This window comes from Kocuria sp. JC486 (genome assembly GCF_011602805.1).
Classification (GTDB): Bacteria; Actinomycetota; Actinomycetes; order Actinomycetales; family Micrococcaceae; genus Kocuria; species Kocuria soli.
Genome location: NZ_JAAOZS010000002.1, coordinates 57,672 through 113,428 on the forward strand (window position 1 = coordinate 57,672; position 55,757 = coordinate 113,428).

The following is a 55,757-nucleotide window of genomic DNA, read 5'->3' on the forward strand; positions in this document are numbered from 1 at the left end:
CGGATCCGCTACCGCGCTCGGCCTCGATCCGGCCGGGGCTCTCGGGGATCCACCTCCTGGAGGTCACGGCGGGAGCTCACCTGAGCACTTTCGTGGTCGTGGACGACGACGGGACGCCCCTGGGTGTGTTGAGGGCGGCGCGTCTGAACGATGTCCTGCGGGGTGCGGGACTCATCCCCTGAACCGGGCCGCGCGTGGTGAGGGCACCGATTCGTTCCCGTGCGGTGTCACAATGGTCTGCGTTCCGGCCCGGTGAGCGATGCGTTCTCCGCGCGCCGAGAATCCGGACCATTCGTGGAAAGCGAGCACATGACCCAACCCCAACCCTCACCGAACTCGACCACCCCGGCGGGCCCCACGGGTGCCGTCAACCGCCGCGGTGCCATGCGGGAAGGGGAGCGGATCCAGCTCACGGACGAGAAGGGCCGCCTCACCACGATCACGCTCACCGCCGGGGCCGAGTATCAGACCCACAAGGGAGTCCTCCCGCACGAGCTGTTGATCGGGCAGCCCGAGGGAACGGTGGTGCAGAACTCGGTGGGGATCCAGTACCTGGCACTGCGACCGCTCATGAAGGATTTCGTCCTGTCCATGCCACGGGGGGCTGCGGTCGTCTATCCCAAGGACGCCGGGCAGATCGTGACCATGGGGGACATCTTCCCGGGTGCACGCGTGGTCGAAGCCGGCGTCGGCTCGGGGGCCCTCACGATCGCCCTGTTGCGGGCCGTGGGCGACGGGGGCCACGTGCATTCCTTCGAACGACGCGACGAGTTCGCGGAGGTGGCCGCCGGGAACATCGCGACCATGTTCGGTGGCAACCACCCCGCATGGCAGTTGTCGATCGGTGACCTGGCGGAGGAGCTGGGCGAGGTCGAACAGCCCGGGACGGTTGACCGCGTCGTGCTGGACATGCTGGCCCCCTGGGAATGCCTGGACGCCGTGGCCGAAGCCCTCGCACCCGGCGGCGTGGTGATCTGCTACGTCGCGACCGTGACCCAGCTGTCCCGTACGGCCGAGGCCATGCGGGCCGACGGCCGCTACACCGAGCCCGACGCACACGAAACCATGGTCCGTGGCTGGCACGTGGAGGGGCTGGCCGTGCGCCCCGACCACCGCATGGTCGCGCACACCGGCTTCCTGATCACCGCCCGTCGGTTGGCCGACGGATCGCCCCGTCTGGCCCCCAAGCGCCGCGCCTCGAAGTCCGATTACACCGAAGAGGACCTGCAGGCGTGGACCCCCGTTGCACTCGGAGAGCGCGAGGTGACCGCCAAGAAGGCGCGCCGCGCGAGCCGGGACGCCCAGCACCTGGCCGAACGCTCCGCCGTCGCCGACGCAGAAGCGCGCCGCAGCGACAACTGACCCCGGGCGGGCTTGCCGGTGGCTCGGAGCCACCTGGGAGCTCGCCCAATGATCGGCGGGGTCCGCGGTGCGCTTCAGCCAGTACCCAGGGCACGAGGCTAGCCTTGCCACGGACACCAGCGGGTTGCTGCCCACGAGGCGCAGCGACCATCGACCGTAACCCCGCGCCGTTGGGCGTAACTGGAGGACCACGTGCGTAAGGCATTGCTGAGGACCGGGACCGCCATCGGAGCAGCCGTTCTGCTCACGGCCTGTACGAGCGGCGGATTCAACTCGGTCGAGCTCAGCAACGACCCCGCCGACGGCGAGGTCCCCGAAGTCACGTTCGACACGCCCGTCGAGGTGGACGAGAACCAGACGAAGGTCCTGCGCGAAGGTGACGGCGAGGAGATCGAGGACGGTTCGACCCTGCTGGTCCAGGCGGCCCTCTACCGGGGCTCCGACGGCGAAGAGATGGGGGAGTCGTACTCCTCGGGTGCCGGTCAGGTGCTCAAGGTCAATTCCGAGATGAAGGACCAGCTGCCCGAGCTCTACGAAGCCCTGACGGGCGGTATGAAGGTCGGGGGGATCCTGGCCTACTCCTCCCCGTCGACAGCGGGCAAGTCCGGGCAGGAGGGCGACGAGTCCACCTCCGTGGAGGTCTACGAGATCGTGGAGAAGATCCCCAGCGAGATCGACGGGGAGATGAAGGATTCCCCGGAGGGGCTGCCCGAGGTCACGGAGAACGACGAGGGCGTTCCCGAGATCGGTGACATGGGCGAGGAGGCCCCGAAGGACCTGGTCGCGGAGAACCTCATCGACGGCGACGGTGCGGAGGTCAAGGAAGGCCAGACCGTGGTGGTCGACTACGTGGGCGCGCGGTGGGAGGACGGCAAGCCGTTCGAGTCCACGTGGGACTCCGGAACCCCCGCAGCGCTGCCCCTGGACACCTCGATCGAAGGGTGGTCCGAGGGGCTCGTGGGCAAGAAGGTCGGCTCGCGCGTGATCCTTTCCGTCCCCGCCGACAAGGCCTACGGCACGGAGGAGGAGCTGGGTGCGGACTCCGGATACCCGACCGGTGACCTCCTGTTCGTCGTCGACATCCTCGCAGCCGAAGACACGCCCGAGCCTGAGCCCCTTCCGGATCCCACTTCTTCCACGGTCAACGAGGGCGACGGGCAGGAGGTCAACGACGGCGACACCCTGCTCATGACAAGTGCCCCGGTCCAGGACGGGGAGGCGGCCGACGCCACTCCGTCCGTGGTCACCCTCGACGACTCCATGCGGGAGGAGGACTCCTTCCTCTACGACCAGCTCAGCAAGGCCCGTGTCGGCACCACCGTGGACGTCACCACAACCTCCGACGCCGGTGCCGGACAGACCACCGAGAGCACCACCCGCTACTCCGTGCGCGAGGTGATCCCGTCCGAGATCGAGGGGGAGATGCAGCCCACCCCAGAGGGCTTGCCGGCCGTGACGGAAACAGAGGACGGCACCCCGGAAATCGCCAAGCCTGAGGGGGACGCGCCCAAGGACGTGACCTCCGAATACCTGATCGAAGGTGACGGTGCCGAGGTCAAGGAAGGCCAGACGGTTGCGGTCAACTACGTCGGGGCCCGGTGGGAGGACGGCGAGGTCTTCGACTCGTCCTACGAACGCGGCCAACCGACGGCCTTCCCCCTGGACGGTGTGATCGAAGGTTGGTCCGAGGGTCTGGTCGGTAAGAAGGCCGGTTCGCGTGTGATCATCTCCGTCCCCTCCGACAAGGCGTACGGTTCCAAGGAAGAAATCGAGGAATCCGGGAATACCGGAGCACCAGAAGGCGATTTGGTCTTCGTGGTCGACATTCTGGGCGCCTCGGACACACCGGCCGCCGCCGATGCGTCCCCCAGTGCCTCGGCCACGGAATGAGCACGGCGTGGGTACCACGCCACCACCCAGCGGTGCATGAGCGCCGCAACGACGTCCCATCCGCACCACGCAGCACCACATCAGGAGGAACCCGTGTCCTTTGGACAGCGCAACCTTGACCGCACCAAGCCCGAGGTCGACTTCCCGGAAGGCGATGCCCCGACCGAACTGAAGATCGTGGACCTGATCGAAGGCAAGGGCGCCGTGGCCGAACCCGGCAAGCAGGTCTCCTGCCACTACGTGGGCGTGACCTTCTCCGGCGGTGAAGAGTTCGATTCCTCCTGGAACCGCAACCAGCCGCTGGACTTCACGGTCGGCGTGGGACAGGTCATCCAGGGCTGGGACCAGGGCCTGCTCGGCATGCGCGTCGGCGGTCGACGTCGCCTGGAGATCCCGTCGGAGATGGCCTACGGCGCACGCGGTGCGGGTGGGGTGATCGGGCCCAACGAGTCCCTGATCTTCGTCGTCGACCTGGTCGACGTGCGCTGACCCGCCTCATCGAGACCGCAGGCCCCCTAGGTGCCCGTTGACCAGCAACGACGCGCATCCGAGCGCCGTCTGAACCTGATTTTCGCCCTGCTCTACCGGGAGCGGGGTTACACCCGTGCCGAATTGCGTGCGGCCGTGCCCGACTACACCGCCATGCCGTCGGACGCCGCCTTCGAACGCGCTTTCGAACGTGACAAGCAGGAGCTGCGCGCGCTCGGTTTCCCCATCGAGGAAGTCCCGGAGGACGCGTTCTTCGAGGAGGATTCCGGATTCCGTTACCGGATCGCCAGGGGTTCCTTCGCGCTGCCCGCGTTGCGCTTCACCGCGGAGGAAACCGCGGTCCTGGCGCTGGCGGCCAATGCCTGGACGGAAACTTCCCTGGGCACCACCGCCCGGCGGGCGTTGCGGAAGCTCGAGCCCGTGTTGGAACCCGCGGCCGGGGACGACGAGGATGCTCCTCTGGTCCAGCCCACCATCAGCGTCCAGGAGCCGGCCTTCGCCCCGTTGATGGACGCCGTGCTCAAACACCGTCAGGTGCGTTTCGACTACCTGGCGGCCTCCACGGACGAACTGTCCACGCGGCGTCTGGAACCTTGGGGCGTCGGCTCCCGGTTCGGCTCTTGGTACGTGATCGGCTGGGACCTCGATCGCCAGGCCGAACGCACGTTCCGGCTCTCCCGCATCGTCTCCGACGTCCGATCCACCACCCACACGTTCGTGCCCCCCGAGAAGTTCTCCATGAACGAGCGGTTGGACGCCATGGAAGCCGCCCCGGAACTCGGTTCCATGACCGTGGACGTGGCCCCGGGCCGGGCCCAGATGCTGCGCCGCATGGCCTCCGGCGTCCTACCCGGGCGCCGCACCGCCCCGGACGGGAAGCCGTGGGATCGACTCGTCATTCCCGTGACCGAGCCGGAACGGGTGGCCGCGGAGATCGCCGCCGTCGGACCCGACGCCGTGGTCCCCGAGGACGACGACGCGCGTCCCGAGGCCCCGGTGTCGCTGCAGGCCCGGGTCCGCGGCAGTGTCCTGCGACGCCTGGAAGCGGCCGCAGCCTTCCAGCAACGGGTGGCCGGCGTGGAGGTGGACTGGACAAGGGTCTCCCGCAGGCCCCGCCGGGCCTCCAACTCGAGTGCCGAACGACTCGCCCGCATGCTCGAGATCGTCCGGTACGTCTACGCGCACCAGGGCGTGGAACTCTCGGAGGTCGCCACCCACGTGGAGGCGAGCACGGATCAGGTGGTCGAGGACCTCACCACGTTGTTCGTGTGCGGGCGCCCCGGCCACACTCCCGACCAACTCATCGAGGCCTCCTGGGACGAAGGCTCCGTGACCGTGTCCAACGCCGAGGAGATCTCCTCTCCCGTGCGGCTGACCCAGCCGGAAGCCGCGGCGCTCCTGGTGGGGTTACAGACCCTGCGTTCCTTGCCGGGCGAGCACACCCCCGCTATTGAATCCGCACTGCGGAAGGTGGCTGAAGCAGCGGGGGAGCCCGCCGCACTGGCCGATGCCGTGGGGGCCCGCCCGGATGACTCGTTCCTGGCGCTCGCCGAGGCAACGGCCCGGGCTCGTCACACCGGCGATCGCCCCGAAACGCCGGTGCAAGGCGACGCCACCGCCGAGGAGGCAACCGAGCACACGGACGCCGCCGCCGTCTCGGCAACCGTTCGCGATGCAATCGACGCCGAACAACGGCTGCGGATCAACTACATCGTCGCCTCCCGCGACGAGGTCACCGACCGTGAGATCGACCCCGTGCGGTTGGTTTCCGCCAACAACCACTGGTACGTCATGGCCTGGTGCGAACGCGCCAAGGACTTCCGGGACTTCCGCCTGGACCGGATCCGCTCCGCGGCCGTCGTCGGCCCCGCCGAGCCGCACCAGGATGTCGCAGCAGTACGCACCGACGTGGCGACCGTGACGTCGGCGGAGACAGACATCGTCTTGGTCACGGACCGCCGGGCCAGGTGGATCGCCGACCAGTACCGCGCGAGCCGCACCGCTCAGGTCCAGCTGCCCCGCGTCAACGCACTGTCCGCGGACACGGGTGCAACCGAAGAGCCGGGCCGCCGTGCCCGCCCCTCGGGGGCGGGGACACCGGTGGAGTTCGAGGCGGCCGAGATCTCCTTCACCACGGAGGAGCTTGCGTTCTCCCTGCTCACCCGCTTCGGCGGTCAGGTGGGCATCGTCCAGCCGGGCTCCCACGTCGCTCGCGGGCAACTCTGGGTGAACACTGCTCTGGCCGGATACCGGATCGGCGATGGCGCGGACACGGCGCCGCTAGACTGATGGCCATGTCCTGGTGGATGTGGGTGCTGTTGTGGACCGTCGTAGTCCTTCTCAGCGCCGCATTTCTGTCACTGCTCGCCCTGCGCCTGTGGCGGCAGGTCTCCAGGGCACTTCACGACCTGGGCGACTTCGGTGACTCGATCAACGAACAGCTCGAAGCCGCCACGGACGGGGGAGGCGACTTGCCACCCCGGCCACGCCGTTCGGACGTGTACACGCCCTGGCCCGAAGCCCGGAGGCAGTACCGTAGTGGCAAACAAGCACGACGCACGGCCCGATCCCAACGCCGTTCGGCACGACGCCGATCGCTGGGCCAGCCGCAGAGGGTCTCTGACTTCTCTCGGTGACACCGAAAGGAACATCATGTTCGGTCGACTTTTCGACAACCCCATGGTTGTCATCATGATCCTGCTGGTCATCGTCCTGCTCTTCGGTGCGCCGAAGCTGCCGGGGATGGCGCGCAGCCTGGGTCAGTCCATGCGCATCTTCAAGTCCGAGGTCCGCGAGATGAAGGACGACGACAAGGACTCCACCGTGGTCAACGGCGAGACCGTGAACTCTGACTCCACGGGGTCCACGTCCACGAGCGCGAACTCGGCGGGCACCACCAACGCTCAGGGGACGAACTCCACGGGGGCCCCTAACACGGACGGCACGGCACACTGACCCTTTATGCCACACTCTCGAACTCACCCGGACCGGTCCACACACCGTCCGGGTGAGTTCGCCTGACAGGACCATTCCTTGATGACTGAAAAGACCCGCAGGACTCCGCCCGGCGACAAGGACGGAACGAACGCCCAGAAGGCAGCCCGCAAGAAGCGCGGACGGCGGAACAACCCGCAGGCTCAGATGGCACTGACCGAGCACCTGCGGGAGTTCCGTAACCGACTCATCATCTCCGCCGTGGCCACCGTGATCGGGATGGTCGGGGGCTTCTTCCTGTACTTCCCGTTCATGGAGTGGCTCTCGGCCCCGATCAAGGCGCTCAACGAACAGGACAGCCGCGAAGCCGTCCTGAACTTCGGGGGAGTCGGCGGCCCGTTCAGCGTGATGGTTGAGGTCTCCGTCATCCTGGGGCTCATCCTGGCCAGCCCGGTGTGGCTGTACCAGTTGTGGGCCTTCATCACCCCGGCCCTGCACAAGAACGAGAAGCGCTACGCCTACGCTTTCGTGATTGCTGCCGTGCCGTTGTTCCTGGGCGGCTGCGCCTTGGGTATTACCACCCTGCCGAGCGCAGTCTTCGCCCTGACCGCCTTCAACCCGGACAACACGGCCAACGTGATCGACGCCGTGCAGTACGTCCGGTTCGTCCTGCAACTCGTGCTGGCCATCGGCTTGGCCTGCGTCCTTCCGGTCCTGTTGGTGGGACTGAACATGATCGGCATCCTGCCCGGCAAGACCCTGCTGCGCTCGTGGCGCTGGGTCGTGATCTTCGTCCTGCTGCTCGCGGCGATCGTTGCTCCGGGCCCGGACATGATGGTGATGTTCTACATCTCTGCGCCGCTCATGGCCCTGTTCTTCCTCGCCGTGGGTGTCTGCCTGCTCAACGATCGTCGGCGGGCCAAGAAGCGGGCCAAGCAGGAGGCCACCTACGACCGCTCGGCCGTCAAGGCCACCAGTGAGCAGGAATTGCGCGGCATCCAGGTGGATGCCGGGGAGTGACGCCCTGGCTCGGTCTGCGGGCACCAGCGCGTAGGGTTGAGGCATGTCGTCACCCTCTGAGCGCTACTTGGCAGCCAAGCAACGCAACGCGGAGGCCAGGACGGAACGTGCCAGGTTCGCGGCCACTCTCGACTTCCAGATGGACGACTTCCAGGACCAAGGATGCCGAGCCTTGGAGTCAGGACATGGGGTTCTGGTGGCTGCACCGACCGGTGCGGGCAAGACCATCGTGGGCGAGTTCGCCGTACACCTGGCGTTGGCGCGAGGCCAGAAGGCCTTCTACACCACGCCCATCAAGGCCCTGAGCAACCAGAAGTACCACGACTTCTCCCGGCGTTTCGGCTCCGACAAGGTCGGACTCCTCACGGGCGACACCGCCGTGAATTCCGAGGCCGACGTGGTGGTGATGACCACCGAGGTGCTGCGCAACATGCTCTACGCGGGGTCCTCCACTCTGGAGAACCTCGGATTCGTGGTCATGGACGAGGTGCACTACCTGGCCGACCGGTTCCGCGGCGCGGTGTGGGAAGAAGTCATCATCCACCTCCCCGCCCACGTGCAGATGGCCTGCCTGTCGGCCACCGTGTCCAACGCCGAGGAGTTCGGTGACTGGTTGGACACCGTGCGCGGGAGCACGGAGGTGATCGTCTCCGAGCATCGTCCCGTGCCACTGTGGCAGCACGTGCAGGTGGGCACCGAACTCATGGACCTGTTCGTGGACGACTCCACGGTGGAGCACGCTGTGGACCGGCGTCGTCGTTCCCGGGACAACGGCAACGACGACGGCCCGGCGGTCAATCCGGAACTGCTCCACCTGGCGCGCAGCCAGCCCCCGGGCGGTGGCTCGCGTGGGGGGCGGTCCCGCGAGCGCTTCGCCAACGGTGGCCGGGGCCGACGCGGCGGCGGCAGGAACCGCGGTGGTCATCGCTACGAATCCCACGGGTACGAGTCCCGTGGCGGCGGTCGGTGGGGGAGCCAGGGGTCCGGGGTCGCCGGGCGGTTGGGGAACAATCATCGGATCTCGCGGCCGCAGATGATCCGCCGCCTGCAGTCCGAGGGGCTCCTACCAGCCATCACCTTCATCTTCTCCCGCGCCGGGTGCGACGACGCGGTGAAGCAGTGCCTGGCTGCGGACTTGTGGCTCACCACCGATCAGGAACGCCAAACCATCCGTGCGGTCGTGGCCGAGGCGGCCTCGGCCCTGGACGCCTCGGATCTGGACGTGCTCGGGTTCTACGAGTGGCGCAACGGGCTGGAGCACGGCATCGCCGCCCACCACGCCGGCCTGTTGCCGCTGTTCAAGGAAGTGGTCGAGCAACTGTTCGTGCAGGGCCTGGTCAAGGCCGTCTTCGCCACGGAGACCCTCGCCCTGGGTATCAACATGCCTGCCCGATCGGTGGTCCTCGAGCGGCTGGACAAGTTCAACGGTGAATCCAGGGTGGACATCACACCGGGGGAGTACACCCAGTTGACGGGACGGGCCGGTCGTCGCGGGATCGACGTGGAAGGTCACGCCGTCGTCCTGTGGCGTCCTGGGCTGGACCCTCGCATGGTGGCGGGGTTGGCCTCCAAACGGACCTACCCACTGATCTCGAGTTTCCGGCCGACCTACAACATGTCGGTCAACCTCATCGCGCGGTTCGGAGCGGATCGTTCACGGTCCATCCTGGAATCCTCCTTCGCCCAGTTCCAGGCTGACCGCTCGGTCGTGGGCCTGGCACGCAGGGTCCGCTCCAATGAGGAGGCCCTGGCCGGCTACGAACGGTCCATGACCTGCCACCTCGGCGACTTCACCGAGTACGCCCAGCTGCGCCGGGACCTGAAAGACGCGGAGAAGGCCGCGGAGAAGTCGCGTTCCGTGGCTCGCCGCAGCCAGGCGGGCCAGTCCCTGTCCGATCTGCGACCCGGGGACGTGGTGGACATCCCCCACGGACGCAACCGCGGCTACGCCGTCGTGGTGGCCACGGACCCGCGGGCCGAGGAACCCCGCCCCGTGGTGGTCACCTATGACGCCAATCTGCGTCGTCTGGGCGCCCAGGACCTCGACGGCCCGCTGACGCCCGTGTCCTTCGTCAAACTGCCGAACCGTCTGCGCACGGACGGCACGAAGGACCGCAAGTCCATCGCCGGCTGGATGCGCACGGCGCTGCAGGAAGGACGGCCGGCACGCGGCACTTCCTCCGGTGAGGGAGGGGAATCCCGTCGGCGGTCCTCCACCATCCATTTCGCCCGCGGGGATTCCGGTGCCGAGGCCCGCATCACCGACCTCCGACGGCGCCTGCGGGAGCACCCCTGCCACGGCTGCAGCGACCGGGAACACCACGCGCGATGGGCCGAGCGGTGGTCCCGGCTCCGCAAGGACACGGACGGGCTCCTCCGCCAGTTGCAGAACCGTACGAACGCGGTGGCCGTGACCTTCGACCGGATCTGCGGTGTGTTGTACGCACTCGGTTACCTGGACCGCCACGACGACGGGAGGCTGGTCCCCACGCCCGCGGGGAAGCAGCTTCGCCACATCTACGGTGACCGCGATCTGCTGCTCGCGTTGACCCTGCGTGACGGCGTCCTGGACGAACTGGACCCGGCGGCGGTCGCCGCGGCCGCAACCGTCATGGTCTACCAGGCGAAACGCGAGGACGCCGGGATCCGCCCCAAATTGCCCACTGCCGAGATCGAACGTGCCGCGAGTTCCGTGGTCGCATTGTGGTCCGAACTCACGGACCTGGAGGAGCAGCACAAGGTCAAGACCACGGCGGAGCCGGAACTGGGACTCGTGGGCCCCATGTACCGGTGGGCTCGGGGAGCTTCCCTGCACCTGACGATCGAGGATACGGAGTTGGCCGCCGGGGACTTCGTCCGCTGGGCCAAGCAGGTGATCGACCTCCTGGACCAGATCGCCTCCATCTCCTCGCTGGATCGCAATCTCCGCACGGCGTGTCAACGCGCCGTCGAACTCATCCACCGGGGCGTGGTGGTCCAGTCCGTGTTGGACGAACCCTCCGAATGACCCTGCGCATGACCCTGAGCATGACTCGATCGCAGGCCTGACCGTCACGGGCTTCACCACGCCGTGTGTCATGCCCCGAACTCCTGACCATCTGTCCACCCGTCCACCCGCAACGAAAGACCTTCATGAACAGCGCTGATTCCGCCGCCCGCCCTGTCCTTCTCCGCAACGGCTCCGTCTATTCGACGGCGGACCCGTTCGCTTCGGCCATGATCGTCGAAGGATCGCAGGTGGTCTGGGTGGGATCCGAACAGGCAGCGGACTCCCTGGCGGATAACCGCATGGAGGTCATCGACCTGGACGGTGACCTGGTCACCCCCGCCTTCGTGGATTCCGCGGTGACGCTCGGGGCCTCCGAGCAGGCGAGCGGTTTGGCCGGCTGGGGGATCGCGGTCGCCGTCGACGTCGCATGCGTCTCCCGCTCCGCTGCCGACCCGGCCCAGTCGAACAGCACCGATGCGAGCCCCGTCGGTACCCGCGCCGTCGACACCGGAGACCGGGAACTGACCATCCTGCGGTGGCCCACGGCCGGGCTCACCGACATCGGTGCCGGAACCGCCTCGACCGATGCCGTTCCTTCCACTGGTTCAGTGGGGTGGCGCGCCGTGACAGGGGATGCTTCCGAAGCCGACCTCGAAGGGTTCCTGACCGCCTGCATCACCGACTCACTCCGTCCAGCACTCGTGGTGGACCGTCCGGGCACGGGACCGGTCCTCCGGACGGCCTTGGAAGCGGCTCGGGAGAAGCTCGGCGTGCACGCCGTCAACGCCTCGGGGTTGCGTCTGGAGTTCGCAAAGGAACTCACGGCCGCCGAGATCCAGGCGGTGCTCGATGCTTTGGACGGGTTCGGTTTCTCGGTGTGCATGGACCCCGCGACCACGCCGCTTGCCGCCGAGTACTACCGCCGAGGGATTCCCGTGGCATTGGGCGGCGGTCACACTCCACTGGACCCGTGGGATGCCGTGAAGTCTCTGGTGAATCACCCGGAGCCCGAACAGAGGATCTCCGCCAGGGCGGCCTTCACGGCAGCCACCCGTGGAGCATGGCGCGCGCTGGGGCAGGGTGGCCCCCTGGCCGGCCAATTGGTTCCCGGGGCACCGGCGACCTACTCGCGGTGGCAGGTCGAGGCGCTCATGGTGCAGGCCGCCAGTGGCACCGGTGCCTCGTGGAGCACCGACCCAAGGGCTCGCACACCACTGCTGCCCGCCCTGGAGGACGAGTCCCTGCCCGTGTGCATGAGCACCGTGGCCGAAGGTCGCGAACTGTACGCCCGCTGAACACCCGGCCTGTCGTCACCGGAGGCCGTGCCAACTCGTGGCAAAGTGACCTCTAGTTATTTGTCTGCCTCGGGCCCGTCGATAAACTGGCAGCCTGCTGCCGGCCGGGCCGGGCGCCCCTGGAAAACTGTCCAGAGCCGTTTCGTGCGGATCTGGGCCGGGCCGAAGGCACCCGGTTCGTCCAGTGGTATCGGAAGCCTGCCCTGATCCTCCCGAGTCTGTCGGTGAAAGGAAGCAAACCGCGTGCGGTCCCTCATCATCATTCCCACCTACAACGAGCGTGAGTCCCTGCCGACTGTCATGGACCGCCTCCGTCGTTCCGTACCCCAGGGCGACGTCCTGGTGGTCGACGACAACAGCCCCGACGGTACGGGGGACCTGGCCGATGCCATGGCCGCAGCCGATCCGCAGATCCACGTCCTGCACCGCAAGGAGAAGAACGGCCTGGGCCAGGCGTACATCGCCGGATTCAAGTGGGGCATGGACAACGACTACGAGATCCTGGTCGAGATGGATGCTGACTGCTCGCACCAGCCCGAGGAACTGCCCAAGCTGCTGCAGGCCGTGGAAGACGGTGCGGACCTGGCCATCGGTTCCCGCTACGTCCCCGGCGGCTCCACCGTGAACTGGCCGTGGTACCGGCAGTTCATCTCACGCGGCGGCGGCATCTACGCACGCTTCTTCCTGGGTTCCAACATCCAGGACATCACCGCGGGCTACCGTGCGTTCCGCGCGTCGACCCTCAAGGCCATCGACCTGGATTCCGTGACCTCCCGCGGCTACTGCTTCCAGATCGACCTGGGCTGGCGGACCGAGCTGGCCGGGCTCAAGGTCGTGGAGGTTCCCATCACGTTCGTCGAACGCGCTGAAGGCGTGTCCAAGATGAGCGGCGACATCACCAAGGAAGCCGTGATCAACGTGGCCAAGTGGGGGACCACCGCCCGCGCCCGCGTGCTCCGGGACAAGTTCAACGCTCTCGTGGGTCGCTGAGACACAGCACCCACAACCGGCCCCGTCGTAGTAGCCGATCTCGCACGCTCAGATGGCGTGCTGCTCCCGGTAGAACTGCAGGCGCTGTTCCAGGATCTCTTCCAGTTCCTCCGTGCTGCGCCGTTCCATCAACATGTCCCAGTGGGTGCGCTGGTGCTTCTCGTTCGGGTTCTCGGGCTTCTCGCCGTTGACGATCACCGCTTCCTTGCCCGACTTGGAGACCCAGACCGAAGGGATCTCGGCCTCGGAAGCGAAAGTCACGAAGACCTGCTCGCCGTCCTGGGTGCGGTATTCGACGCGCTGCCGCGGAGCCGGCTCGACACCGGCCTCGGACTCCATGGACTGTGAGCCCAGACGCATACCTCGCAGGCTGCGGTCACTCATCAGGTGCAACTCCTGTCAGTGGAAGACACATACGAAACTTCTTCGGCGGGCCATCCTACCGGGTGCCTGAACGCACCCACCCCACCGTCCTGGCTCAACGGATCGGTGTTCCCGTTTGTTCCCGGCCCGGTCCCGCCCATGGCTGGACGGGACCGCTGGGAACGGTCGGTCACCGCTGGCCTGCCGACCCGTCGTTGTGCTGGCCAGGGACAATGCCGTAGGACTGTTGGTGCTCGTCCGTGAACGGCGATTGCCGCTGCGCACCCGAATCGGTGCCCGGCAGAGGCGCGTCCAGATCGACCGGGGCGTTCGGGTCGATCGTCTCCGGTTCGGGAACCGTGAAGGCGTCCGGGTCCCTGAGTGCGGTGGAGGGCTTGAGGTCCTCGTCGGTGACCTTCACGGTCTCCGACCTCACGATGCCGCCCTCGGCCTTGGCGGCCGCGCGAGCTTCGTCCTCGGCCTGGTCCTCTTCCGCCATGACGTCGCCCCAGTCGCGCCCCTGGTCCGGCTTGCCCAGGAACTCTCCGACGCCGCGCAAGGCATCGCCCAGTTCCGCGGGAATCATCCAGACCTTGTTGGCCGAGCCCTCGGCCACCTTCGGCAGCGTCTGGATGTACTGGTACGCCAGCAGCTTCTGGGTGGGCTTGGCCCGGTGGATCGAATCGAAGACCTTCTGAATGGCCTGTGCTTCACCGTCGGCGCGGAGGATCGCGGCCTTCGCGTCACCTTCTGCGGAGAGCACAGCGGCCTGCCGCTCACCCTCGGCCGTGAGGATCTGGGACTGCTTCTGGCCTTCAGCGGTGAGAATGGCGGCGCGGCGATCGCGCTCGGCACGCATCTGCTTCTCCATCGAATCCTGGATCGACGGCGGGGGAGTGATCTCCTTGATGTCCACACGGGAGACCCGCAGGCCCCATCGGCCCGTGGTGTTGTCCAGGACGCCGCGCAGTTCGGCGTTGATCTTGTCGCGGGAGGTCAGCGTCTCTTCAAGGTTCAGACCACCGACGACGTTACGCAGGGTGGCCGATGTCAGTTCGTCCACCGCGTGGATGTAGTTGGTGATCTCGTAGGTCGCCGCACGCGGGTCGGTCACCTGGAAGTAGACGACCGTGTCGATCCCGACCACCAGGTTGTCCTCCGTGATGACCGACTGGGACGGGAAGGAGACCACCTGTTCGCGAAGGTCGATCAACGGCAAGAGCCGGTCGATGAACGGCACCAGGACGTGTAGCCCGGGGTTCAAGGTGGCTTGGTACTTGCCTAATCGTTCGACGATCCCCGCACGCGCCTGGGGGATGATGCGCACCGCTTTGAGCAGTGTCACCACCGCCAGGATCACCAGTACCAGGAGCAAGATCGTGATGACCATGGTCCGTCCTCATTTCGTCGGGTAGTTCACTTCGGTTCGGTCGGTCGTACGGGTCTCACCCGGCGCCCGGGTCTCGCCCCACAGGACTCGTCGGTCAGTTCTGGACACCACCGGTGGGGCGCGGATTGTTGTGGGTGACCACGACGGTCGCACCCTCGACGCGCTGCACGAACACCGCCTGGTCCTCCGGATAGACGGTGCCTGACACGGAGCGCGCCGTCCACACGTCTCCGTCCAGGCGAACCAGGCCGGTCTGGTCGCTGACCTGCTCGAGCACCACGCAAGGCTGGCCGGGAAGACGGTCGGTGTTGGAGAGCGCATCTGCACCCGGTCCACGGTGGAGTCGGCGCAGCAGGCGGGGTCGGAGGGCGAACAACAGGAGTACGGCGACCACGACGAAGGTGATCACTTCCAGGACCACGTTTCCGCCTGTGACTCCGGACAGTGCAGCTGCCGCCAGCGCTCCGCCCGAGAGCATCAGGAACGTGAGGTCCAGGGTCAGCACCTCGATCACGCCCAGCAACAGCGCGATGATCAGCCACGCAGCCCATCCATTGGTCAGAACCCAGTCCAGCACGGTGTTCCCAGCCCTCCCACCTGTCGGTCACCTTGCGATGCATACGTTTGCCATTGTAATCATTCGACTGTTCGTGCCGTCACACCGGCGCGCGCATGTGATGCCAAGTTGTGACGTGGGGATGAGATCAAACCCACCGGACACCCCCTGTTCATGGCGCGTTCACTTTCCTACAATGATGCGACGCGCCCACAACGGGGGCGCAGGCCATGACGTGACGACCCGGAGGTGATGCCGTGCGAATCCTGACAACGATCCTGGCATCCACCCTCGGAGCGGGTGCCACGGGCCTGGCCGGCGGAGTGCTGGCCCTGTCCTCGGCCCAGGCGAAACTGCCCGCCATCATGGCGTGGCACATGAAACCCGAACCGCACCTGGACGGAAAACTGGTCCTGGTGTGCACGGGGGAGTTGCCCAGCCGGGAAAACCTGAACACCGGCACACCGGATCCCACTCAGATCATGCGCGCTGCGCTGGAAGCCGAGCACGGCGTCGCCGTCGTACTCATCGACCTACGCCTGCCGGCCAACGCCTCGGAGAAGGCCCGACGACGCGCAACTCATCTGGCTGAGCACACTCCGGCAGATTTCAGTCGGCACTTCACCGAGGCAAGCTACGAGCCCCAGGTCACTCGAGATGCTCACCAGGGGAGTCGCCCGTGATCTCGCCCAAGATGTCGACGCGTGGCGGTCGCAGAATGCTGCGCGCCACGTTCCGGTAGTCATAGCGGTCCAACAGCCGAGCCGCAGTCGCCTCGTCGATGTCGTAGGCGTGAGCCAGCATTCGGACGTTCTCGGTGTAGAAGGCATGGAGTTTGTCCACGCCCTTGATGAACTCGAGCTCCTTGCTCATGACCGCGACCTTCCTGCGCCGTTCGACCTCGGAACGGCATTCCCGTGAGTGGACGGCGGTGTCGTCGCTTCGCGCGCCGACCGTCGGTTCAACCGTAGCGCTTGGTGCGGGTCGAGAGAACAGACGGATCCAGAACCGACAGAACGTGCGATACTCCCCAGCACCGTGGACAGGGGAGCAATGATGGCCAGAACCCAGAACGGCGAGTCCGTGCTCACGCGTGCCGTGCGACTGATCGAAGCTTTCGAGCCGGGAGAGGAATGGCTCAGCGTGTCCGTCCTGGCACGCAGGAGCGGACTCCACGTGGCCACGGCATCGCGACTGATTTCAGAGTTGACCACTCACGGATGGCTCGAGCGCAACAGCGACCGTAGCGTGCGCCTCGGACTACGGCTGTGGGAGGCTGCGGCTCGCGCGTCATCGACGCTGTCACTGCGGGAGGCGGCCATGCCTCCACTCGAAGCTCTCCAGGCGCAGGTCCGCCAGCACACACAGCTCGGAGTGCTCGACGGAGAGGAAGTCCTCTTCCTGGAACGCCTCAGCGCTCCGGACGCAGTGGTCAACTTCACCCGCATCGCGGGGCGGCTGTCACTGCATGCGTCGTCCTCAGGGCTGGTTCTGTTGGCTCACGCTCCACCTGCATTCCAGGAGTCGGTGATCAGCAGCCATCGAGAGCGGTTCACAACGGACACCCCGGTCCAGGAGAGCCATCTTCGCGAGATTCTCGCCAACATCCGCCGCCGGGGCAGCGTCTACTGCCCCGGATACCTACACCCCGAGGCGGCAGGAATCGCAGCACCCGTGTTCCAGGACGACACTGTGCGCGCGGCCGTGTCCGTCGTTCTGCCACGGTCCGAGCGGGCCCAGCAGTGGGAACCCGCCGTTCGAATGGCTGCCAGTCTGATCTCACGACGACTCTCGGCCCCACCCAATGGAGTTATCAATCAATGAGATTACGGTGGAAATGTGTCGCCCGTCACATCAACAGTAGGAGCAGGCCAACTCAGGAGACGACATGACCGCCACTGTTGACGAACTCACCGTAGAAACCACCGAACGGACCGTGACCACTCTGGTGGTCGAGGGCAAGGAAGTCATCGCCCAGGGCACCGTGGCCCTCACGCTCGCCGCGGAAGGAGGTGGGCGGCTGCCCGACTGGACACCGGGTGCCCACATCGATCTGCACCTCGGGGAGTACGGAATGCGGCAGTACTCCTTGTGCGGGGACAGACGCGACTCCAGGACCTATCGAGTGGCTGTGAAGCTCGATCCAACCGGACGCGGCGGTTCCCGGTACGTCCACGACGGGCTCCATGTGGGGGATCGGCTCACCTTCGGCGGTCCGCGCAATTCCTTCCGCATCTACCCGTCCGAGTCGTACCTGTTCGTGGCCGCCGGCATCGGCGTGACGCCAATGCTTTCGATGATCCACTACGCCAACCGCCTCGGCGCTCGGTGGCAGTGTCTGTTCATCAACCGAGGGTGCGATAGCGCTGTGTTTCTCCCCGAGCTGCAGGGCCTTGTAGGCGAGTCCCTCGGCAAGGGCAGCCTCCGTTTCCACGACACGACCGCGGGCCCGTGCGACCTTCGACAGACCATGGGGGAGTTGGACGGCCGGACGGCCGTTTATGCCTGCGGACCCGAGCGCATGCTCCAGGAACTCCAGTCCATGGAAGCTGCTTCACCGCTCCCGGCTCCAGGGTTGAGGGTGGAACATTTCACGGCACCCGCATTCGCGGACGGTCCGAGGAGTTCCTTTGTCGTGGAGTTGGCCCGGTCCGACCGGTCGCTCGAGGTCCCCGCTGATCAGACTCTCCTGGAGAGCGTCAGGGCCGCCGGAATCAGGCTGCTGGCCTCATGCGAACAGGGGCTGTGCGGCACCTGCGAAACGGAGGTTCTCGCCGGAACGCCGGATCACAGGGACTCTGTCCTGGAAGAGCACGAACGGACGGCTGGGAACTGCATCATGCCGTGTGTGTCCCGATCCGCATCGCCCGTCTTGCGCCTGGACCTCTGAAGAACACAGCGCGTATCCCGTTCACCGTTCCGTTCCCGTGGAAAGGCAACTCCTGCCATGACGACTGACAACGTGCCGATCCTGACGCACGATCCCTTCGACGACGCGGTTCTGGCCGATCCAACCGAGTTCCATGAAGCACTCCGCGATGCCGGACAGGTTGTCTATCTCGAGAAGTACGGGATCTGGGCGATGGGACGACACGCTCAAGTCCATGCTGCCCTGCAGGACTGGCAGGTTTTCCAGTCGGCAGCGGGGGTGGGCCTTGCCAATTTCAGGAAGGAGGAGCCGTGGCGGCCACCCAGTCTTCTGCTCGAGTCAGATCCGCCGCACCACGACGCTCCGCGACACGTCCTGGCGAATGTCCTCAGCCCTCGCGCGCTACGGAGGCTTCGGTCACTCTGGAGCCAAGACGCGGAGGAGTTGGTGGCACAGGTCCTTTCGCAGAGCACGGCGTTCGATGCGGCCAAGGCCCTTGCCGAGCCCTTCCCCTTGCGCGTATTCCCGGATGCGGTGGGCCTCCCGCCCGGTGGGCGGGAGAACCTGCTCCCTTACGGTGACCATGCCTTCAACGCGTTCGGTCCCACCAACCGCCATGTACAGAAGGGGGCAGCCCGAGTGGCGGAGCTGGGGGAATGGGTGGGATCCCGGTGCCGACGGGACATGCTGGCCGATCAGGGGTTCGGAGCGGCCATTTGGGCGGCAGCAGATCGAGGAGAGATCACCGAACAGCAGGCCCCGCTCGTCGTTCGGTCCTTGCTCACGGCGGGCGTTGACACAACCGTGCACGCCATCTCCGCCATCTTGCACTGTTTCGCGACTCACCCGGACCAGTGGCAGCGCCTCCGTGCCGATCCTTCCTTGGTTCGGACAGCGTTCGACGAGGCCATTCGTCTAGAGTCGCCGGTCCAGACGTTCTTCCGAACCACCACCCAACCCATTCGAGTGGGGTCTGTGGAGATACCGGCAGACGAAAAGGTGCTGCTGTTCCTGGGTGCCGCCAACCGCGATCCACGGCGCTGGGAGGAACCCAACACCTTCGATCTTTCCCGCGACCCTTCAGGCCATATGGGCTTTGGCATGGGGATTCATCAGTGCGTGGGTCAACACGTGGCTCGCCTTGAAGCCGAGGCGATACTCAACGCGCTGATCAGGCGCGTACAACACCTGGAGCTCAACGGCGAGCCCGTTCGCCACCTCAACAACACGCTGCACGCGTGGGCGTCCGTTCCCGTTCGGGTGGAGCTAGACCACGAAGGGGCTCAATCGACCGGTTCGCCAACATCGCTCGTAACTCCGGCAGCCAACCCGTAGACTTTTCCTGCACAACTGGCCGCGTTCAGGGAATTCGGAACTAACGCCGAGCGAGAATCGAGACAAGGCATGACCAAGACGTACGACATCGCGGTGATTCCTGGAGACGGCATCGGCAAAGAAGTCATGCCAGAGGGAGTTCGAGCCCTAGAAGCGGCATCACAACGTTTCGACTTCAACCTGAACTTGGAATATTTCGATTTTGCGTGCGCCGAGTATTACCAGCAACACGGGAAAATGCTCCCGGACGACTGGTTCGAACAGCTCGAGGGATTCGACGCCCTGTTCTTCGGCGCCGTCGGGCTGCCGGACGTGGTGCCCGATCATGTGTCACTGTGGGGGAGTCTGCTCCAGTTCCGGAGGCATTTCGACCAGTACGTCAACCTCCGACCCGTGAAACTCATGCCCGGGGTCGCCAGCCCGTTGGCGGGGCGTGAACCCGGCGATGTTGATTTCCTGGTGGTGCGCGAGAACACCGAGGGGGAGTACTCGTCCATCGGTGGAAAGATGTTCGAAGGCACGGAACGTGAGACGGTGATTCAAGAAACCGTCATGACTCGGACCGGCATTGACCGAATCCTGAAGTACGCATTCGAGCTGGCGCAGAACCGCCCGAAGAAGCACCTGACCTCGGCAACCAAGAGCAACGGCATTTCGATCACGATGCCGTATTGGGATGAACGAGTGAAGGCCATGCACCAGTCTTACCCTGAGGTGGACGTTGATAGTTATCACATCGACATTCTCACGGCGAACTTTGTGATGCACCCGGACTGGTTCGACATCGTCGTAGCCAGCAACCTGTTCGGCGACATCCTCTCGGACCTCGGCCCGGCGTGCACGGGAACCATCGGTATTGCACCGAGCGCCAACATCAACCCGGAAGGGAAGTTCCCGAGCCTGTTCGAACCCGTTCACGGCTCCGCGCCGGACATTGCCGGACAGGGGATCGCCAATCCGATCGGTCAGATCTGGAGCGCAAGCCTCATGCTCGATCACCTCGGCGAACGCGATGCAGCGGCAGCCGTTCTCGAAGCGATCGAATCCACGCTTGCAACGGGGGAGTTGACCCCTGACATGGGCGGTTCAGCGACGACGGAGTCCCTCGGATCCGCGGTGGTCAGAGCGCTTTCCGCATGAGCGTCACGGTGAACAGTCCGTCCACGTCCTGGTCTCGGACTTTCTGGAAGCCGAGCCGCCGGTAGTACGAGCGCAATTGTTTGTTCTCGGCCGCGCAGTCCAGTCGTAACCACTGGGCGCCGGCTTCCCGAGCTTCATGAGACGCGAACTCCACGAGGTGCGTGCCGAGTCCGCAGCCTGCCCATGATCGATCCACCATCAGGGCATGCAGGAATACGGAATCCGCGGGATTCTCGGGCCAGAACGAAGGGTCTTGGTCCTGAATCCGGAAGGCACCGATGATCTCGCCGTCGTCGGTTTTCGCGACGCGCCACAGGTCGCTGGCGACCTGATTCCGTATGGAGTTCTCGGACAGCTGGCCGGCGGACCATTGGTTGATGCCGCGGCTCGAGAGCCAATCTTCGAGCTGGCGGCGTAGTTGATGGATGCCGCGTACGTCCGGAGCCGACGCCGCGGTCGGCGCGGGTAGATCAACACTGGAAGCGGCCATGCGGACCAGACTAGGGCCTGAACGCCTCACTCAGACGGTCAGTGAACCCTTCGCCGATAATGCACATTATGTAAAGTGGCGCAGAGAGCGCGCCCCTTCTGGTGCCCGGTGGCCGGGAATCACGCAATCCGCTCGCCGCTCTCCGACCCAGTCCCCGGTGCCACAGTCGTCGTGGGCAAACCGGCCGCGAGCCACGCGTCGACGCCACCGATCACATCAGTGGCGCGGGACAACCCCATCTGCCGAAGGTTCCAAGCAGCCAACGACGACGAATACCCGTGTCGACAACGCAACGGACCAGGAGAAGCCCATGCATCGAAGTCCCCGTCGCTCTCGTTCCTGGGCCACAACCGTATTCGTCGGGGCTGCATCCGGGGTGGCCGGTGGCTTCGCGAGGTTGGGCTGGGAGGTCCCCTTCCCGCCGCGCACGCCGGAGCGGGAAGCCACCGATCCGCCGCAGACCTTGTTGGAACAGGTCGGCTTCTCCCCCGAGTTCACTCACCACGCTGTCACGGTGGCCGGTCACGACGTTCCGGTGGTTAGTCTGGGCGCTCATTTTGCGTTCTCCGTGGGCACTGCCGTCACGTACGACCTGGTGGCCCAACGCTGGCCCAAGATCACCTTCGGCCGCGGAACGGGCTACGGGATCTTTGTGTGGGGTGCGACCCACGTCGTCTTGATGTCATTGACGCATACCGTCCCCGCCCCGTGGAAGCGTCCGATGAGCGAACACCTCTCGGAGTTCTTCGGCCACGCCTTCTGGATGTGGACCACCGACGCGGTGCGACGTCAGCTTCGGCCTTGAGGTGGCTGCGCATCAGGGTTGATCGTCGCCCCCGACTCGTCCCCGTCGGCTACAGGGCGAATTCCAGTTTGTGCGGGTTCGAATGGATCTGCATGCCCGAAATATTCTCCCCGTCATGTTCGAGCACCACGATGCGCGTACCACCCGGCCACTTCAGGCGGAAGGCCGGAGCTCCGTTGACATTTACGGGATCGGCCGAGCTCCCTGGTACTGCGGCGGAGACGCCGATCAGGAAGCGCGCCACTTTGTCCGCGCCGATCACCGGGCGACGCGCAGCCTTGGTGGCTCCGCCGGAATCGGTCCACAGCACGCACCCTTCACTCAGAAGCTCCACCGCTGCCGCCATGTCTCCCGCCGCGAGTGCAGTGACGAGTGCGGCCATGAGTCGTTCATCGCGTTCAGGAGCATGAGTCACACGCGGGAGCCGCTGTTTTGCTCGAGAGACAACCTGTCGGCAGGCCTGAAGCGACTTCCCCACACAGTCGGCAATTTCTGCGTAAGGCACATCGAAAGCCTCCCTCAGTACAACGACGGCACGGTCCTCGGGCGAAAGCTCCTCCATCAGGCGCAACAAACCAAGGTGAAGGCTCTCGCGCTGAACGGCCGACTCCTCCGGCAGGAGTTCGGTAGCGACGGGCTCAGGAAGCCACGGCCCGATGTACTCCTCCCGGAGTGCTTTGAGCCGACGCCCCTGGTCGATGGCAAGACGGGTGGTGACCGTGGTCAGCCAAGCTGGCGCATTGGCCACGTCTGTGCGGTCAGCACTTCGCAACCACACCTGTGAGACGACATCCTCGGCGTCGTGCCAGCTCCCCAGGATTCGGTACGCCAGGGACAGCAGGCGCGGGCGCTCTGCCAACCACACGTCCTCTGACATCCTCGAACGGGAGCTCATGCTTCAAGCCTGGTTGCAATCCCGATCCGGTTCCACACGTTGATCGTCGCAATCGCCAGCACCAGGTCCCCAAGCTGCGTCGAGGAGAAGAACTCCCCCGCTCTATCCCAGACGTCATCTGACACGCCGCCTTCACCCAGGCGAGTCACCGCATCGGTCAGTGCCAGTGCAGCGCGCTCACGGGGGTCGAACAGCTCCCCGGGATCATCCTGCTCCAATGCCGCCAGGCGCTCCTGCGTCTCCCCTGCCCGCCTCAGATCCTCGGAGTGCATGGCGATACAGAACTGACAACCGTTAAGCAATGACGTCCGCAACTTGATCAGTTCATTGAGTTCACTCGGCAGGCGTGTTCGGGTGTATCCCTCCAGCCCAAGCACTGCAGCCATACCGAGTTTGTGGGTCTTCCGCATGTTCAGTCGAGGCATCTTCCGAGCTCCTTCCAGCGGCGCTCCGTGCACCGTCATCCACTTGACGCAGGCCAAAGCCCAGATGTGACAGGCAAGAGGACACCGTTGCGGGATGGTGCCGTCAGCACCCCGCCAGATGTCGCCGATACGCATCCTCTGCCGCTTCGCTGAACGCCACGAACAGGACTTCACGGACCTGCTCCCCCACCTCGTCGGTCATGTCCTGCACGGTGTCGACGGCGATCCGCGTGGCGTCTTCCAGGGGCCACCCGTAGATTCCGGCCGAGATGGTCGGGAAAGCAACGGTTTGCGCGCCGAGCTCGGCGGCCACACGCAACGATTCCCGATAGCAGGACGCCAAGAGTTCGGAACGGTCATCCGTGGTTGAGTACACAGGCCCCACGGTGTGAATGACCCAGCGCGCAGACAGATCCCCCGCCGTGGTGGCCACCGCACGGCCGGTCGGCAGTCCATGGGGCCAGGCCTCCGCCCTCAACTGCTTGCACTCGGCCAGGATCGTGTCACCACCAGCCCGATGGATGGCTCCGTCCACTCCTCCTCCACCCATGAGGGTGGAGTTGGCACCGTTGACGACGGCGTCGACGGCCACGGTCGTGATGTCACCGAGCTGTATCCGCATGTCCATGACGTCACCCTAGGCCGCGCGCCGGAGGTGACGGAACACGCTCTCAGCTGAGGAAGTGCCGCAACAGCTCCGTGAACTCCTCCGGCTTCTGGGAGTGCACCCAGTGCCCGGCGCCCTTGACTGTGATCTTGCGGACCTGCGGAAACAGCTTCTGCATGACCGGCCGGTACTCGTCCTTGACGTACTGCGATTCACCACCGGCCACCCACATGACCGGGCGGTCGTACGTCGTCGTGAATTCGGGAAAACCCCCGATGGTGTCCAGGCTGTCGTAGAGCAGTTCCAGGTTCGGTTGCCACCCGAAGCCACCGCCCGAGTACCGGAGGTTCTGCATCAGGAATCCCCTGACGGTGGGGTGAGGGATCGGGTCCTTGAGTTTCTGCTCGACCTCCGCCCGGTTCGCCACCTGGTTGAGGTCCACGGACAGGAGACTGCCCAGCAGGTGCGGGAACTCTCCCCCGCTGTTCCAGCTCTTGACCGGTGAGATGTCCACGACCATGAGCTTGAGGATCAGCTCGGGCTGCGTGAGGGCCATGGTCATGGCCACCTTGCCCCCCATGGAGTGACCCACGAGGTAGTAGGGCTGGTTGCCCAGTTCTTCGTTGATCGCCTTGGAAACGGCCGCGGCCAGGTTCGGATAATCGACCGATTCCGTCCAGGCCGAGGCACCGTGGTTGGGAAGGTCGACCAGCAGGACGGTGCATTCCTCGGAGAGTTCCTTGGCGAAGCGCGCGAAGTTCTTGCCCCGCCCCATCAAGCCGTGGAGGAAGACGAGGTTCTTCTCGCCCTCCCCCACGCGCTGGATGTGGATGCCGCTGTCGGGGGGTGTAGAACCGGTGGTCGATGCCATGACCCCCAGGCTAGCGTCAGGACTGGGAGGCTTCCGTCTCCTCCTCGGCAGTGAGCCCCGCGTAGTCGGTCTCGGAATCGCGCCACACCGAGTGAATGTGCGGGGTCGAGGTGGCCACTCCGTTCTGCATGGCCAGCTCGATCCACACGCTGGGCCCGTCGATCCGCACGTAGTCCCCCACGCTGGCGAAGTCACTGTTGCCCGAGAAGGAGATGTAGGTGTCGTCCAACTCCGCCTCGTACCGCTGCATGTACTCGGCCGCCTGCTCCTCCGGCAGATCGTCCACGTAGGTGGCAATGGCGTCCAGGACCAGCTGCTTCTGCTCATCCGTGAGCTCCGAGACCTTGATGCCCTCGGCCTCCTCCGGGAACTGCCAGTCCGCCCCCGGGCCCAGCAGGAGGTTCGACTGGTCGATCTCCGCCTCCGCACGTTGTTCGTCGGTCAGGGAGTCCAGCAACGCCGTGAACGCGTCCGTCTCCTGGGTCAGCGGATCGTAGGTTTCGCCGTCGTAGCTGAACTCGCCGGTGGGTTCGGTACCGCGGAACGACGGCGTCGCACTGACCAGTTCCCCGTCGGTGTAGGTGTTGGAGACCGCGAGGTGGTGGCCACCGAACTGCAACTCCCAGGTGCCGGAGTCCGTGGGCTCACCCAGGAAGGCGATGTAGTAGTTGTCCGATCCGTACTCCGTGCTGGACGCGTTCTGCTCGGCAAGGTAGTCGTCGGCAGCAAGGATCGACATGACCTCGTCATAGCCCTCGTTGTCCTCCGAGCCCATCGCGGCCTTCATCAGCTCCTCGAGCGCAGAGCGTTGCTCCTCTTTCAGCGAACCGAGGTCCAGACCCACACGACCACTTGAGGAACTGGACGAGGATGTGGAGGAGGACTCCGACGACGACCCGGCGCTCGCGTCCTGCTCCCCCGGCGCGCCCATGCCGCCCATCCCGTCCTGCAGGAGTTGCTGGGGGAAGTTCGACCAGTTGGACGCGTTGTCGAAGCTGTACTCCTGGTAGAGCTGTGCTCGCTGCTCGTCATCCAACGTGTCCGCGAACGCTTCGGCCAGGGCCTGGACCTCGGCGGCGGTCCCGGTGCCACTCTGGTCACTGCTTGTGGTCGTCTCGGTTGCTGTGCTCGAAGAGGCACTTGATCCGGTGGAGGAGGTCTCAGAAGTGGCCTCCACTGAATTCGCGGGGCTGCACGCGGTGGTGGCCAGCATGGCGGCAAGAACCAAGCCGGCTGCCCCGATCCGTAGCCGGTTCCGAAGCGTGGGCTCCGCGGCCCCGCCCGTACGATTCGAGAGTGTGGAACCTGTGTTCTGGTCCGTGGCGGAGAAGGTGATCGGGCTGGTGTTCTGCTCGTGATTCGTCATGGTTCGAGATTCGCGGGCTTTTCCATGTCGACGACATGCGGAAGCTGTGTCCTGGATGTGAGCCCCAGAATCGAGTCACTACCGTGGCGGCATGGACGGTCACGCCATTCAAGATCGCGCTCGACGCACTGCGCTCGAACTACCGGGCGCGGACAAGTCGTACCCTTTTGGCCCGGAGCACGAGGTCTTCAAGGTCCGGGGGAAGGTCTTCCTGATGTGTACGGATGTCACGGGCGAGCCCATCATCACCTTCAAGTGCGAACCGGAGGATTCCTTCGCACTGCGCCAGCAGTACCCGTCGATCAGCCCCGGCTACCACATGAACAAGAAGCATTGGGTCTCCGTGGCCGGCCACGAATCCGTGACCGCCCGACTGGTGGAAGAGATGGTCGAGGACGCCTACCGGTTGGTGGTGGAGAAGCTCCCGAAGGCTCAGCGCCCCCTCATCACCGACCGCTTGCGATAAAAAACCACCGTTCTGTCCCATCTGCATCCATTGTTGTTGTATGTGCATTTTACGTCGCATCTTTACGCAACGCATGACTCGACAGAGAGATCCGCGCCCTGCCGCGGACTAAGCGGAAAATTTCCCACGAACACCGCCCCCATTTCGGATCCATTAACCCGTCACCCCTTGTGACGGGTTTATTTCATCGTTGCCAAACCGTTACGGTGAAGCTGTTTCGACTAGTCAAAACGCCCTTTATCCCAACATGGCGATACCACCCCGGGACGAATCCGAACCCCTGGATCTCCCGAAGTATTGGGCCCGCCGTGCCGAAGAATATTCGGATGAATCATTCATCCGGGCGAAAGGACTCTCCCATGAAAACCCTCCACCGATTTGGCGCCGCCGTTGCAGCCGGAGCAATGGTGTTCAGTATCGCACCGGCGGCCGTCGCACAGGAAGACGGCTCCGCATCCACCGGACAGAAGCCGACCTGGGAACAGTTCCAGGCTGACACCTACCGCTCCGCCGACGGTCAGTACATCGTCGACGGTGACATACCGGTGGCCGACACCGCCTCTCTGTTCTCCTTCTACGAATCCCTCCCGTCGGTGCCCGTGGCCGAGGAATCCTCGGGAGGCACCGGTGATCTGATCGCCAACACGGACGTGTACGGCAACCAGACCCTGTGGTCGGCATCTGAGGCACAGGACCTGACCAATTGCGTCTCGGACGACTTCGGAAGCCAGAAGTCGATCGTCGTCAACGCCATGGAAGGTGGCGCCGCCATGTGGGAGGGCGCCTCGTCGGGCATCGACTTCACGTACGTGTCCTCCGAGGACGGCGACTGCAACACGTCCAACAACAACGTCGTGTTCTCGGTCGAGCCCACCTCCGAGACCGGGTACATCGCCCGTGCCTTCTTCCCGGACTCCCCCAAGTTTCAACGCAACGTGCTCGTCGCCGACCAGTTCTACTCCTCCGGGTGGCAGCAGGACGCGATCCTGGCCCACGAACTCGGACACGTGCTGGGCTTCCGCCACGAGCACACCCGTCCGGAGGCCGGAACCTGCTTCGAGGACAACAACTGGAGCCCGTTGACCCCGTACGACTCGGTGTCGATCATGCACTACCCCCAGTGCAACGGTGGGTCCCAGAGCCTGAGCTTCTCTGACCTCGACCATCAGGGCGTGCAGAAGGCCTATGGCGCCTGACGAAGGCGTCGTCGTTCGCCCCGCTGGCCCTCGGACACCAAAGCGTCCGGGGGCCAGGGGCTTTTGCGTCTACTCACCCGACCGCAATGGCCTCCAGTTTTTGAACGTCGGTCTGTGAGCACTGACCCGTGGGCGTAGCATCGCGTGGGTGACTTCAGCCCCGGAACAGCGACCAGACCCCACCCCGGATCCACGCCGCGGTCGAATCCTGACCCTGCTGCTGGGCTCGCTGTTCATGGCGCTGATGGCTGTCAGCATTGTCAATGTCACGCTGCCCTCGATCCAGCGCGGCCTCGGCGCCTCGGACACGGGCCTGCAGTGGGTCCTCTCCGGATACGCACTGTCCTTCGGCATCGTCCTGGTGGCCGCAGGCAGGAGCGGGGATCTCCTGGGGCGGGAGCGGATCTTCGTGGGTGGCATCGCGTTGTTCACAGTGTCGTCCCTGGCCGCAGCCCTGGCTCCGGACATCTTCTGGCTGAACATCGCCCGGTTGGTCATGGGCGTGGCCTCTGGGATGGTCAATCCGCAGGTCGCCGGTTTGATCCAGCAGCACTACCAGGGGCGCGAGCGAGCCCAGGCCTTCGCCGCCTTCGGCGGCGTGGTCGGAGTGGCCGTGGCCGTGGGACCGGTCATCGGCGGCTTCCTCCTGGGAATGTTCCCGGCCGCGATCGGGTGGCGTACAACCCTGGCGATCAACGTCCCGGTCGGCGCGGCCATCACGGTCCTGGCGTTGCGCTGGATGGATCTGCGCCCGGCACCTCGGTCGACGCGGAAGCTGGACCTCGATCCCGTGGGTGCCGTCATCCTGGGCCTGGCAGTCCTCCTGATCATGTTGCCGTTCATGCTGGCCTCGGACGAGCCCTGGGCATGGTTGCTCCTGCCCCTGGGAGGGGCTTCGGTCTGGCTGTGGGTCCGGTGGGAGCGCCGCTACCAACAAGCGGGTCGGCAACCGATGGTCGACCTGCGGTTGTTCCGGATCCGCAGCTTCACGCTGGGCTCCCTGATGATCGGTATCTACTTCATGGCCTCGACCTCCATCTGGGTCATCCAGGCGCAGCTGGTTCAGCAGGGTTTCCGACAATCGGCACTCACGGCAAGCCTGCTCACCGTCCCGGCAGCCGTCTGCACGGCCATCGCGGCTCAAGTAGGGGGACGTCTGGTGGTCACCATCGGTCGTTGGACCGTCGTGATCGGACTGGTCATCATGCTCGTCGGCCTGGGTGCCACGGTGCTGATGACTCCGCTGGTGGCCGACCAAACGGCCCCGCTGTGGCTGTTGGGCGCGGTCATGACGCCGATCGGCATCGGCGGTGGCATGGTCACCAGCCCCAATCAGACCCTCACGCTTCGAGAGGTTCCGGTCTCCGACGGCGGCACGGCGGCAGCCATCACCCAGACCGGGCAGCGGATCGGAACCGCCGTCGGAACGGCGGCGATGACGGGCGTGTACTTCCACGTACTTCCGCAGGGCGCCCACAAGGCGGCTGACACCACCTACGTGTTGATCGGCGTGGTGATCATCCTGGCGCTGATCGTGTCCCTGGTGGACGCTCTCAAGCCCGGCGGTGCCCCGTCGGTCAGCTCTGACGCGAAGCGGCAGTGACCCGCTCCATGAGTTCCGTGAGGTCCGCAACCGGAATCTGGCCCGGAGCAGACGCCTGGCCCACGGTCCCGAAGCTCCCGCAGGAACCGAACAAATGACCGGCCATGCGTGAGATTGCACCGGTTCCGGCCATCGACATGGTGATGAGGGGTACGGCGGCGGACTCGGCCCGGCGGGCGGTGGCCAGGAGCAGCGTGGCGACGTCGGCCTGGTTCCGGGGCATCACCGCGACCTTGGCGATCGCTGCCCCCATGGCTTCCTGGGCCGCCAGGATCCCCTCGATTTCCTCCGCGGACGGGGTACCCGAGAAGTCGTGATAGCTGGCCACGACCGGCACTCCGTGTCGGCCCGCCAATTCGAACAGGTCGGCCGCCCCATCCCTGCGGTACTCGACGTCGACAAGATCCGCCGCGCCCGCCCTGATCACGGCTTCCAGGAGCCTGACGTACCGCTGGTCACTGGGGCCATGGCCGCCCTCTGCCGTTGTTCGCACAGTAAAGAGCAACGGCACCTCACCCAGCACCGACCGCAGTTCGTCTGCCGTGTCGACCAGCAGGTCCAGGTCCGGTTCGGCCGGCCCCCCAGTCGTTGCATCAAGGTCCTGCAAGGCGTCGACCCGCCATTCGACCACCTGGGCGCCCACGGCCACCGCCGCGGCACACTCACCGGCGACGTCGGAACGATGCTGCGGCATCACAGGGACGATGATCGCCGGATTCCGGGCACTGAGCGTCAGGTCACGGACCGCCAATGCTGCATCCACGTCATTTCCTCCACGAACAGGTCCGACCGGTGTCCGGGTGGACACCGGTCGGGCAATGGAACATACGAATTCGGGATTCATCCTGACCCAGCGGGTCACTTCAGGGCGGCCACGGCGGCGTCGTAGTCGGGCTCTTCCGTGATTTCCGGGACGAGCTGCGTGTGGACGACGTTCCCGTCGGCGTCCAGGACGACGACGGAACGCGCCAGAAGCCCTTCGAGCGGCCCGTCCGTCATCCGAACCCCCCAGTCCTGACCGAAGCTCGAGCGGAAGCTCGAAGCACTCACGACGTTCTCGATGCCCTCCGCCCCGCAGAACCGGGCGTGCGCGAACGGCAGATCTGCGGACACGCACAGTACGGTTGTGTTCTCCAGCCCGGCTGCCAGTTCGTTGAACCTGCGCACGGATGCGGCGCAGACACCGGTGTCCACGCTCGGGAAGATGTTGAGGACCAGGCGACGCCCGGCAAGGTCCTGGGAGGCGACCGGAGAGAGGTCGGAACCCACCAGGTCGAAAGACGGTGCGGAGGACCCTACGCTGGGCAGTTCGCCGACGGTGTGCACGGGATTGGCCTGAAATGCAGTCTCCATGCGTTACACCCTATCCACGAATCAGGGCCTGCCAACGGGTCACGTAAAATTGACACCAGGAGCACCACATCACGCAGGAGATCGTGACGGCCGCTTCATCCACCGACTCCTACGCCCTTGGACACCGCAGGCCGTCTGCGGCACCGGTCCGCACGGAAAGGCAGCACCACATGATCCCGGAACCGACTCCCCAAGCCACGGGCGAGGAGCTTCCCGTCAAGAACGTACGAGCCTCCGTGGTGGCGTGGATCTTGATCGATGTGCTTCTGGTCTGTGTGTTCGCCGCTGTCGGCAGGGCGTCACACGGTGAAAGCGCGTGGGGCTTCCTGGACACGGCCTGGCCGTTCCTGGCCGCAACGGCCGTCGGGTGGTTCCTGATCGCGGTGGCAGGACGCCCCGGTGTCTCGATCCTCTCGGGTCTGATGCTCTGGCTGGTCACCGTGGCCGGCGGGATGACCCTACGGGCGGTCACCGGTGAGGGCGTGGCCATGTCCTTCGTGTTCGTGGCGGCCACCGTGTTGTTGATCTTCCTGGTGGGCTGGCGCGTGATCGCCTGGCTGATCCTCCGCCGTCGACAGCCCGGGCGGCCGCAGGACTGACGACGCCCTGCCCACCGTGACCGTCAGCGATACCGCGGGCTAGAGTGGGAATCGAACCCAGCCCGGGCACGCGAACCCCTGCGTGCCCGGGACGCTCACCTGTCGGTGGCCCGACGCCCCCTCACGAAGGAGCCCCATGCTCACCGCGATCGTCATGATTCGAACGGATGCCTCCCGAATCCCGGAGGTCGCCGAGAAGATCTCAGAACTCAAGGGCATTTCCGAGGTTTATTCCGTGACCGGCGAGTGGGACCTGATCGCCATGGTCAGGGTCCGGGAACACGATGCGTTGTCGGACGTCATCGCCGATCGCCTGTCGAAGGTCGAGGGAGTGGTCGAAACGGTCACGCAGATCGCGTTCCGCACCTACAGCAAGCACGACCTGGACGATGCCTTCGCGCTGGGGATGGACTGAGGGGCGAGTACCCCCAACCCCAGGCCGTCAACCGACTCAGCTCGCGCTCGATCGCGAGTGCTCGATCCACCGCCGCAGCAGCTGTTCGGCAGCACCCGAGTCGATGGCCTCGGCCGCTCGTGTAACGCCGGCACGGAACCGCTCCGCAAAGGGTGCCTCTCCACTGGGGTCAAGTGCGACCAACGCGGCCGCTGCGTTTAACAGGACGGCGTTGCGCACCGGCCCCGTCTCCCCCGCCAGCACTCGGCGCGCGACCTGGGCGTTGTATTCCGCGTCCTGACCACGCAGGTCTTCCACCGTGGCCCGGGGCATGCCCAGTTCCAGCGGATCCAGAACGTGCTCCTGAATCTCGCCGTCACGGACCTCCCAGATGTCGGAGGTTCCCGTGACGGTCAATTCGTCCAAACCGTCCTCCCCCCGAAAAACCAGTGCGCGATCGCCACGCTCGGCGAAGACGCCCGCCATCATAGGCGCCAATGCGCGATCCGCAACACCGATCGCAGACGCCTCGACCTTGGCGGGGTTGGTGATCGGTCCCAGGAAGTTGAACGCTGTGGCCACTCCCAGTTGCTTCCGGGCCCCCGCGGCGTACTTCATGGACGGGTGAAAGGTCTGGGCGAAGCAGAAGGTGATACCCACGTTCTCCGCGCAAGAGGCAACCATGTCCACGGGCATGTCCAGCTGGACGCCCAGTGCCTCGAGGCAGTCGGCGGAACCCGACTTCGACGACGACGCGCGGTTGCCGTGCTTGACCACCTTCGCGCCGGCCGCTGCAGCGACCAGGGCCGCCATGGTGGAGATGTTGACCGACCGCAGCCGGTCGCCTCCCGTCCCCACGATGTCCACGGCAGGGCCCCGGACGGCGATGGGACGCGCGTGCTCGACCATGGCATCGGCCAGCCCACGCAGTTCACCCACGGTTTCACCCTTGGCCCTGAGTGCCACGAGGAAACCGGCCAGGGTCACTTCCGAGACCTCGCCGGACATCACGGCGTCCATGGCCGCATAGGTCTGCTCCGGTGTCAGGTCCTTGCCTGCGATCAGATCCGTGGTCATCTGGGGCCAGTCCAGGGCGCGGTGGGGCTCTGACGACGAAACGTGGTTGGAAGTCACGTGGAGCACTCTATCGTTGTCCGCGGGCCGGCCCCGAGCGCGACTTCTGAGTGGATTCACCGTTCGGATGCGCTCAGTTGCCGGAGGATTCTGAGCAAAGACTTGGGCCGGATCCCTTGTGATTTCCCGTAACGCAGTCGGATTCAGGTGGAACTGGACGGCACGTCCGGGGTGTCTAGGTTGGTCCGGGCGACAGTTTGGCGACATAATGTCGTTCGTGACGACAGCAACCCATGCCCCAGCAGCGCGGCAGCCCGCCCCGGCCATCAACCGCCCCAACCTCACCGCGGTGGGGACCATTGTGTGGCTGGCCTCGGAGCTCATGTTCTTTGCGGGCTTGTTCGCCATGTACTTCACGCTTCGCGCAACGCAGCCGGAGCTGTGGACCGAAGAAGCCGCCAAACTGAACGTGCCCATGGCATTGGCCAACACCACGGTGCTGGTCCTTTCCTCCGTGACCTGCCAGTTCGGCGTGTTCGCCGCCGAACGGCTTCAGCCGCGCCGCACCGGCGGACTGCTGCAGGTCGCCAAGTGGGGCATGGTCGAGTGGTTCATCCTCACGTTCTTCATGGGCGCGATCTTCGTCTCCGTGCAGGCCTACGAGTACGCGGAGCTCATTTCGCACGGTGTGACGATCCCCGCCCACGCCTACGGGTCGGCGTTCTACATCACCACCGGGTTCCACGCCCTCCACGTGACCGCCGGTCTGATCGCGTTCCTGATCATCATCGGCCGCGCCTTCCTGGCCAAGCGCTTCGGCCACTTCGAAGCCACGTCCGCCATCGTCGTGTCCTACTACTGGCACTTCGTGGACGTCATCTGGATCGCGCTGTTCATCATCGTGTACTTCCTGCGATAACCACCGCACCACACAGCCCCGCCCCGCCCGACCTTTAAGGAACTTCTGACGTGAAGGCTCTCTCACAGAAGCGACGCCACCCTTTGGCTCTGCTGGCACTGCTCGTGTGTGCCCTCCTCCTGACCGGTGGTCTCTACGCTGTCGCCACGACCACCAACCAGGCCAAGGCCGCCGAAAACTACACCGCGTCGGACGTTGACGAGGGCAGCAAGTTGTTCATCGCCAACTGCTCCACCTGCCACGGCATGAACGGCGAAGGCTCCGACTCGGGCCCGTCCCTGGTCGGAGTTGGCGCGGCCTCGGTCGACTTTCAGGTCGGCACCGGCCGTATGCCCATGCAGATGCAGGGCCCCCAGGCACAGGTCAAGCCGGCACAGTTCAACGAGGAACAGACCCGCCAGCTGGCCGCCTACGTCGCTTCCCTGGGTGCCGGCCCGGAGGTCCCGGACGAGGAGAGCCTTGACGTCAGCCAGGGCGACGCCGCCAACGGCGCCAAGGTGTTCCTTGCCAACTGCGCCATGTGCCACAACGCCGCCGGTGCCGGTGGCGCCCTGACCCGCGGCAAGTACGCGCCGTCGCTGATGGGCGTGGACGAGAAGCACATCTACGAGGCCATGCAGACGGGGCCGCAGAACATGCCCGTCTTCAACGACGCCAACATCACTCCCGACGAGAAGCGGGATGTGATCACCTACCTGAAGACCATGGAGAACAACACGGATCCCGGTGGTTTTGGTCTGGGCTCCCTCGGGCCTGTTTCGGAAGGCCTGTTCATCTGGACCATCGGGTTGCTGATCATCATCGGGTTTGCCGTCTGGCTCACCTCTCGGTCGGCTTGATCCGGGCGCCCAGCTCACTCACGCAGTAATGCCGGTACCCGGCACCAAGCACCACATTTCGAACTAGAGAAGAAGAGGGACCACATGGCTGACCACCGTGACGGCCTTCCCCAGGGGAAGAAGGGAAACCTGCTCGACCGCAGCGCGGACGAACAGGCGGTTTTCCAGGACCCGGGTCTGCCCCCGCACCGTCCGCGCACCACCGACGTCGACTCCGGCGCGGCCAAGCGAGCCGAGCGCCAGGTGGCGTTGCTGTTCGCCGTTTCGATCATCGGCTCGATCCTCTTCTTCGTGGGCTACTTCGGTGTCCGCGTGGACGGTGACATCTACTCGGTGACGGACAGCGCTCCGACCGCGGCGTTGCGCCTGCAGAACCTCCTGCTCGGTGGCGGCATCGCCCTTGGCATGCTCGGCATCGGCGTCGGCGTCGTGCACTGGGCTCGTACGCTCATGCCGGACCACGAGCTGGTTGAGGAGCGGCACGACGTCGTGACCGAGGACCAGCGCGCCGAGGCGGAACAGATTGTCGGCACGATCCTGGACGAGTCCGGCATCAAGCGCCGTCCGCTGATCCGCAACACCCTCATCGGTGCGGCCGTCCTGGCTCCCCTGCCGTTCGTCGGCCTGCTCAAGGACTTGGGGCCGCTGAACCTGACCCCGCTGCGTCACACGTTGTGGGACCAGGGCGTTCGCCTTGTCCGTGACCCCTCCGGCACGCCCATCAAGGCTTCGGACGTCACCCTCGGTTCGACCTTCCACGTGCTGCCCGAGAGCCTCATGGACCTGGGTCACGACGAGGGCTACCTCGACGAGAAGGCCAAGGCCGTGGTCCTGCTGATGCGTCTGGACCCGGACATCGTGACGGTGACTCCGGGGCGCGAGGACTGGAACGTCGACGGCATCTTCGCCTACTCGAAGGTCTGCACCCACGTCGGCTGCCCGATCGCACTGTACGAGCAGCACACCCACCACCTGCTGTGCCCGTGCCACCAGTCGACCTTCGACCTGGCCAACGAGTGCGAGGTCGTCTTCGGACCCGCCTCCCGCCCGCTGCCCCAGCTGCCCATCCAGGTCGACGACGAGGGCTACCTGGTCGCCCGCAGTGACTTCACGGAGCCGGTCGGCCCGAGCTACTCGCAGCGCGTGATCGCCGTCAACGAGATGGAAGAGGAGAACGGTAACTGATGTCTGCTTCCACCACGACGCACGGCAACACTGCCGAGTACCAGGCGGACACGAACGTCGGCAAGATCGCCAACTTCGTGGACACCCGTGTGGGTCTGTCGCCGATCGTCAAGGAGTTCGGGCGCAAGATCTTCCCGGACCACTGGTCCTTCATGTTCGGTGAGGTCGCCCTCTACTGCTTCATCATCCTGCTGCTCTCCGGGACCTTCCTGGCCTTCTGGTTCGACCCCACCATGGTCACCACCGAGTACACCGGGTCCTACGTGCCCATGCAGGGCGTGGAGATGTCCGCGGCCTACGCGTCCTCGTTGAACATCTCCTTCGACATCCGCGGTGGCCTGTTCCTGCGCCAGCTGCACCACTGGGCAGCCCTGCTGTTCTCCGTGGCGATCATGGTCCACATGGCCCGCATCTTCTTCACCGGCGCCTTCCGCCGCCCGCGTGAGTTGAACTGGGTCGTGGGCTGCCTGCTGTTCGTCATGGCTTTGGTCGCTGGGTTCTCCGGCTACTCGCTGCCCGATGACGTCCTCTCCGGCAACGGCCTGCGCATCGTCGACGGTCTGGCCCGCTCGGTGCCGCTGGTCGGCGCGTACATCTCCATGTTGATCTTCGGTGGGGAGTTCCCCGGTCACGGGATCATCGGGCGGCTGTACATCGTGCACGTGTTCATCGTGCCGATGATCATCCTGGCCCTGGTCGTGGTCCACCTGTTCATGGTCGTGGTCCACAAGCACACTCAGTTCCCCGGCCCGGGGCGCACCGAGAACAACGTGGTCGGCTTCCCTGTCGGTCCGGTCTACGCGGCCAAGGCCGGTGGCTTCTTCTTCATCGTCTTCGGCGTGCTGGCAGCCATCGCGGCCACCGTGCAGATCAACGCGATCTGGAACTACGGCCCCTACGACCCCTCACCCGTCCAGGCAGGCTCCCAGCCTGACTGGTACATGCTCTGGACCGACGGCGCCCTGCGCATCATGCCGGGCAACTGGCCGTTCACGTGGGAGTGGGACCTCTTCGGTCTGGTGACACTGCCCATGGCGATCCTGCTGCCCATCGTGGCACTCACGGTGTTCATCATCGGGATGTTCACCTGGCCGTGGCTCGAGCGTTGGGTCACCAAGGACAACCGGGTCCACAACATCCTGGACCGCCCGCGTAACGCACCGGCCCGCACGGGTCTGGGTGTGGCCGCGATGGTCTACTACGGCGTCCTGATGATCGCCGCCACCGGTGACCTGATCGCCACGCACTTCCATCTGGCGGTCAACGATGTGATCTACATCCTGCGGTTCCTGTTCTTCTTCGGACCGATCATCGCGTTCATCATCACCCGCCGCGTGTGCCTTGCGCTGCAGCGCAAGGACCGCGAGATCGTGCTGCACGGTCGCGAGACCGGACGGGTCCAGCAGCTGCCCCATGGTGAGTTCATCGAGGTCCACGAGCCCCTGGACGAATACCGCCGCTACAAGCTGGTGGCCTTCGAGGACAACCAGGTCCTGCCCGCCCAGCAGGACGCCAAGGGCAAGGTCACCGGATCCGAGAAGCTCCGCGGACGCCTCTCCCGCCTGTTCTTCGAAGACCGCGTGGCACCCGTGACCCCGGCAGAACTCGAAGCCGCCCACCACGAGCACGCCCACGACGTGCACGAGCTGGAATCGGCTGGTAGTTCCAGCAGCGGCCACTGAGGTTTCGCTTCCGTTGAGGTGAAGGGCCCCGGCGACAACATCGTCGCCGGGGCCCTTTTCCGTTCCTCCTCCGGTGGCCCGCAGATCGAAGGCCGTGGCCGGTCCACAACGACCGTGAAACGATCTGCCACGGGCGCTGGATGCACACCACCCAGTGAGTACGCTTACAAGGAAGCAGCACCCAGCGGCCCTCATCGGACGCTCGCCTCGATTCACCGCACATCCACGCACGGAGGGCTCTCATGACCGGAACCATCATCCTGATCGCGCGCACCGCTGACGTCGTCCCGCGTGCGGACACAGCCGATCACATTTCCCGTCCGGCCTCGCCCGAGGATCGCGACGCGCTGGCTCAGCTGTTCTACTCGGCTTATGAAGCCGTGGGACTCGACAGCGCCAACGGCGGCGGCGTGGACACCCTGGACCAGGCCAAGGACATCGTCCAGGGGCTGTTCGACGGTGAGTACGGGCCCTTCCTCCCGGAGGCTTCACCGGTGGTCGAGGATGACAACGGCGAGATCGTGGCGGCGTCGTTGGTCGTCCAGCGCCGCGCGGGCGAGGGTCTGCCGGACGCGCCCTACATCTTCGAGCTGTTCACGCACAGCGCCCACCGACGGAAGGGGTTGGCGGAGCGGCTCGTGCGGCAGTCGGCCGCCGCGCTCAAGGACTCCGGTCATGACCGTGTGAGCCTGCGGATCCGTGAGGACAACTCCCCTGCGCTCGCGCTGTACCTGACCCTGGACTTCAACCGCTGGCAGCCAGAGGCCGAGGACGACGAGCTCTGAGACGCGTGCAAGGGCGGGCCACCGATCCATTCGGTGGCCCGCCCTTGCACGTCAGGACCTGATCATGCCCCCAGGGCTTTGAGGGTCAGCGCGGTTTCGATCGCTGCCGCGGTCGCTTCGTATCCCTTGTCCTCGCTGGACCCGGGCAGTCCGGCACGGTCGATGCCCTGCTCTTCCGTGTCGCACGTGAGCACGCCGAAACCGATGGGGACCCCGGAGCGTGTCGCCACGTCCGTGAGACCGAGGGTTGCCGCCTGGCAGACGTAGTCGAAATGAGGCGTTCCGCCTCGAATCACGACCCCCAGAGCCACCACTGCGTCGTACTTCTGCGCCAACCGTGCGGCGGCAACCGGCAACTCGAAGGAGCCCGGCACTCGGACGGTCACTGCGTCGTCGATCCTTGCGTCACGCAGTGCGCGGGCCGCGCCGTCCAGGAGGCCGTTCATGATCTCGTCGTGCCAGCTCGAGGCGACGACGGCCACGCTCAAGTCGTCCGTGGACAGCTGCTGGAGCTTGCTCTGGGGTGCGCCGTGTCCGCTCATGGGGTTCTCTCCGTTGGGTTCGAGGTGGATGGTGCTTTACTGCCGGGTGCGACGACCGGATGGGTTGCGTCGTCGATGTGCAGCAGTCGATGGCGCATGCGGTCACGTTTGGTGACCAGGTACGTGTGGTTCTCCGCACGGGCCGGCACTTCATTGGGAACAAGTGCGGTGACCTCGATGCCCAGGTCGGTCAACGCGGTCTGCTTGGCGGGGTTGTTGGTCAGCAGCCGCACGCGGTTCAGGCCCAGTTCGTGCAGAATCGTGGCCGCCGCGCCCCAGTCCCGGGCATCGGCGGGAAGACCCAGCAGTTCATTGGCTTCCACGGTGTCTGCTCCCCCGTCCTGGAGGCGGTAGGCCCGCAGTTTGTTGACCAGGCCGATGCCACGGCCTTCGTGCCGCCGGACGTAGACGAGCGTCCCTCCCTCGTGGGCCAGCTTGCTCAGTGCCTGGTGCAGTTGGGCACCGCAGTCACAGCGGTAGGACCCGAAGACGTCTCCCGTGAGGCACTCCGAATGCAGACGGACCAGCGGTGCGTCCTGGCCCGTCAAGGGAAGGTCCGTTGCCGGGTCGAGCGCGGTCAGACTCAGGTGCTCTCCCGCGGTGGTGCCGTCCGGGTCTTCGACCTGCCAGCCAAGAACCAAGAAGCGGCCCTCCGGCATGGGGATCACCACGTCCTCCGACACGGCAAGCACCGGTCGGGCCTTGCCGCCGCGGGGAGCACTTTCCTGACCTCCCACCCAGGCCACGAGGTCCTCGATGCTCAGGAGCGGGAGACCGTGCTCCCTCGCGAACCTGTGCAATGCGGGGAGGCGCATCATGGAACCGTCGTCGTGGACGAGTTCGGCGATCACCCCAACCTTCTGCAGGCCCGCCAGGGCGCAGAGCTCCACGGCGGCCTCGGTGTGTCCTGGGCGTTGCCGGACGCCGCCGTCGACTGCGCGTAGCGGAAGCATGTGTCCGGGTCGGGTGACGCTCTCCGGCCCGCTCTGCGCGGCGGCCAGGACTCGGGCGGTCCGTGCGCGGTCGGCCGCGCTGATGCCCGTGCTGACGCCAATCCGCGCATCGCAGGTCACGGTGTACGCGGTCCCCTTGGAGTCCTCGTTCACAGCCGTCATAGGCGGTAAGCCCAGGGCGTCTGCCCGCGCTTCGGTCATGGGGACGCACAGCACACCGGAGGTGTGACGAACCGTGAACCCGGTGAGTTCAGGGGTCGCGAATTCGGCGGCGAAGACCAGGTCGCCTTCGTTCTCCCGGTCCTCGTCGTCGACGACGACGACGGCTCCCCCCGCAGCGATCGCCGCCACGGCGGTCTCGATGCTGGCCAGGACAATGGGTGTCCCGTCGTCGTTCACGGTGTTGGTCGGCGAACCGGCCGAGGTGTTCATCGGGTCTCTCCGTTCCGGGGCGCGGTCCACGGTTGGAAGGCCGCGAGGCGGGCCGCGTACTTGGCCATGACATCGGCTTCCAGGTTCACCCGTGCGCCGGTGGTCTTGGTCCCCAGCCCCGTGGTGGCCAGCGTGGCGGGGATGAGGCCGATCTCGAACCAGTGTTCGGTGGCCTCCGGGGCACTCACGGCCGTCACGGTCAGGGACACCCCGTCCACCGCAATTGCCCCCTTTTCCGCGAGCAACGGCGCCAGATCAGCGGGCACGCCGATGCGCACCACTTCCCAGTCGCTGTGGTTCGTGCGCGCCACGATCTGACCCGTGGCATCGACGTGGCCCTGGACCACGTGACCGTCCAGCCGACCGTCGGCGGGCAGACAGCGTTCCAGGTTCACAACCGCGCCGGCCGCGAGCTCCCCCAGAGTGGTGCGGGCCAAGGTCTCCCCCATCACGTCCGCTTCGAAGACGCCGTCCGCAGGCCGGTCCGTCCCGCCCGTCAGACACACGCCGTCGACGGCCAGGGAACCACCCACGGGCAGATCCTGGACGATCTCTCCCGCCTGAATGCGGATCCGAGTGGTGCCCTCGGTGGTTCCGTGTGCACTGGGCTGCACGGCGATGACGGTGCCGGTCCCGGCCACGATTCCCGTGAACATGGTGTCTCCTGCATCTTCTGTGAACTCTTCTGTGAACTCTTCTGTGAACTGACATGGGGTCTGGACGTGACGTGCCGCGTCGACGCCAGGCAGCGCGATCACGTCATGGGTGTTCTGGCCTCGGGGACGGGCTGAAGGTGCCACAGCACGTCCGAGCCGAGACGTCGAAGGCTGCCCCCGTCGGATTCGTCGGGCAGGAACTTCAGGGCCTCCGACAGGGTCTGGATGCCGAGGTCCGGGTAGGAGGGGCGCCCGGCGCCGAGGATCAACGGGGCTTGGTAGACCAGGACCTCGTCGGCCAGGTCGGCTGCCAGGAAGGCCCCGACGACGGTGGCGCCGCCCTCCACGAGAACGTGCCGCACGCCTTCCTCATACAGCTCCGTCAGGAGGACGGCCGGGTCGTGCGTGCGCAGGTGCCGGAAACGACCGTCCGCGCCGCGTACACGGGCGGCCGTGGGCACGTCACGGTGCCCCATGACCACCCGAAGGGGGGAACTGGTGTTCTGGTCACCGCGGGCCTGGTCGCCGGCCGGTGTCCTGACGGTGAGTCGCGGGTCATCGGTGAGAACCGTCGTCGTCCCCACCACGATGGCGTCCACCCGGGCGCGGACGCCGTGGGCGTGGGCGCGGGATTCCTCGTTGGTGATCCAGGTGCTGGTCCCGTCCGCGGCGGCAATCCGTGCGTCCAGGGTCTGGGCAGTCTTCACGGTCACGTACGGGCGCGACTCCCCCTGTGCCCGGGCCCACCGATGATTGAGCTGCTCGGCACGTTCCCCTCGCAGGCCGCTGTGCACCTGGACCCCGGCAGCATGCAGCCGCGCGGCTCCACCGGAGGCGTTCTCCGTGGGATCGGCCACGGCGTGGACAAGGCGAGGGATTCCGGCCTCGACGACGGCTTCCGCGCACGGCCCGGTGCGGCCCGTGTGATTGCAGGGCTCCAAGGTCACGACCATGGTGCAGCGGGTCAGGTCCGTGCCCGCGTCCAGAGCCTGATCGATCGCGTCGACCTCGGCGTGCGGGGTGCCCGCGCCACGGTGGTGACCGACGTGCAGGACTCGACCGTCCTCCCCCAGAATTGCCGCCCCCACCAGGGGGTTGGCGCCCCGGTGCCCGCGAAGTGCCGCGGCCAGGGCAAGGTCCATCGCCTCGGTCTCCGCCGCGGTGAACATCGTGTCCGAATCCGTGGTCATGGCCTTCCCCCGTCCGAGGTTCCGGCGACAGGGTCCACGGCCCCGGGCCTGGCGGGCGTCACGGAGACCGAGACATCGGGGAAGGCCGTTTCGACCGACACCACCGACCCGGTCCTCGGTGCCCCGTCCGGAGTCGCAGCCGCGCGGGCGCCGTCGACACGCTGGACCCGCCACCAGATGAAGAATCCCGTGAGCGTGAACGCCCCGTAGAACACGTACATGGCTGCCGAGGCCCAGTACCCGGCGCTGAGCAGCAGGGGAACTCCCACGATGTCCACGGCCACCCACACCAGCCAGAACTCGGTCCATTCACGCGCCATGCCCCAGGTGGCCAGGACGGAGCCGACGAAGATCCAGGCGTCCGCCCACACGGGTTCGTACGATCCAAGCGCCCGGAAGACGGGGGTCAGCGCCGCGGTTCCCAGCACGAGCAGTCCGATCAGAAGGATCCGTTCCTTGGGGGTCGCCCATCGCGGGGTGACGGCAGCACCGGCATCGCCCCGGCTCTGTCGCCAGCGCAGCCACCCGTACACGGCGACGGCGATGAACATGACCTGCCGGCCGACCTGCCCCAGGAGGTTCACGGGGTTGGGCGAGCCGAAGACGACGCCCAGGAACACGGTCAGCAACAGGAGATTGCCGATGATGCCCACCGGCCAGGCCCACAGCTTCCGCCGCATACCGCCCAGGGCGGAGAGCAACCCGAAGACGTTGCCGAGGACCTCCCGCCACAGGACGAAGCTGTCCCCGATGTGCAACTGCGCATCGAACAGCCATCGCAAGAGCTCCACGTCCGATCTCCTCACCGGTCTGCGGGGGCCACCCGTTGGTACTGGTCACCGGTGGGCCCACCGGCAGGACGACCGGCGGCGAAGAGACTCGTGGCATGGGAGAAAGAGGTGGCACGCCGAATCCGGCGTCCACCTGTGCTCCTCCCGTCCAGACTTTTCTGTCGGCACCGGAATTTCACCGGTCAGGCCGAAGCACCGTGGGCTCGGGTCAGCGAACTGATCGAACCTGGTGCTCGGTTAGCGGGCTGTCACCGCCGGCTCGGAATTTCACCGATCTCGGAGCACGTCGTGTCGTGCTGCCGATTATGACACGTGGGCGACCGCGGCGCGCAGTCCCTCGATCGCCGCCGCGGGGTCCTCCTTGCCGTACACCGCGGAGCCGGCCACGAAGACGTCCGCACCGGCTTCCGCCGCGCGGACAATGGTTTCCTCGGTGATCCCACCGTCAACCTGCAGGGCCACCTGGCCCCCACCTGCTCGGATCGCTTCGGCAGCCCGCCGGATCTTGGGCAGGGTCACGTCGAGAAACTTCTGTCCACCGAACCCGGGTTCGACGGTCATCACCAGCAGCATGTCGATCTCGGGAAGCAGATCCAGGTACGGCTCGATCGGCGTGGCGGGCCGTACCGCCAGGCCGGCCTTGGCGTTCCTGGCACGCAGCTCCCGGGCCAGACGAACCGGGGCCGTCGCAGCTTCTGCGTGGAAGGTCACGGAGTCGCAGCCTGCCTCGGCAAATCCGGGAGCCCACCGGTCCGGATCCTGGATCATGAGATGCACGTCCAGGGGCACGGGTGAGATCTGCTGCAACCGTTCGACCACCGGTAGGCCCAAGGTCAGGTTGGGGACGAAGTGGTTGTCCATCACGTCCACGTGGGCGGCGTCCGCCGTGGCGATCTTGGCCAGTTCCGTCTGCAGGTTGGCGAAGTCGGCCGACAGGATGGAGGGGTTGATGCAGCAGCGGGACACGGTGCCTCCTCAGTTCGTGTTCCGTGAACCCGGGCGGGCTCGCGGTCAGATGGGTCGGGTCGGGTGACTCAGGCCTGGTCAGTCTTGGCTACGGGGCGCTTGCGGAAGTGGGCCACGAACATGGCATCCGTGCCGTGAACGTGCGGCCACAGTTGGAGGGTCGTCGCCCCGGCATCGGCACGTCCGGAGTTGGGCCCCGCGTAGGCCTTGGTCGGATCAGCTTCACCGTCCAGGGCGCCGGGCAGGGCTGCCGCGCGTGCGGCAGGTCCTGCATCGACCAGCGTGAGGTCAGTCCGGGTGCGCAACAGGTCGTCGACGGCGACGGCGGTTTCGGCGGCGTGCGGCGAACAGGTCGCGTAGACGAGCAAACCACCCGGTTTGAGGGCGTCCGCCGCGGTGGCGAGCAGCTGGGTCTGGAGGACCGTGAGCTCGGCAAGGTCCTGGGGCGTGCGCCGCCACCTGGACTCCGGACGACGGCGCAGCGCACCGAGCCCTGTGCACGGGGCATCCACCAGGATGCGGTCGAATCCGGTCTGGCCGGTCGAGTTCTGTGCGTCCTCGGCCGTGATCTCCCGACCGTCACCGACGCGGATGCTCCACGCCTGCTCGGGGACGGTCTCGAGCGCCTGCCGAACCAGGCCCGCCCGGTGTTCCGCGACTTCATTCGCGAGCAGATGGGCGCCGTGACGGGCCGCCTCCGCTGCCAGCAGTGCAGCTTTGCCGCCGGGTCCGGCGCACAGGTCGAGCCACCGTTCACCGGATTGCACAGGTTCCGCCGCGACCATGGACCGGGCCACGAGCTGGGAGCCGGAGTCCTGAACCCTGACGGTCCCGTCCTGGACGTCGGCCAGGCGGTGGAGGTCGCCGCCGCCACTGACGGCGGCTCCCGGGACCAGCGGACTGGGGATGGCACCTTGCTCGAGAGCACCCGAGAGATCCGCCAGCCCGGGGAGAGCGACCAGGTGGACCTTCGGAGCCTCGTTGTCCGCGCGCAGCAGCTCTGGCAGCTCGCTGGCGGGGCGACCGTGAATCGCGAGCGCCTGCTTGAGCGCCCGGACGATCCACGCGGGGTGCGAGGTCTCGACGGAGAGCCGATCGATCTCCCCCTGCCCCTGGGTCAGTTCCGTGAGCCAGGACTCCAGGTCCTTCGCCATGACCTTGCGCAGCACGGCGTTCACCAGGCCCGACGGCCCGGCTCCGATTTCGGCCCGGGTCAGTCCGACGGTCTGGTCGATGGCGGCGTGGTCGGGGATCCGCATGGCCAGCAGCTGGTGCGTGCCCAGGCGCAGGGCGTCCAGGACCGGCGGGTCGATCTTGGCCAGCGGACGGTCGACGCACCGTGCCAGGACGGCGTCCCAGGTGCCCTGCTGCCGCAGTGCCCCGTAGGCGAGCTCGGTGGCCAGGGCGGCGTCGCGCTTGTTCAGGCCCAGGCGTCGGATCTGTTCGGGCAGAACCAGGTTGCCGTAGGCGTCGTCGGAGGTCACTGCGCGCAGGGTTCGGAAAGCCGCCAGGCGTGCCGGGTCCGTGGCGCGGGTGCGTTGTGAGGGGGCCGAGGCGGAGAACTTCCGTTGGCCCACAGACCGGCGGTTGCGTTGGCGACCGCGCTCGTCGCGGCGGTCGCGGTCCCCGCCCCGTCGCCCGTCGGAGCCTCGGTTGCCGCCCGTCCGGCCCGGGTTGCGTCGTTCCTGACTCACGTGAACCTCACTTCTCCGACGCCGTGCTGGGCCAGGTGTCCTCGGCCCCAGTCGCCGGCCTGCATGCTCTTCTTCCCCGAGGGCTGGACCTCGGTGAGTTCCACGGGGTGTGTTCCCGTTCCCACCAGGACTGCCCGGTCGTGCAACCGGACCTGGCCGGAACTCCAGCCAGGCTGGTCCGCGCGTTCGACGACACGTCCCGTGATCTTGAACCGCTGCCCCTCCAGCTCGGTCCAGGCCCCGGGTTCCGGGGTCACCGCCCGCACCAGAGCGGAAATCCGATCGGCGGGGGCCTGCCAGTCGATGCGTCCGTCCGCCCCGGTCAGCTTCGGGGCAAGAGACGATTCGCCCGTCTGGGGGGCTGTTTGCACGCCCGCGGAGAGGTCGCGCAGGGAATCGGCCAGGACCGGCGCACCCAGGCGTGCCAGGCGGGTCAGGACGGTGCCGGCGACGTCGTCGTCGCGGACCGGATCGGTCAGGGTCCGAAGAACCGGCCCGGTGTCCATGCCTTCGTCCAACACGAACGTGGTGGCGCCGGCGGTCATCTCCCCCGCCAGCAGCGCACGTTGCACAGGCGCGGCACCGCGCCAGGCCGGCAGCAGCGAGAAGTGGAGGTTGACCCACCCGTGCGGTACGGCCTCGAGAGCCGCACGCCGGAGCAGTGCCCCGTAGGCCACGACGGCGGCCACCTCGGCGCCCGTGGCGCGGAGCTGTTCCGTCACGGACTCGTCCACCCGGTTGGCCTTGATCACTGGGATGCCCAACTCGGCTGCGGCATCCGCGACAGGCGACGGCGTCAGGGTCTTCTTTCGCCCCTTGGGGGCATCGGTGCGGGTCAGGACTGCGACGACGTCCAGATCTGACTGCTCGGCCAGGTGACGCAGCGGTGGGACCGCAACCTCCGGGGTTCCGGCGTAGAGAACCTTCATCGCCGACCTCCCGCGGGGATCTGCCCGCCGTTGACGGTTGCGCCGAAGCTGGATCCACGTCCCGACACGATCGTCGAGGACCTCTTGCCGTGGACGTCCGAGACGACGGCGGAGTACTCACGATTGCGGATGGTCCGCATGGCTTCCTTCTTGGCCTCGCCCCGCAACCGGTCGACGTACAGCATGCCGTTCAAGTGGTCGGTTTCGTGCTGCAGGCACCGTGCCAACAGGCCGTGCCCTTCGACGGTCACGGGGGCGCCGTCGACGTCGTACCCGTGCACGGTCGCGTGCTCGGCCCGCGGCGTGGGGTGGCCCATGCCGGGCACCGACAGGCACCCCTCGGATCCGTCCTGAGGCTGCGTACCGACGTTGATCTCCGGGTTGATCACGTGCCCGGAACAGCCCTCGACGTCGTACACGAAGATCCGCAGACCGACGCCGATCTGCGGCGCCGCCAGCCCAACGCCTTCGACGTCATGCATGGTCTCGAACATGTCGTCGACCAGTTTGCGGAGCTCTGGGCGTTCGGGGGTGTCGAAGTGGCGGACGGGGTCCGCCACGGAACGTAGGACCGGGTCGCCGATGGTACGGATCGGGCGCACTGCCATGGAATCCGGGCTCTCCTGAGGGTTGTTCGGGACGTGGGAAGGTGTGCTGCGGAAGTTCCAGCCGCGCCGAGTGACATGGTCGAGATCGTTCGCACCTCGCAGGGACCAGGTCTCAGTCTAGGCCGCCGGTTTCGGCGCGTACGGGCGGCGGTGGCACCGGCCGCAGCTGGGTGGGAGTGGCGGCCAACCGCGTTTCGTGGGTCCACACCCTGTGCAGTGCACAGAACTTGTGCCAGTGCGCCTCCAACACCTCCGGCACGGCCTGTTGCGCGACGACCTCCGTGGGGCCGACGGCGACCCCCAGGAGGAGATCGGCGTCGCCGTACTTCCACGGCTCCCATTCGCCGGACTGGGCATCCACGAGCTGTTCCTCGGCCTTCAGACCGGCGACCAGCTGGGTCACCACGTTGGGGTCCAGCGCCTTCACGCGCCCGTTCCGGTCGGTCGCTTTGGTCTTGTAGTCGATCAGACAGACCTTGCCGGCGATCCGGGCCACCAGGTCCAAGGTTCCCGCGTAGCCGACGCTGTGGTTCCAGACGGTGACTTCCGCGGCGAGCGGTTCCGGGGAGTACAGGTCCCACCACTCGTCGAACCGCACCACGTAGGCCTCTTCCCGGTGCTCGACCAGGGTCTCCCGGGCACGGTCCACGTCGTGCGGCAGTCCCATGGTGCGCAAGGCGACCTGTTCGCAGTAGTCGTGGACGCGGTCCCCGCGCAGAGCGGCCTGGTCCCGGTAGCGCTCGGCCGCCCCCGCCGCTTCCCGCGCGACGGTTCGCAACCGCGACGGCGACCCGAGCGAACCGGCCAGTCGATCGTCCTCCACGACCGCCTGGGCGGCCAACCACCCGTGCCACCCACCGAGGTCAACGGCGGCGCGCCCGATCACGGTGGTGATGGAAGGAACTGTGGCCGCTGCGCCGATCGACCGCGCGTACATGCGGCCGTGATCGGTCTGTTTGGCCAATCTGGGTTGGGTCATCGCCTCTCCAACGCTGCATCCCTGCCCGTCGAGGGCAAGGCGGAACCGGGTGAACGACAAGAGCCCCGCCCCGGGTGATCTCCGGGGAGGGGCTCTTGTGCCAGTCGTTCGAGTCCGAGGTCTCGAACGTGATTGTGCGCGATACTGGGTTCGAACCAGTGACCTCTTCGGTGTGAACGAAGCGCGCTACCACTGCGCCAATCGCGCTTGCGACCTGGAAACCATAGCGCAGTTGTGCCCCACCGTGCCAATCGCCACGGGACACGGCCCGCAGGCCGTGCCTGCGCCGCACCAGGATGGCCCAGGATCGTGGCCCCGACGCCGATTTGCACTGGTGTGATTCGGTCCCCTAAAGTCTCTGCCGTCGGAAAGGACAGCGCCGCAACGGCCGACCACCGGGCAACCGGGGAGGTCAAAAGCTGTGCTAGAGTTTCCGATCGAACGTTGGCCCCGGCAGCGGGATCCAGGTTCACAATGCGGTTGTAGCTCAGCTGGTAGAGCATCACCTTGCCATGGTGAGGGTCGCGGGTTCGACTCCCGTCAACCGCTCTGAGAAAACGTCACTTTGGTGTCGTTTTCCTAGGCCAAGTCCGTCAGGACACAGGTCCCGGTGGGGTGGCCGAGTGGTTAGGCAGCGGCCTGCAAAGCCGTCTACGCGGGTTCGAATCCCGTCTCCACCTCGGTGAACCCACCAAGCTCACGAGTTGCTGGTGAACTCGCGGTGAGCGCGATTGGCGCAGCGGTAGCGCGCTTCCCTGACACGGAAGAGGTCACTGGTTCGATCCCAGTATCGCGCACCACATGCAGAAGGCCCGACCGGGATATTCCAGTCGGGCCTTCTGCATGTTCATGTCTCCGCCCCTGCCCCCTCCCAGACAGAGCACTCCTCAGCAGAAAGTTGCTCACTACCACTGCTGACCAGGACGTTTACATGTATTCAGCGGCAATTTTGCCGTGAGCGTACACGGGTGCCATCTGCGAAGAATGTTCTGGACAACTGGTTCCGGGTCAAGCAGAGTGAGTCCTGTCCGAACGATTCCGACCCGAGAGGAGAGTCCCATGGTGGATCTCGGAGGATTTGCAGACAAGGCCAAGGACGCAGCTGCCGACAACCCGGAAGCTGTGGACAAGGGCGCAGACTTTGCCAACGACAAGTCCGGCGGTCAGTACGAGGATCAGATCAACCAGGCCAAGGACTCGCTGAACGGCGACTCCCAGGAGAACTGATCTTCTGACGCGTTCGGCACGGGCCCTGGCCCACCGAACTCCATGAGGAAGGCCCTCACCATCTGGTGGGGGCCTTCCTCATGTCCGTCATTCCAAGCTCGCGCGCCCGGGTGGGCACGTGAGGTCGGTCAGGCTCTGTCCGACATGCCCTCCCGGGCCAGAGCCGTCAACCGGGAAACGGCCCGGTAGTACTTCTTCTGATACCCACCGGCCATCATCTCGGGAGTGAAGACCTCGTCGAAGGAGGTCCCCGACGCCACGATGGGCAGGTCGCGGTCGTACAACCGGTCCGCCAGCACCACCAGCCGCAGGGCGAGCGCCTGCTGATCGACGGTGTGGACGTTGCGCCACACGATGCCGTCCAGGTCCTTGATGAGATGGCGGTAACGGGAGGGGTGCACCACGCTGAGGTGCTCCACGAGCTCACTGAACTCGTCCATCGCAACCACCTTGCCGTCGAAGCGCTGCTCGACCGTCGCCTCGATCGCTTCGTCGGCGATGGACGCCGGCGCTTCGGGAAGGCCTCGGTGCCGGAAGTCCTCGCCGTCGATGCGAAGGACCTCGAACTGGTCCGCAAGCACCTGGATCTCCCGCTGGAAGTCCGCGGCCGCGAAACGCCCCTCCCCCAAGGAACCCGGCAACGTGTTCGAGGTCGCCGCGAGCTTGACCCCGGCGTCGGAGAGTTCGCGCATGAGCCGAGACATGAGGACCGTGTCCCCCGGGTCGTCGAGTTCGAACTCGTCGATGCACACCAGGGTGTACTGGCTCAGGGCTTGAACGGTCTTGGGGAAGGTCAGCGCACCCACGAGGTTGGTGTACTCGACGAACGTGCCGAAGGCCTTGGGGCCGGGAACCGCGTGCCACAGGGAGGCCAACAGGTGTGTCTTGCCGACGCCGAATCCGCCGTCGAGGTAGATGCCCTGCTTGGAACCCTTGGCAGCGCCGGAGGAACCCCCGAACATCCTGGAGAAGAACCCGCCGCCCTTGCCACCGGAACCTGGACCGGACACGCTCCCGGCGAACCGCTGCAGTTCTGCGACGGCCTGTGCCTGCGACGGTTGGGCGGGATCCGGGCGGTAGGTGTCGAAGGAGACTTCACCGAACCGTTCGGAGGGCCGGAAGCCGTCCAGCAGCTCATCTGCGGACAGTGCCGGGCGGCGGTCGACCAGACGCTGGAACTGCGGGCTCACGCGGGGTACCTCTTTCTGCCCGGGGCTCGACCGGTGCCTTCTGCACACGGGGCGACACGTTCGGAACACGTCGACGGCGGGAGTCGAGAACGGGGAACGTGACAGAGCTTACCCGCCCCACGGGTACCGCCCACGCGCACCGGGTTCGCCCCTCGCGCACAGCGCCCCGGTGGGCCCCGCCGCGGTGGCCACGGCGATAGTGTTGACACCGTTCGGAATCGTCACAGGAAATGAGGCCAGCACCATGTCCGTGGATGTGGACACCACCGACGCCAAGTTCGCCCAGTACGCCCACCCGGAACGGCTCGTGTCGACCAGCTGGGTCGCCGAGCACGGTGCCGACCCCGGCGTCGTCGTGATCGAGTCCGATGAGGACGTACTGCTCTACGAAACCGGCCACCTGCCCGGTGCGGTGAAGGTGGACTGGCACACGGACCTGAACCTCCCGGACGTGCGCGACTACCTGGACGGCCAGCAGTTCTCCGAGCTCATGTCCCGCAAGGGCATCTCCCGCGAGGACACGATCGTGGTCTACGGCGACAAGTCCAACTGGTGGGCCGCCTACGCCCTGTGGGTCTTCACGCTCTTCGGTCACGAAGACGTCCGGCTCATGGACGGTGGCCGCGACAAGTGGGTGGCCGAAGGCCGCGAACTCACCACCGCCGTCACTCCCCGACCCGCGAGCGAGTACCCCGTGGTCGAGCGGGACGATTCCCGGATCCGCGCCTACCAGCCGGAGGTGCTCGACGCCCTGGGCTCCGTGCCCCTGATCGACGTGCGCTCCGAACCCGAGTACACGGGCCAGCGCACCCACATGGCTGAATATCCGCAGGAGGGTGTCCTGCGCGGCGGCCACATCCCGACGGCGGCCTCCGTCCCCTGGGCACGTGCCGCCGCCGAAGACTCCACGTTCAAGGCACGCCCCGACCTGGAGGCCATCTACCTGGACGAGGTGGGACTGGACCCCTCCGACCCGGTGATCGCCTACTGCCGGATCGGTGAACGCTCCGCCCACACGTGGTTCGTGCTCGAACACCTACTCGGGTTCGACAGCGTGCGTAACTACGACGGCTCCTGGACCGAATGGGGCAACTCCGTGCGCGTCCCGATCGTGTCGGGCTCCGAACGCGGCGCAGCCCCGGAGAACCGCCGATGAACCCCGGAACGGAAGCGCAGACCGAGGGCCTGCCGGAGTCACTGGCCGAGCTGGTCGAGGACTTCCAGGCCGTCCCGGCAACGGACCGCCTGCAGCTGTTGCTCGAGTTCTCCCGGCAACTCCCCGAGTTGCCCGAACGCTACGGGGAACACCCGGAGGCTCTGGAACAAGTGGTCGAGTGCCAGTCCCCCTTGTTCCTCACGGTCGAGTGGGAGAACCAGACGGAGACGGGCACCGACGACACCCCTGTCCGGCTGTTCTTCTCCGCCCCGCCGGAGGCACCGACCACCCGAGGCTTCGCCTCCATCCTCCACGAGGGCCTGGACGGCCTCTCCGCAGCGCAGATCCGGGACCTGCCGGCGGACCTGACCGAACGTTTCGCCCTGACGGAACTGGTGTCCCCCCTGCGCATGCGCGGGATGTCCGCGATGCTCGAGCGCATCCGTCGACAGGTCGGGCAACTGCGCCGCGCCTGAGGACACACACGCAGCGGACAGCTACCGGATCGGAAAGGGCCACGGACAGTGGGCAAGAAGTCCAAGCACGGCAACGGCAGCGCCGCTTCCGAGGGGACGCCGGCTCTGCGGTTCCTGCACGACCGCGGCGTCGCCTTCCAGGAGGCGGCCTACGAGCACGACGACGACGTGACGGACTACGGGGCCGAAGCCGCACAAGCTCTCGGTGTGTCCGCCGAGCGGGTGTTCAAGACGCTCTTGGTGGCCGAAGCCGACGGCAAGGCGCTGGGCGTCGTCGTGCTCCCCGTGGATCACCGGGTGGCCATGAAAGCCGCGGCGGCCGCCTTCGGCTGGAAGAAGGCCGTGCTCGCCGACCCCGCCGTCGCCCAGCGCAGGACGGGATATGTCATCGGAGGCATCTCGCCGTTCGGACAGAAGCTCCCCTCCCCCACGGTGATCGACGAGTCGGCGATGCACCACGCCACCGTCTACGTCTCCGGCGGACGCCGGGGCCTGGACGTCGAGGTCACCCCGCAGGATCTGGTGTCCGTGCTGAACGCGAAGACCGCAGCCCTGAGCGCCTGAGCGCCGCCACATTCAATGCAGCATTCACTCCGGCAAACGGCCCGGTAGCCACTTGGCGACGGCGTCCTCCCACCGGTGGGGGTCGACGTTCCACTCCTTGGTGTGGCGCGCACGCCGGAAGGCCACGAAGTCCACGAACGGGGAGATCCGCGCCAGTTCCCGGCCCGCGCTGTCGGGGACGAACTCGTCGTCCTTGGAGTGCAGGATCAACGTGGGGGTGCGGAGTTCCTTGTAGCGGGTGACCCAGTCCAGGCTCGCCAGGTCCACGGGGGTGGCAAGGCCCGTCAGGTACCGGCCCTTGTGGGAACTGATCAGACCGGAGGACAGGTTGCCGATCTGGGCGGGCAGCTTCCGGCTGGCCGTGTGATGGGTGAACAGGGTGAACCAGTCGACCACGGGTCCGGTCAGGACCATGGCGGCGATGTCGTCACGGTAGAAGGACAGGTCCGCGGTCTGCAGGCAGATCGCCCCGCCCATGGACCAGCCGAACAACACGATGTCCGTGGCTCCTCGGGACTTGGCGTAGGAAATGGCGACCTGGACGTCCTTCCACTCCGTGAAACCCAACCCGTAGCGGTTGTCCAGGGAGGACGGGGCCTCTCGGTCGTTGCGGTAGGAGATCAGCATGGAGGTCATCCCCAGGTCACGCGCGGTCTTCAACGCACGCAGGCCCTCCATCCGCTGGGCCCCACGTCCGTGCACCATGATCGCCCACGGGCCCTCGAGCATTCTGGGTCGTTCTCCCGGCGGCGTAGGGCGCCCGTCCACGGGCACCACCCAAGCAGGCGCCGGCCCCACCTCGATGGGAATCTCGACGTCCTCGTACGGGAACCCCGCGCGCGCGGGGTCGGGGTAGACGGTCCCGGACCACCACCCCTTGGTGGCCGTCGAGAGGTCACCGCTGTAGATCTCCTCGACTTCCCGCACGACCCTGCCGGTGGCCGGTGCCCAGGAGCGGATGGCGCCGATCCGCGCGTGTCCGGCGCCGCCGTGGAAACGCAGGCTGTAGACGCCGTCCACGGTGGTTTCCACGGTCGCGGCGAGCGTGACCTCACCCACCCCCGTCGTCCGCGACGGTTCGGCCTCGTCCGGGGCGCGGGATGCGGCGTCGGATCCGCCTGATTGGTCGCCGGGCTCGTCAGTGGTTTCGGAGGTGGGCGTCTGCGGCGTGTAGTTGAAGATCGTGAGGTCCTCCGACCGGTACCGGGGAGGTACGACCACCTGACGCGCAAGGTAGGCGGCGACGGCCGAGGACAACCCGAAGGTCAAGGACGCCGCACCGGCCACGGCGGCCGCTCCGATCACGGCACCGCGCTTCCAACCCTGCGGGGCGGGTGCCGCCCCGGAGACGACGGGGTTCCTGAACACCCCCGACTGGGTGGGACCCGCGGACCATGACGACAGAGGGGATCTCGGCAAGACCATGAGCCCATACTGGCACGGGTCGCCCGTGGCCGGACGGCATAACTGGCCGCCGGGATTGGTTGTCCTCACCGGTGGCACAGGCCACCATGCATTGACCACGCCTCATGATCCGAGGCAGCTCAGGAAGGACCGATGCCATGACGGATTCAACCGATCACGAACAGCCCGGCGTCCAGCGCAGCGAGGCCGACTGGAAGCAGTTGCTGACCCCCATGGAGTTCCATGTGCTCCGGGAGGGCGGCACGGAACGCCCCTTCACGGGTGAGTACTGGGACACGGAGACCGACGGTGTGTACTCCTGCCGGGCCTGCGGCGCCGAGTTGTTCCGGTCCGAGACGAAGTTCGGCTCCCATTGCGGGTGGCCGTCCTTCTACGAGCCCTTGGCCGAGGACCGGGTGCGTTACATCGAGGACACCTCCTTGGGAATGAAGCGCGTGGAGGTCCGTTGCGCGGCCTGCGACTCCCACCTGGGCCACGTCTTCTCCGGGGAGGGTTACCAGACCCCCACCGACCTGCGCTACTGCATCAACTCCGTGTCCATGCGCCTTGCTCCCAAGCAAGGGTGAGCCCGGCGCTCCACCCGTGACCGACCGCGCCGTGTGCCACGACTCGGACAGATCGACGACGGACGCGGCGGCGTGCCCTCGTGAGCCGACGGACCGATCGCCCTACCCTGTTAGGCGTGAGCGCGGTGACTGATCTACACGGGGGGCCGAGCCGATTCCGATCGGCCACGGCGTCCTTGCGCGGTGCTCAGTGTCGGCCCGAGATCGAGCTGACCGAAATCCCCGTCCCCATGGGCCCGAGCGACGCCGTCGCCTTCTCCGCAACCGTCGCGGACGCAACGGCAGCCATCGGACGACGGGAACCCGGGGAACTCGCCACCGGCCGGTTCATCCTGAGCTACGACCCCAGCCGCAAGAACGAATGGGGCGGCTCCTTCCGCATCGTCACCTACGTCAAGGCTCAGGTCGAGCGCGACCTCGGACACGACCAACTGCTCGCTTCCGTGGCCTGGAGCTGGCTGCTCGAGGCATTGGACCGCAACGGGGCCGGATACACCCGGGAGGGCGGGACCGCTTCCCGTGTCCTGGCCGAAGGGTTCGGCCAATTGGCCGACACGGGCGAGGACATCGACGTCGAACTCCGCGCCTCCTGGACGCCGGCCGACGAGGACTTCGGCAAACACCTCGAGGCCTGGGCGGACATGGTCTGCACGTTCGGCGGCCTCCCACCCGTGACGGACGGCGTCGTGAGTCTCACCGGACGTTAGGGCGGGAGAACCGGCGCCCCCTGCCCCGTCGTCCCGGGTGCCCGAGCCCCTGAGCCTGGCTGCGCAACGAGCTGGCGACACCGACCGCCATCGGCCCCACCCGACACCACCAACACCACCTGCAACGAGCACGAGGAATTTACCGACCAGTGAGCACCCGGAGCAATTCGCGGCACACGAAGGACGGAGATCACCCCGACCGGGGTGGCCCGTCCGAACGTGGCGGTGCGCCCGCAGTGCCGAAGGCATCCGGTGCGACGGCGATCGTGGTTCCGGGTTTCGAGGACTACACGGTTCCCACCACAGTCCACCTGGACCGCCCCTCCGACGGGCTCCCACGGGTCCTCGACTCCCGGTCGCAGGTCGAACGGGCAGCAGCGGAACTGCGCGAGGGCCACGGGCCCGTTGCGATCGACACCGAGCGAGCCAGCGGCTTCCGCTACGGGCAACGAGCGTTCCTGGTGCAGATCCGTCGGGAAGGCGCGGGAACCTTCCTGATCGACCCGGAGGCGGTGGGGTCGCTCGCCGTC

The 55,757-nt window shown here is 66.4% G+C and carries 59 protein-coding genes, 4 tRNA genes, 1 pseudogene and 1 riboswitch (2 of these 65 cut by a window edge); of the genes and pseudogenes, 38 read left to right on the forward strand and 26 right to left on the reverse strand.

What is annotated here, in order from left to right:
* The 12 genes and pseudogenes from GWK18_RS13375 to GWK18_RS01570 all read left to right on the forward strand — a co-directional run.
* On the forward strand, positions 1-182 hold the final stretch of the coding sequence (locus GWK18_RS13375; protein WP_123824730.1) for a site-2 protease family protein. The gene continues 1,024 nt to the left of window position 1, outside the view; only the last 182 of its 1,206 coding nucleotides appear in the window; the start codon falls outside the window, past its left edge; its stop codon occupies positions 180-182.
* A 127-nt stretch (positions 183-309) separates the two neighbouring features.
* On the forward strand, positions 310-1,362 hold the full coding sequence (locus GWK18_RS01525; protein ID WP_166832741.1) for a tRNA (adenine-N1)-methyltransferase: 1,053 nt from the start codon (positions 310-312) through the stop codon (positions 1,360-1,362).
* Between the two features lie 192 nt (positions 1,363-1,554).
* Complete coding sequence (locus tag GWK18_RS13030; RefSeq protein WP_166832743.1) at positions 1,555-3,252, forward strand: FKBP-type peptidyl-prolyl cis-trans isomerase; 1,698 nt, start codon at positions 1,555-1,557, stop codon at positions 3,250-3,252.
* A gap of 93 nt (positions 3,253-3,345) precedes the next feature.
* Positions 3,346-3,741, forward strand: coding sequence for an FKBP-type peptidyl-prolyl cis-trans isomerase (locus tag GWK18_RS01535; protein ID WP_123824727.1), 396 nt, complete (start codon positions 3,346-3,348; stop codon positions 3,739-3,741).
* Positions 3,742-3,771: 30 nt separating this feature from the next.
* Positions 3,772-6,030 (forward strand): WYL domain-containing protein, encoded by a 2,259-nt coding sequence (locus GWK18_RS01540; RefSeq protein ID WP_348535799.1) that lies wholly within the window; start codon positions 3,772-3,774, stop codon positions 6,028-6,030.
* 5 nt (positions 6,031-6,035) lie between these two features.
* Entirely contained in the window at positions 6,036-6,377 is a 342-nt protein-coding gene (locus GWK18_RS01545; RefSeq protein WP_166832745.1) for a hypothetical protein, read from the forward strand.
* Positions 6,378-6,393: 16 nt separating this feature from the next.
* The gene (tatA, locus tag GWK18_RS01550; RefSeq protein ID WP_166832747.1) at positions 6,394-6,696 is read left to right on the forward strand and encodes a Sec-independent protein translocase subunit TatA; all 303 of its coding nucleotides are present in this window, start codon (positions 6,394-6,396) and stop codon (positions 6,694-6,696) included.
* A gap of 81 nt (positions 6,697-6,777) precedes the next feature.
* Complete coding sequence (tatC, locus tag GWK18_RS01555; RefSeq protein WP_348535800.1) at positions 6,778-7,695, forward strand: twin-arginine translocase subunit TatC; 918 nt, start codon at positions 6,778-6,780, stop codon at positions 7,693-7,695.
* Between the two features lie 43 nt (positions 7,696-7,738).
* Positions 7,739-10,702, forward strand: a complete 2,964-nt coding sequence (locus GWK18_RS01560) for a DEAD/DEAH box helicase (RefSeq protein ID WP_166832749.1) — start codon at positions 7,739-7,741, stop codon at positions 10,700-10,702.
* Between the two features lie 125 nt (positions 10,703-10,827).
* Positions 10,828-11,049, forward strand: a pseudogene (locus GWK18_RS13035) (amidohydrolase); the annotation flags it as partial.
* Entirely contained in the window at positions 11,041-11,979 is a 939-nt protein-coding gene (locus tag GWK18_RS01565) for an amidohydrolase family protein (protein ID WP_348535804.1), read from the forward strand. The pseudogene GWK18_RS13035 and the gene GWK18_RS01565, both read left to right, overlap by 9 nt.
* Before the next feature lie 243 nt (positions 11,980-12,222).
* Positions 12,223-12,969, forward strand: a complete 747-nt coding sequence (locus GWK18_RS01570; RefSeq protein ID WP_123824722.1) for a polyprenol monophosphomannose synthase — start codon at positions 12,223-12,225, stop codon at positions 12,967-12,969.
* A gap of 48 nt (positions 12,970-13,017) precedes the next feature.
* On the opposite strand, the gene GWK18_RS01575 is transcribed toward GWK18_RS01570, so the two are convergent.
* From GWK18_RS01575 to GWK18_RS01585, 3 genes are all read right to left on the reverse strand, one after another.
* Complete coding sequence (locus tag GWK18_RS01575) at positions 13,018-13,353, reverse strand: RNA polymerase-binding protein RbpA (RefSeq protein ID WP_123824721.1); 336 nt, start codon at positions 13,351-13,353, stop codon at positions 13,018-13,020.
* Positions 13,354-13,522: 169 nt separating this feature from the next.
* Positions 13,523-14,722, reverse strand: coding sequence for an SPFH domain-containing protein (locus tag GWK18_RS01580; RefSeq protein WP_123824720.1), 1,200 nt, complete (start codon positions 14,720-14,722; stop codon positions 13,523-13,525).
* A 94-nt stretch (positions 14,723-14,816) separates the two neighbouring features.
* Positions 14,817-15,299 (reverse strand): NfeD family protein, encoded by a 483-nt coding sequence (locus GWK18_RS01585; protein ID WP_166832753.1) that lies wholly within the window; start codon positions 15,297-15,299, stop codon positions 14,817-14,819.
* A 236-nt stretch (positions 15,300-15,535) separates the two neighbouring features.
* On the opposite strand from GWK18_RS01585, the gene GWK18_RS01590 reads away from it, so the two are divergent.
* Positions 15,536-15,961: a hypothetical protein gene (locus GWK18_RS01590; RefSeq protein ID WP_123824718.1), complete on the forward strand. Its 426-nt coding sequence runs from the start codon at positions 15,536-15,538 to the stop codon at positions 15,959-15,961.
* On the opposite strand, the gene GWK18_RS01595 is transcribed toward GWK18_RS01590, so the two are convergent.
* Positions 15,927-16,151, reverse strand: a complete 225-nt coding sequence (locus GWK18_RS01595; RefSeq protein ID WP_166832755.1) for a hypothetical protein — start codon at positions 16,149-16,151, stop codon at positions 15,927-15,929. The genes GWK18_RS01590 and GWK18_RS01595 overlap by 35 nt on opposite strands.
* Before the next feature lie 183 nt (positions 16,152-16,334).
* Here GWK18_RS01595 and GWK18_RS01600 point away from each other — a divergent pair, with 183 nt between their 5' ends.
* The 4 genes from GWK18_RS01600 (at position 16,335) to GWK18_RS01615 (ending at position 20,622) form a co-directional block, all read left to right on the forward strand.
* A complete protein-coding gene (locus GWK18_RS01600; protein WP_166832757.1) occupies positions 16,335-17,102 on the forward strand; it encodes an IclR family transcriptional regulator in 768 nt (255 codons plus the stop codon).
* Positions 17,103-17,166: 64 nt separating this feature from the next.
* A complete protein-coding gene (locus GWK18_RS01605) occupies positions 17,167-18,168 on the forward strand; it encodes a PDR/VanB family oxidoreductase (RefSeq protein ID WP_166832759.1) in 1,002 nt (333 codons plus the stop codon).
* Between the two features lie 57 nt (positions 18,169-18,225).
* A complete protein-coding gene (locus GWK18_RS01610; protein ID WP_166832761.1) occupies positions 18,226-19,482 on the forward strand; it encodes a cytochrome P450 in 1,257 nt (418 codons plus the stop codon).
* Positions 19,483-19,551: 69 nt separating this feature from the next.
* Positions 19,552-20,622 carry a tartrate dehydrogenase gene (locus GWK18_RS01615; RefSeq protein WP_166832763.1) on the forward strand — a complete coding sequence of 357 codons (1,071 nt, stop codon included), beginning with the start codon at positions 19,552-19,554 and terminating at the stop codon, positions 20,620-20,622.
* Here GWK18_RS01615 and GWK18_RS01620 read toward each other — a convergent pair.
* Positions 20,603-21,112, reverse strand: a complete 510-nt coding sequence (locus tag GWK18_RS01620; protein WP_166832765.1) for a GNAT family N-acetyltransferase — start codon at positions 21,110-21,112, stop codon at positions 20,603-20,605. The two genes, GWK18_RS01615 and GWK18_RS01620, sit on opposite strands and share 20 nt — an antisense overlap.
* Positions 21,113-21,422: 310 nt before the next feature.
* On the opposite strand from GWK18_RS01620, the gene GWK18_RS01630 reads away from it, so the two are divergent.
* Positions 21,423-21,917, forward strand: a complete 495-nt coding sequence (locus GWK18_RS01630) for a DUF1440 domain-containing protein (protein ID WP_123824715.1) — start codon at positions 21,423-21,425, stop codon at positions 21,915-21,917.
* A gap of 49 nt (positions 21,918-21,966) precedes the next feature.
* Here GWK18_RS01630 and GWK18_RS01635 read toward each other — a convergent pair whose 3' ends face one another.
* The 5 genes from GWK18_RS01635 to GWK18_RS01655 all read right to left on the reverse strand — a co-directional run bounded on the left by GWK18_RS01635 (position 21,967) and on the right by GWK18_RS01655 (position 26,081).
* Positions 21,967-22,794, reverse strand: a complete 828-nt coding sequence (locus GWK18_RS01635; protein WP_166832767.1) for a sigma-70 family RNA polymerase sigma factor — start codon at positions 22,792-22,794, stop codon at positions 21,967-21,969.
* A gap of 14 nt (positions 22,795-22,808) precedes the next feature.
* On the reverse strand, positions 22,809-23,237 hold the full coding sequence (locus tag GWK18_RS01640) for a carboxymuconolactone decarboxylase family protein (protein ID WP_123824713.1): 429 nt from the start codon (positions 23,235-23,237) through the stop codon (positions 22,809-22,811).
* 103 nt (positions 23,238-23,340) lie between these two features.
* Positions 23,341-23,865: an O-acetyl-ADP-ribose deacetylase gene (locus GWK18_RS01645; RefSeq protein ID WP_166832769.1), complete on the reverse strand. Its 525-nt coding sequence runs from the start codon at positions 23,863-23,865 to the stop codon at positions 23,341-23,343.
* A gap of 43 nt (positions 23,866-23,908) precedes the next feature.
* Positions 23,909-24,715: an alpha/beta fold hydrolase gene (locus GWK18_RS01650; RefSeq protein ID WP_123824711.1), complete on the reverse strand. Its 807-nt coding sequence runs from the start codon at positions 24,713-24,715 to the stop codon at positions 23,909-23,911.
* Between the two features lie 16 nt (positions 24,716-24,731).
* Positions 24,732-26,081, reverse strand: coding sequence for a DUF3500 domain-containing protein (locus GWK18_RS01655; RefSeq protein ID WP_245192701.1), 1,350 nt, complete (start codon positions 26,079-26,081; stop codon positions 24,732-24,734).
* Between the two features lie 91 nt (positions 26,082-26,172).
* Between GWK18_RS01655 and GWK18_RS01660 the strand changes: the two genes are divergently transcribed.
* The 3 genes from GWK18_RS01660 (at position 26,173) to GWK18_RS01670 (ending at position 29,346) form a co-directional block, all read left to right on the forward strand.
* Entirely contained in the window at positions 26,173-26,547 is a 375-nt protein-coding gene (locus GWK18_RS01660; RefSeq protein ID WP_166832771.1) for an MmcQ/YjbR family DNA-binding protein, read from the forward strand.
* Between the two features lie 359 nt (positions 26,548-26,906).
* Positions 26,907-27,743: a M57 family metalloprotease gene (locus GWK18_RS01665; protein WP_166832773.1), complete on the forward strand. Its 837-nt coding sequence runs from the start codon at positions 26,907-26,909 to the stop codon at positions 27,741-27,743.
* A gap of 148 nt (positions 27,744-27,891) precedes the next feature.
* Entirely contained in the window at positions 27,892-29,346 is a 1,455-nt protein-coding gene (locus tag GWK18_RS01670; RefSeq protein WP_233568696.1) for an MFS transporter, read from the forward strand.
* Here the strand turns inward: GWK18_RS01670 and aroD are convergent.
* The gene (aroD, locus tag GWK18_RS01675; RefSeq protein WP_199732537.1) at positions 29,321-30,109 is read right to left on the reverse strand and encodes a type I 3-dehydroquinate dehydratase; all 789 of its coding nucleotides are present in this window, start codon (positions 30,107-30,109) and stop codon (positions 29,321-29,323) included. The genes GWK18_RS01670 and aroD overlap by 26 nt on opposite strands.
* Before the next feature lie 95 nt (positions 30,110-30,204).
* Positions 30,205-30,699, reverse strand: coding sequence for a thiol peroxidase (tpx, locus tag GWK18_RS01680; RefSeq protein ID WP_123824708.1), 495 nt, complete (start codon positions 30,697-30,699; stop codon positions 30,205-30,207).
* Positions 30,700-30,782: 83 nt separating this feature from the next.
* Here tpx and GWK18_RS01685 point away from each other — a divergent pair, with 83 nt between their 5' ends.
* Together GWK18_RS01685 and GWK18_RS01690 are read left to right on the forward strand one after the other, a co-directional pair.
* Positions 30,783-31,298: a DUF3054 domain-containing protein gene (locus tag GWK18_RS01685; RefSeq protein WP_233568695.1), complete on the forward strand. Its 516-nt coding sequence runs from the start codon at positions 30,783-30,785 to the stop codon at positions 31,296-31,298.
* A gap of 136 nt (positions 31,299-31,434) precedes the next feature.
* On the forward strand, positions 31,435-31,713 hold the full coding sequence (locus tag GWK18_RS01690) for an Lrp/AsnC ligand binding domain-containing protein (RefSeq protein ID WP_123824707.1): 279 nt from the start codon (positions 31,435-31,437) through the stop codon (positions 31,711-31,713).
* A 36-nt stretch (positions 31,714-31,749) separates the two neighbouring features.
* Here the strand turns inward: GWK18_RS01690 and trpD are convergent, their stop codons facing one another.
* Positions 31,750-32,769, reverse strand: a complete 1,020-nt coding sequence (gene trpD / locus GWK18_RS01695; RefSeq protein WP_166832926.1) for an anthranilate phosphoribosyltransferase — start codon at positions 32,767-32,769, stop codon at positions 31,750-31,752.
* 274 nt (positions 32,770-33,043) lie between these two features.
* On the opposite strand from trpD, the gene GWK18_RS01700 reads away from it, so the two are divergent.
* The 5 genes from GWK18_RS01700 (at position 33,044) to GWK18_RS01720 (ending at position 38,176) form a co-directional block, all read left to right on the forward strand.
* On the forward strand, positions 33,044-33,685 hold the full coding sequence (locus GWK18_RS01700) for a heme-copper oxidase subunit III (RefSeq protein ID WP_123824706.1): 642 nt from the start codon (positions 33,044-33,046) through the stop codon (positions 33,683-33,685).
* Positions 33,686-33,735: 50 nt separating this feature from the next.
* Positions 33,736-34,524: a cytochrome c gene (locus GWK18_RS01705; RefSeq protein ID WP_166832775.1), complete on the forward strand. Its 789-nt coding sequence runs from the start codon at positions 33,736-33,738 to the stop codon at positions 34,522-34,524.
* 84 nt (positions 34,525-34,608) lie between these two features.
* The gene (locus GWK18_RS01710) at positions 34,609-35,709 is read left to right on the forward strand and encodes a Rieske 2Fe-2S domain-containing protein (protein ID WP_166832777.1); all 1,101 of its coding nucleotides are present in this window, start codon (positions 34,609-34,611) and stop codon (positions 35,707-35,709) included.
* The gene (locus GWK18_RS01715) at positions 35,709-37,391 is read left to right on the forward strand and encodes a cytochrome bc complex cytochrome b subunit (RefSeq protein WP_166832779.1); all 1,683 of its coding nucleotides are present in this window, start codon (positions 35,709-35,711) and stop codon (positions 37,389-37,391) included. The genes GWK18_RS01710 and GWK18_RS01715 overlap by 1 nt, the downstream gene beginning before the upstream one ends.
* Before the next feature lie 242 nt (positions 37,392-37,633).
* On the forward strand, positions 37,634-38,176 hold the full coding sequence (locus GWK18_RS01720) for a GNAT family N-acetyltransferase (protein ID WP_123824702.1): 543 nt from the start codon (positions 37,634-37,636) through the stop codon (positions 38,174-38,176).
* A gap of 62 nt (positions 38,177-38,238) precedes the next feature.
* On the opposite strand, the gene ribH is transcribed toward GWK18_RS01720, so the two are convergent.
* The 11 genes from ribH to GWK18_RS01775 form a co-directional block, all read right to left on the reverse strand.
* Positions 38,239-38,718, reverse strand: coding sequence for a 6,7-dimethyl-8-ribityllumazine synthase (gene ribH / locus GWK18_RS01725; RefSeq protein ID WP_123824701.1), 480 nt, complete (start codon positions 38,716-38,718; stop codon positions 38,239-38,241).
* The gene (gene ribB, locus GWK18_RS01730) at positions 38,715-40,103 is read right to left on the reverse strand and encodes a 3,4-dihydroxy-2-butanone-4-phosphate synthase (protein WP_166832781.1); all 1,389 of its coding nucleotides are present in this window, start codon (positions 40,101-40,103) and stop codon (positions 38,715-38,717) included. Before ribB ends, ribH begins: the two co-directional genes overlap by 4 nt.
* Complete coding sequence (locus GWK18_RS01735) at positions 40,100-40,759, reverse strand: riboflavin synthase (RefSeq protein WP_123824699.1); 660 nt, start codon at positions 40,757-40,759, stop codon at positions 40,100-40,102. Before GWK18_RS01735 ends, ribB begins: the two co-directional genes overlap by 4 nt.
* A gap of 98 nt (positions 40,760-40,857) precedes the next feature.
* Complete coding sequence (gene ribD / locus GWK18_RS01740; protein WP_123824698.1) at positions 40,858-41,949, reverse strand: bifunctional diaminohydroxyphosphoribosylaminopyrimidine deaminase/5-amino-6-(5-phosphoribosylamino)uracil reductase RibD; 1,092 nt, start codon at positions 41,947-41,949, stop codon at positions 40,858-40,860.
* Positions 41,946-42,740, reverse strand: a complete 795-nt coding sequence (gene pnuC, locus GWK18_RS01745; RefSeq protein ID WP_123824697.1) for a nicotinamide riboside transporter PnuC — start codon at positions 42,738-42,740, stop codon at positions 41,946-41,948. The genes ribD and pnuC overlap by 4 nt, the downstream gene beginning before the upstream one ends.
* Positions 42,741-42,872: 132 nt before the next feature.
* Positions 42,873-43,028, reverse strand: a riboswitch (FMN riboswitch).
* A 15-nt stretch (positions 43,029-43,043) separates the two neighbouring features.
* A complete protein-coding gene (rpe, locus tag GWK18_RS01750; protein WP_166832783.1) occupies positions 43,044-43,706 on the reverse strand; it encodes a ribulose-phosphate 3-epimerase in 663 nt (220 codons plus the stop codon).
* A 68-nt stretch (positions 43,707-43,774) separates the two neighbouring features.
* A complete protein-coding gene (locus tag GWK18_RS01755; protein WP_123824695.1) occupies positions 43,775-45,400 on the reverse strand; it encodes a transcription antitermination factor NusB in 1,626 nt (541 codons plus the stop codon).
* Positions 45,397-46,329 carry a methionyl-tRNA formyltransferase gene (gene fmt, locus GWK18_RS01760; RefSeq protein WP_166832785.1) on the reverse strand — a complete coding sequence of 311 codons (933 nt, stop codon included), beginning with the start codon at positions 46,327-46,329 and terminating at the stop codon, positions 45,397-45,399. Before fmt ends, GWK18_RS01755 begins: the two co-directional genes overlap by 4 nt.
* Positions 46,326-46,937, reverse strand: a complete 612-nt coding sequence (def, locus tag GWK18_RS01765) for a peptide deformylase (protein WP_166832786.1) — start codon at positions 46,935-46,937, stop codon at positions 46,326-46,328. Before def ends, fmt begins: the two co-directional genes overlap by 4 nt.
* 112 nt (positions 46,938-47,049) lie before the next feature.
* Complete coding sequence (locus tag GWK18_RS01770) at positions 47,050-47,916, reverse strand: cytochrome (RefSeq protein ID WP_166832788.1); 867 nt, start codon at positions 47,914-47,916, stop codon at positions 47,050-47,052.
* A gap of 135 nt (positions 47,917-48,051) precedes the next feature.
* Positions 48,052-48,123 (reverse strand) — tRNA-Val (locus tag GWK18_RS01775).
* Positions 48,124-48,392: 269 nt separating this feature from the next.
* Here GWK18_RS01775 and GWK18_RS01780 point away from each other — a divergent pair.
* The 4 genes from GWK18_RS01780 to GWK18_RS01795 all read left to right on the forward strand — a co-directional run bounded on the left by GWK18_RS01780 (position 48,393) and on the right by GWK18_RS01795 (position 49,143).
* A tRNA-Gly gene (locus tag GWK18_RS01780) sits at positions 48,393-48,465 on the forward strand.
* Between the two features lie 60 nt (positions 48,466-48,525).
* Positions 48,526-48,596 (forward strand) — tRNA-Cys (locus tag GWK18_RS01785).
* A gap of 45 nt (positions 48,597-48,641) precedes the next feature.
* A tRNA-Val gene (locus GWK18_RS01790) sits at positions 48,642-48,716 on the forward strand.
* A 259-nt stretch (positions 48,717-48,975) separates the two neighbouring features.
* Entirely contained in the window at positions 48,976-49,143 is a 168-nt protein-coding gene (locus GWK18_RS01795; RefSeq protein ID WP_166832790.1) for an antitoxin, read from the forward strand.
* Between the two features lie 128 nt (positions 49,144-49,271).
* Here the strand turns inward: GWK18_RS01795 and zapE are convergent, their stop codons facing one another.
* The gene (zapE, locus tag GWK18_RS01800) at positions 49,272-50,333 is read right to left on the reverse strand and encodes a cell division protein ZapE (RefSeq protein ID WP_166832792.1); all 1,062 of its coding nucleotides are present in this window, start codon (positions 50,331-50,333) and stop codon (positions 49,272-49,274) included.
* A 244-nt stretch (positions 50,334-50,577) separates the two neighbouring features.
* On the opposite strand from zapE, the gene GWK18_RS01805 reads away from it, so the two are divergent.
* From GWK18_RS01805 to ybaK, 3 genes are read left to right on the forward strand one after another with little or no spacing between them, the layout of a single operon-like run.
* The gene (locus GWK18_RS01805) at positions 50,578-51,489 is read left to right on the forward strand and encodes a sulfurtransferase (RefSeq protein WP_123824689.1); all 912 of its coding nucleotides are present in this window, start codon (positions 50,578-50,580) and stop codon (positions 51,487-51,489) included.
* On the forward strand, positions 51,486-51,965 hold the full coding sequence (locus GWK18_RS01810; protein WP_123824688.1) for a SufE family protein: 480 nt from the start codon (positions 51,486-51,488) through the stop codon (positions 51,963-51,965). Before GWK18_RS01805 ends, GWK18_RS01810 begins: the two co-directional genes overlap by 4 nt.
* A gap of 48 nt (positions 51,966-52,013) precedes the next feature.
* Positions 52,014-52,529, forward strand: a complete 516-nt coding sequence (ybaK, locus tag GWK18_RS01815) for a Cys-tRNA(Pro) deacylase (RefSeq protein WP_166832794.1) — start codon at positions 52,014-52,016, stop codon at positions 52,527-52,529.
* 24 nt (positions 52,530-52,553) lie between these two features.
* Here ybaK and GWK18_RS01820 read toward each other — a convergent pair whose 3' ends face one another.
* Positions 52,554-53,954 (reverse strand): alpha/beta fold hydrolase, encoded by a 1,401-nt coding sequence (locus GWK18_RS01820; protein ID WP_166832796.1) that lies wholly within the window; start codon positions 53,952-53,954, stop codon positions 52,554-52,556.
* Positions 53,955-54,091: 137 nt separating this feature from the next.
* Between GWK18_RS01820 and msrB the strand changes: the two genes are divergently transcribed.
* From msrB to GWK18_RS01835, 3 genes are all read left to right on the forward strand, one after another.
* Positions 54,092-54,520: a peptide-methionine (R)-S-oxide reductase MsrB gene (msrB, locus tag GWK18_RS01825; protein ID WP_123824685.1), complete on the forward strand. Its 429-nt coding sequence runs from the start codon at positions 54,092-54,094 to the stop codon at positions 54,518-54,520.
* Between the two features lie 116 nt (positions 54,521-54,636).
* The gene (locus GWK18_RS01830) at positions 54,637-55,227 is read left to right on the forward strand and encodes a DUF3000 domain-containing protein (RefSeq protein ID WP_166832798.1); all 591 of its coding nucleotides are present in this window, start codon (positions 54,637-54,639) and stop codon (positions 55,225-55,227) included.
* A gap of 266 nt (positions 55,228-55,493) precedes the next feature.
* Positions 55,494-55,757, forward strand: partial view of an HRDC domain-containing protein gene (locus tag GWK18_RS01835; protein WP_166832928.1) — the start only. 987 nt of this gene lie beyond the right edge of the window; only the first 264 of its 1,251 coding nucleotides appear in the window; the start codon lies at positions 55,494-55,496; its stop codon lies off the right edge, out of view.

Excerpts from the sequence above, each read along its gene's own strand:
- GWK18_RS01575 (WP_123824721.1), bottom strand. The coding sequence starts at position 13,353 with ATGAGTGACCGCAGCCTGCGAGGTATGCGTCTGGGCTCACAGTCCATG.
- GWK18_RS01615 (WP_166832763.1), top strand. The coding sequence starts at position 19,552 with ATGACCAAGACGTACGACATCGCGGTGATTCCTGGAGACGGCATCGGC.
- GWK18_RS01720 (WP_123824702.1), top strand. The coding sequence starts at position 37,634 with ATGACCGGAACCATCATCCTGATCGCGCGCACCGCTGACGTCGTCCCG.
- GWK18_RS01660 (WP_166832771.1), top strand. The coding sequence starts at position 26,173 with ATGGACGGTCACGCCATTCAAGATCGCGCTCGACGCACTGCGCTCGAA.
- GWK18_RS01710 (WP_166832777.1), top strand. The coding sequence starts at position 34,609 with ATGGCTGACCACCGTGACGGCCTTCCCCAGGGGAAGAAGGGAAACCTG.
- GWK18_RS01805 (WP_123824689.1), top strand. The coding sequence starts at position 50,578 with ATGTCCGTGGATGTGGACACCACCGACGCCAAGTTCGCCCAGTACGCC.
- msrB (WP_123824685.1), top strand. The coding sequence starts at position 54,092 with ATGACGGATTCAACCGATCACGAACAGCCCGGCGTCCAGCGCAGCGAG.
- def (WP_166832786.1), bottom strand. The coding sequence starts at position 46,937 with ATGGCAGTGCGCCCGATCCGTACCATCGGCGACCCGGTCCTACGTTCC.
- GWK18_RS01605 (WP_166832759.1), top strand. The coding sequence starts at position 17,167 with ATGACCGCCACTGTTGACGAACTCACCGTAGAAACCACCGAACGGACC.
- GWK18_RS01770 (WP_166832788.1), bottom strand. The coding sequence starts at position 47,916 with ATGACCCAACCCAGATTGGCCAAACAGACCGATCACGGCCGCATGTAC.
- GWK18_RS01650 (WP_123824711.1), bottom strand. The coding sequence starts at position 24,715 with ATGGCATCGACCACCGGTTCTACACCCCCCGACAGCGGCATCCACATC.
- fmt (WP_166832785.1), bottom strand. The coding sequence starts at position 46,329 with ATGAAGGTTCTCTACGCCGGAACCCCGGAGGTTGCGGTCCCACCGCTG.
- GWK18_RS01640 (WP_123824713.1), bottom strand. The coding sequence starts at position 23,237 with ATGCCTCGACTGAACATGCGGAAGACCCACAAACTCGGTATGGCTGCA.
- GWK18_RS01690 (WP_123824707.1), top strand. The coding sequence starts at position 31,435 with ATGCTCACCGCGATCGTCATGATTCGAACGGATGCCTCCCGAATCCCG.
- GWK18_RS01545 (WP_166832745.1), top strand. The coding sequence starts at position 6,036 with ATGTCCTGGTGGATGTGGGTGCTGTTGTGGACCGTCGTAGTCCTTCTC.
- GWK18_RS01610 (WP_166832761.1), top strand. The coding sequence starts at position 18,226 with ATGACGACTGACAACGTGCCGATCCTGACGCACGATCCCTTCGACGAC.
- GWK18_RS01600 (WP_166832757.1), top strand. The coding sequence starts at position 16,335 with ATGGCCAGAACCCAGAACGGCGAGTCCGTGCTCACGCGTGCCGTGCGA.
- GWK18_RS01795 (WP_166832790.1), top strand. The coding sequence starts at position 48,976 with ATGGTGGATCTCGGAGGATTTGCAGACAAGGCCAAGGACGCAGCTGCC.
- GWK18_RS01810 (WP_123824688.1), top strand. The coding sequence starts at position 51,486 with ATGAACCCCGGAACGGAAGCGCAGACCGAGGGCCTGCCGGAGTCACTG.
- GWK18_RS01580 (WP_123824720.1), bottom strand. The coding sequence starts at position 14,722 with ATGGTCATCACGATCTTGCTCCTGGTACTGGTGATCCTGGCGGTGGTG.
- tatC (WP_348535800.1), top strand. The coding sequence starts at position 6,778 with ATGACTGAAAAGACCCGCAGGACTCCGCCCGGCGACAAGGACGGAACG.
- GWK18_RS01525 (WP_166832741.1), top strand. The coding sequence starts at position 310 with ATGACCCAACCCCAACCCTCACCGAACTCGACCACCCCGGCGGGCCCC.
- ribH (WP_123824701.1), bottom strand. The coding sequence starts at position 38,718 with ATGAGCGGACACGGCGCACCCCAGAGCAAGCTCCAGCAGCTGTCCACG.
- GWK18_RS01635 (WP_166832767.1), bottom strand. The coding sequence starts at position 22,794 with ATGTCAGAGGACGTGTGGTTGGCAGAGCGCCCGCGCCTGCTGTCCCTG.
- trpD (WP_166832926.1), bottom strand. The coding sequence starts at position 32,769 with ATGACCACGGATCTGATCGCAGGCAAGGACCTGACACCGGAGCAGACC.
- tpx (WP_123824708.1), bottom strand. The coding sequence starts at position 30,699 with ATGGAGACTGCATTTCAGGCCAATCCCGTGCACACCGTCGGCGAACTG.
- GWK18_RS01715 (WP_166832779.1), top strand. The coding sequence starts at position 35,709 with ATGTCTGCTTCCACCACGACGCACGGCAACACTGCCGAGTACCAGGCG.
- GWK18_RS01645 (WP_166832769.1), bottom strand. The coding sequence starts at position 23,865 with ATGGACATGCGGATACAGCTCGGTGACATCACGACCGTGGCCGTCGAC.
- GWK18_RS01620 (WP_166832765.1), bottom strand. The coding sequence starts at position 21,112 with ATGGCCGCTTCCAGTGTTGATCTACCCGCGCCGACCGCGGCGTCGGCT.
- ribD (WP_123824698.1), bottom strand. The coding sequence starts at position 41,949 with ATGACCACGGATTCGGACACGATGTTCACCGCGGCGGAGACCGAGGCG.
- GWK18_RS01560 (WP_166832749.1), top strand. The coding sequence starts at position 7,739 with ATGTCGTCACCCTCTGAGCGCTACTTGGCAGCCAAGCAACGCAACGCG.
- ribB (WP_166832781.1), bottom strand. The coding sequence starts at position 40,103 with ATGAACACCTCGGCCGGTTCGCCGACCAACACCGTGAACGACGACGGG.
- GWK18_RS01655 (WP_245192701.1), bottom strand. The coding sequence starts at position 26,081 with ATGACGAATCACGAGCAGAACACCAGCCCGATCACCTTCTCCGCCACG.
- GWK18_RS01820 (WP_166832796.1), bottom strand. The coding sequence starts at position 53,954 with ATGGTCTTGCCGAGATCCCCTCTGTCGTCATGGTCCGCGGGTCCCACC.
- tatA (WP_166832747.1), top strand. The coding sequence starts at position 6,394 with ATGTTCGGTCGACTTTTCGACAACCCCATGGTTGTCATCATGATCCTG.
- GWK18_RS01595 (WP_166832755.1), bottom strand. The coding sequence starts at position 16,151 with ATGAGCAAGGAGCTCGAGTTCATCAAGGGCGTGGACAAACTCCATGCC.
- GWK18_RS01665 (WP_166832773.1), top strand. The coding sequence starts at position 26,907 with ATGAAAACCCTCCACCGATTTGGCGCCGCCGTTGCAGCCGGAGCAATG.
- GWK18_RS01630 (WP_123824715.1), top strand. The coding sequence starts at position 21,423 with ATGCATCGAAGTCCCCGTCGCTCTCGTTCCTGGGCCACAACCGTATTC.
- GWK18_RS01735 (WP_123824699.1), bottom strand. The coding sequence starts at position 40,759 with ATGTTCACGGGAATCGTGGCCGGGACCGGCACCGTCATCGCCGTGCAG.